Below are 57671 nucleotides of genomic sequence, written 5' to 3' on the forward strand. Positions count from 1 at the left end.
GACGGCGTCCGCGTACGCGAGGATCTCGGCGCGGTACTCCCGCGAGCTGGTCATCCGGCCGAGCAGGAAGACGGCGGTCGCGAGGAGCCGCGGGTCGGCACCGTCGGGGTCGTGGTCGCCGGCCAGGAGCCCCACGAGGTCCGTGGCCTCCGCGACGCCGCGGGCGATCTGCGGGCCGACGGTCCGGTGGCCGCGCGGCAGCTCCAGGAGACGGGCGAGCGCGGCCGGCCGGTCCCCCGCGTACAGGGCCTCGACGAGTCCGCGCAGCTCCTCGCCGCGTACGCGGTCGTTCAGGCGGACGAGCGCGGCGGCGGCGGGGGCGAGGGGCGCGAGGGCAGCGTCGACGTTCCGGGCCAGGCCGTCGAGCAGCCCGAGCGCGGAGAGGTACGGGACGTCCTCGGGTTCGCCGTGCCGGACGAGGAGGCCGAGCCCCGCGGAGACGGCCTGGACGGTCGTTCCGGTACGGACGAGAGCGCGGCCCAGGGCGCGGGCGGCGGTCGCGTCGGGTGGTGCGAGGGCCGCGGCGGCAGGGAAGACGATCTGCTCCCGGAGGCCCGTCGCGGCGAGGGCGCGCTCCGCCTCGACGGCGGCGGCGGCCGGATCGGGTGCGGCGAGGAGGGGGATCAGCAGGTCGGCGACGGCGGCGCGGGCCTCGCGGTACGGGAGGACGGCGCCGCACGTGCGCGGGGGCCGTGCCGTGTCGGGAAGGGGGTGCCCGCCCGGGGGCGGCGGGGCCTCGGGGGCGGCGGCGCGCAGTCGGCCGACGTAGGCGTGGAGGGCGAGCGGCGTGCGCTCGTGCGGGGCGCTCACCGCGCGGGGTGACACTCGATTCCGTAGGTCATGGCGGCATCCTGCCCGCCCCCGTCGGCGGCTGCCAGCGATTTTCCGATGATCTCGAAAATCGTCTTCGGAATCGGGCGAAACATCGTCAACGGGTGCGTATAGGCTGTCGGCCGCTGTTGTCGTACCCGACCTTTCGGAGAGCTCTCGGTGACCATCGCCCTCGACCCGTCCGACACCTCCCCCGCAGGCGCCAACGACGTTACGGCCACGGACCTCATGGCCGTGGACGCCGCCGCCGTGGCCGAGGAGCCCGAGTTCTGGGTGCCGACGCAGGAGCCGCAGACCCCGGCCGGCCACGACGACGCACCCGAAGGCGAGGCGCACGACGCGGCCGGGGACGCCCACCGCGACGACACGACCGACGACACGACCGACGACACGGCCGAGGACGTCGTGACCGACGACGCGGCCGAGGACACGACCGAGGACACGGACCGCGACGACACGGAGAACGGCACGGCCGTGGACGCCGATCCCGTCGTCGTCCGGGACGCCCATGACTTCGGCGTGTACGCGCGGACCGGCGGCTGGGCCTTCGCGCTCAAGGTCGCCCGGAGCGTGCGGCCGGGCGGGCAGGCGGCCGAGGGCACGGCCCGCGTCAAGGTGTCGGCGAAGGCCTTCGCCGCGCTCGCGGGCTGCTCCCCCGAGCGGGTCATGCGCTACTACCGGGCCTGGGACATGGCGGCCGACGACGGTCTGGTCCCGCAGTTCGAGGTCCTGGTTCCCGGCGAGGACGTCGAGCTGCCCGACGCGGACGTCTGGCTCTCGTACTACGCCTCCCGCAACAGCGCCTCCTCGGTGCGGGGCCAGGCGATCACGGCCGCCGCCGAGGCGGAGGGCATCCGTCCGACGAAGGCCCTCGAGGTGGCCGAGAACCCGACGGCGCTGCGGGCCGCGATCCTGGCCGACCCCGGGACGGCGGAGGCCGCGCGCGGTGCGCTGCTCGACCGGATGAAGGAGGACCCGGCCCTCCAGACGGAGATGGCCCGTGCAATCGCCAGGACCGACGACCTGAAGAAGGCGGTGGCGAGCGAGGCGAAGGCGGCCGACCGGATCGGTTACGTCCGCCAGATCGTCGAGAACGGCCGGATCAGGACGCCCGCCGGGCAGACGGTGGAAGCGCCGCAGGAGCTGCGCGCCGAGGCGGAGCGGCACCTGTCGCTCATCGACGAGCTCGACGACTCCGAGGAGGCGGGCGAGTGGGCCGGTGAGGCGTACGACGCGGTGAAGGGCCTGGTCGCGAAGGTCGTCGAGGAGGACCCCGCGCTGCGGGTCCAGGAGCGCCGCACCAAGTTCTACAACAGCCTGCAGAAGGCGACGAAGGTCTTCGAGGAGCTGACGCTCGACGAGGTGATGGAGGAGGACATCTACGAGGCCGACATGCTCCAGCGCCTCGAAGCCCTCCAGGAGGCGATCGGCACCTGCATCAGCGCGCTGCGCAAGGCGACGACCACCTCCTGAGACCCGGGAGGAGGCCCTCAGTCCTGGTGGCCGAGCTGGAGGTCGCGCTCGGTGCGGCCGCCGCCCGCCATCTGGAGGACCGTGGCGACGGGCGGGTACCCGGCGGCGATGACCGTGTACTCGCCGGAGGACAGGTCCACGAAACGGAAGGTGCCGTCGGCGCCGGTGGTGAGGGTGTCGACGACGTTCCCGGCCGCGTCGAGCAGGGTCACCCGGGCGTCCTCCACGGGCCGCCCTCCCCCGGCCCGCACGGTGCCGCGCAGGACCGCGCCGCCCGCGAGCTCGATGTCCTGCCGGGTCTCGCGGGAGGCCTGCACGCTGACGGGGAGCGCGGCGGGCCGGAAGGCGGGGGCGCTGGCGGCGAGGGTGTACTCGCCCGCGACCAGTTCGCTGATGACGTACCCGCCCTCGCGTCCGCTGCGCGTGGAGGCGACGACCTCGCCGCGCACGTCGGTGAGGGTGACGGCCGCGTCCCGTACGGGCGTGCCGTCGGCGGTGAGGACGGCGCCGGCGAGCCGCCCGGCTCCGCCGAGGACGACGTCGAGTTCGACCGGGCGGTCGCCGACGGTGACGGAGACGGCCTGCGGCTGGTGCCCGCCGGCGGCGGCGATCAGCACGTACGAGCCGGTGCCGGGGACGCTCAGCGCGTACCGCCCGTCCTCGCCGCTCGCGCCGCGGCCGACCTGACGGCCCTGGACGTCGATGAGGGTGAGGGCGGCCCGCGGCACCCTGCTGCCGTCGGGGTGCTGGACGGCTCCGCAGACGGCGACGCCGGAGTGGATCCCGGGATGCGGCCCTGCGACGGCCACGGGAGCGGCCACGGGAGCGGCTGCGGGGGCGGCGTGGCGGGCGTGGGGGACCGCCTGGGCGCCGGTGTCGGCGTAGGCGCCCGCGTAGGCGCCCGCGTAGGCGCCCGCGTGGGTGGCGTCGGGGTGGGCCTCGGTGGCGGGTGCGGGGCTGTGGTGGGACACCAGCGGTTTCTCCTTGAGGAAGAAGGCGAGGACGAGGCCGAGCACGAGGACCGGCACGAGGTAGAGGAAGATCCGCGGCATCGCCTCCGCGTACGCCTGGATGTACGCGTCCCTCAGGACCGGCGGCAGCGTGTGCACCGTCTGCGGGGTGATCGACTCGGCGGGCGGGAGGGAGGCGGCGGCGCCCCCGGGCGAGGCGGCGCCCCCGGCCGTGGCGAGTCCGGCGAGGCGGTCGCCGAGGGCGTCGTCGAGGCGCGAGGCGAAGAGCGTGCCGAAGATCGCGGCGCCGACGCTGCCGCCGATCTGGCGGAAGTAGTTGTGGGCGCTGGTGGCGGTGCCGAGGTCGGAGGGGCGGACGGAGTTCTGCACGGCCAGCACCAGGACCGGCATGACGAGGCCGATGCCGACGCCGAGGACGGCCTGCCAGAGGCTGTGCGTGAGGCGGGGGGTGTCGGCGTCCATGCGGGAGAGCAGCCACATGCCGAGGACGGAGAGGACGCCGCCGGCCACGGGGTGGACCTTGTAGCGGCCGGTGCGGGTGATGAGCTGCCCGGAGACGATGGAGGCGACGACGATCCCGCCCATCAGGGGCAGCATCAGCAGCCCCGACTCGGTGGCGGTGGCACCCTCGACCATCTGGAGGAAGGTCGGGAGGTAGCTGGCCGCGCCGAACAGCGCGATGCCGACGACGGCGCCGACGAGGGCGGTGACGGAGAAGACGGAGTCGCGGAACAGCCGCAGCGGGATGAGGGGTTCGGGCGCGAAGTGCTCGACGACCAGGAAGAGCAGGGCGGTTCCGGCGGCGCCGCAGCCGAGGCCGATGATGACCCGGGAGTCCCAGGCGTACTCGGTGCCGCCCCAACTGGTCAGCAGGACCAGGCAGGTGGAGGCGGCGGCGAGGAGGAGGGTGCCGAGGACGTCGAAGCGGGCGCGCTTGACCGGCTTCGGCAGCTTGAGCACGGTGGCGACGACGGCGAGAGTGACGAGCCCGAAGGGCACGTTGAAGTAGAAGCACCAGCGCCAGGAGACGTGGTCGGTGAAGAAGCCGCCGAGCAGCGGGCCCGCGACGGAGGCGAGCCCGAAGGCGGCGCCGATCAGGCCCATGTAGCGGCCGCGTTCCCGGGAGGGGACGATGTCGGCGATGATCGCCTGGACGCCGATCATGAGGCCGCCGGCGCCGACGCCCTGGAGGGCGCGGAAGGCGATGAGCTCGTCCATCGTGCGGGACCAGCCGGCGAGTCCCGAGCCGATGACGAAGACGACGATGGCGAAGAGGAAGACGCCCTTGCGGCCGAGGAGGTCGCCGAGCTTGCCGTAGACCGGCAGACCGATGGTGGAGGTCAGCAGATAGGCGGTGATCGCCCAGGACATCCGGTCGAGGCCCTGGAGTTCGCCGACGATCCGCGGGAGGGCGGTGGCGACGATCATCTGCTCCAGGGCGGCGAGGAGCAGCGCGAGCATCAGGCCGCAGAAGACGAGCCGGACCCGACGGGGGTCGAGGGCGGGATCGGCGCCGGACGCGGCCCCCGGCCCCGCCCCGGGGCCTGCTCCCCGGCCGGAGCCCGGGTCGGCGGGGGGCGGCGGAGCGCCCGCGGGGAGCGGTTCCCCGCCCGCGCCCTCGGCGTCCTTCACCAGCGTGATCGCACCCACGTACTGCTCCCCTCGTCGCGGCCTCTGCGCGGCTCATTCTTCGCATCGGGCGCGAAGCGGGAGCAAGTCGGGCGGTACGGGCGGACGGTGGGGGACGGGGTGCCTAACGGCCCTGCGCGACGGCGCACTTGGGTCGCTCATCAGCGCCTTTACGAAAGCCCCCGCGCCCCCTCGACGCAACGGGCGCCGGTACGGGGACGCGGGGAATCCACTCGAATCGGTGAACGCTCCGGGCGTTACTTCTCGGTCTCGGCGGCGAGCCTGTCGAGGACGGCGTCGTAGATCCGCGCCAGGCCCTTGGGGGCGAAGGTCCGCTCGAAGAAGCCGCCGACGCCGCCGGCGCCGTTCCAGACGGTGGTGACGACGGCGCGGGACTTGCCCTCTCCGGCGGGGGTCACGGTCCAGGTGGTGACCATGGAGGAGTTGCGGTCCTTCTCGACGAGCTGCCCGTTGGTGGGCTCGGTGACCTCCAGGAGGCAGTCGCGGACGCGCTTGCTCGTGGCCTGGAGCTTCCAGTGGACGAGGGTGCCCTCGCCGTCGCCGCCCTCGCGCACCTCGTACTCGCTGAAGTGCTCCGGGAGCAGCTTCGCGCGCGTGCCGCTGTAGTCGGCCAGCGTGTCGAACACGGTCTCCGCGTCCGCCGCGATGATCCGTTCCGTCGTGGCCTCGACCTGCGCCATCGCAATTCCTCCAGCTCGTGGTTCGTCGGGGGTGTGGGCCAAGCGAACCACGTGCGCCCCGGGGCGCGAAATCCGGGTTGCAACGATCAAGAGAACAGGTGTTCTATTCTGGCCTCGAACGCACGAGCGAGTCCGCTCGTGACCCGATCGACCGAGGAGGCGTCCATGCGCTGGGACCATCTGGGCGAGACCCCGCCCGCGCCCGCCGACATCGCCCTGTTCGGCACGGACGCGGTCACGACCCGCACCTTCGACACCCCCGAGTTCCGGGGCATCACCTTCCACGAGGTGCGCGCCCGCTCGATCCTCAACCGGGTGCCGGGCGCCTCCCGGATGCCCTTCGAGTGGACGGTGAACCCCTACCGGGGCTGCACGCACGCGTGCGTGTACTGCTTCGCCCGCAAGACCCACAGCTACCTGGACCTCGACACCGGAATCGGCTTCGACTCCCAGATCGTCGTCAAGATCAACGCTCCCGAGCTGCTCGTCCGGCAGCTCGCCTCCCCCCGCTGGGAGGGCGCGCACGTCGCCATGGGCACCAACGTCGACTGCTACCAGCGGGCCGAGGGCCGGTACCGCCTGATGCCCGGCATCCTCACCGCCCTGCGCGACCGGGCCAACCCCTTCTCCATCCTCACCAAGGGCACGCTGATCCTGCGCGACCTGGAGCTGCTCACCCAGGCCGCACAGGTCACGGAGGTCGGCGTCTCCGTCTCCGTCGGCTTCACCGACCCGGAGCTGTGGCGGACGGTCGAACCCGGCACCCCCTCCCCGCAGCGCCGCCTCGACGTCGTCCGCACGCTCGGCGACCACGGCATCGGCTGCGGGGTGCTCATGGCCCCCGTGGTGCCCTTCCTCGGCGACCGCCCCGAGCAGCTGCGCGAGACCGTGCGCGCCATCGCCGAGGCGGGCGCGACCTCCGTCACGCCCCTCGTGCTCCATCTGCGCCCCGGCGCGCGCGAGTGGTTCCTGCAGTGGCTGGGGCAGCACCACCCCGGTCTTGTCCCGCGCTACGAGCGGATGTACGGCTCCGGGGCCTACGCGCCGACGTGGTACCAGCGCCGGATCACCCGTCAGGTGCACGAGTTCGCCGTCGAGTTCGGCATCGGGCCCGCCCGCCGGGGCGAGACACCCGCACCGGCACCAGCACCGGCACCGGAGCAGTTGACGCTGCTCTGAGGAGGCGCCCGGACGCTGACACCCCGTCGGACGGTTCGTGCGCGTTCTCCGTCCGTTCGGGTCAACTCTGGCCGAAACAGGTCCTTTCAGCGCTGCCATGGGACAGAAAGGCCCCATGACCACACGCGCAGGAATGCTGATCGCCGCTGGGGCGCTGGTCGCCGGGACGGTCACCGTCCTGCCCGCCGCCGCAGCCGGACCCGCCGAACCCGCCCCCCGCCCGCTCCCCCCGCTCACCTGGACCGGCTGCGCCACCAAGGCGTACCCGAAGCTCCAGTGCGCGACGCTCGACGTGCCGCTGAACCACGACGATCCGGCCGGGCGGAGCATCACCCTCGCCCTCACCCGGATCCCGCACACCGCCAGGACCTTCCAGGGCCCGCTCCTGGTCAACCCGGGCGGACCCGGCGGCAGCGGGCGCGGGATGGCCGGGTACGTGGCGGCCTCGCTGCCCCCGAAGGTGGCCGCCGAGTACGACGTGATCGGCTTCGACCCGCGCGGCGTCGGCAAGAGCGAGCCCGCGCTCGACTGCAAGCCGGGCCACTTCGCGCCCGTACGGCCCGACTCGGTGCCGCGCGGGGCGGACGGCGAGCGGGTGGCCGTGGAGCGGGCCCGCGCCTTCGCCGCCGCGTGCGGCGAGAGGCACGCCGACGTCCTGCCGTACATCGACACCGTCAGCACGGCCCGTGACCTCGACCGCATCCGCCGCGCGCTCAACGCACCGAAGATCAACTACCTCGGCTACTCGTACGGCACCTACCTCGGCGCCGTCTACGCCCGGCTCTACCCGGAGCGGGTGCGGCGGATGGCGCTGGACTCCGTCGTGAACCCGCACGGCGTCTGGTACGAGGACAACATCGCGCAGGACTACGCCTTCGACACCCGCCACAAGGACTTCATGGCCTGGGTGGCGAGGAACGACTCCGTGTACCGGCTGGGCAGCGACCCGGACGCGGTCGAGGCCGCCTGGTACCGCATGCGCGAGGCGGTGCGCGCCGAGCCCGCGGGCGGGAAGGTCGGCCCCGGCGAACTGGAGGACACCTTCCTGCCCGGCGGTTACTTCGACGGTTACTGGCCCCGCCTCGCGAGCGCCTTCTCGGCGTACGTCAACGACGGGGACGCGGCGCCGCTCACGCAGGCGTACGAGCGGTACGGCGAGGCCGACGCCTCCGCCGACAACGGCTACTCCGTCTACACGAGCGTGCAGTGCAGGGACGCGGCCTGGCCCCGGGACTGGAACGTGTGGCGCAAGGACAGCTGGGACGTGCACGCCAAGGCGCCCTTCTCCACATGGAACAACGCCTGGTACAACGCGCCGTGCGCGTTCTGGCCCGTGGACTCGCTCACACCGCCGGACGTCACCAACGACCAGGTCCCGCCGGTCCTCGTCCTCCAGGCGACGGACGACGCCGCGACCCCGTACGAGGGCGGGGTGGCCCTGCACCGCCTGATCCGCGGTTCCAGCCTGGTCGTCGAGGAGGGCGGCGGGAACCACGGCGTGAGCCTCGGCGGCAACGCGTGCCTGGACGGCCATCTGGCCACGTACCTGGCGACGGGCAGGGTGCCGCGCGGCGAGCAGGGCTCGGAGGTCGACGCGGTGTGCGCGGCGCTCCCGGAGCCGAAGGCCGAGCTCGTGAAGGCGGCACCCACGCCGAAGCCGCCGAAGGAGACGGAGACGACGGAGCCCCGGAAGGAGGGCGCCGGGCAGCGGGCCGGGATCCCCGCCGCGCCGTCCGCTCCCGCCGGGTCCTCGGAGCCGGCCGGGACCGCACTGCACGGGTTCCTCGGCCACGTGCGCTGACCCTGGCGGCCGAGGCGTCCGACCGTGCCCGCGTCCCGGGAAGCACCGGGGGCGCGGGCACTGTCAGTGGCGTGCGCGAGGATGTGGGGCATGACGAGCCACCTCACGCACCTGCCCGCACCCGACGGCGTCGCCGCCAGCCCCCAGTACAGCCACGTCGTCTGGGGCACCGGTCGCTTCGTCGCGATATCCGGGCAGTGCGCCCTGGACGCCTCGGGCGCGGTCGTCGGGGTGGGCGACGCGGCGGCCCAGGCGCACCAGGTCTTCGCCAACCTCGCCCGCTGCCTGGAAGCGGCGGGTGCCGGTTTCGGGGACGTCGTGAAGCTGACCTACTTCGTCACGGACGTGGCGCATCTCCCCGCGGTACGGGAGGCGCGCGACGCGCACTTCGCGGGGACGCCCCTTCCGGCCAGCTCGGCGGTGCAGGTGTCGGCGCTGGTCAGGCCGGAACTGCTGGTGGAGATCGAGGCGTTCGCGCTCGTGCCCGAGGAGACCGGGACGGCGTCGGACGGCGCCGGTGCGGAGCTTCGACTGGTGCGCTGACACCACCGCTCGCCCGACCGGCTGCTCCCGCGACCCGGCCGCCCGCACCCCGTGAGCCGCCGTTCCCCCGACCCGGCCGCCGTCCCCGGTGAGCCGCCGGGTCCCCCGGCCCGTCGGGCGCTCAGCTGCCGAGCCGGGCCAGGGACCGAGCGGCGGCGGGGCCGAGGCGGGGGTGCGGGAGCGCGGCCTCCAGGGCGGGGCGGGCGCGCGGGTCCCCCAGGGCGCCAAGGCCTTCGACGCAGGCGAGCCCGACCCGCCAGTGCGGGTCGTCGGCGGGGAGCCGCCGTTCGAGGACGGCGATCAGGGCGGGCACGGACTCGGGGGCGCGCAGGTCCGCGAGGAGCCGGACCGGCAGGAGGGCGTAGCCGACCCGCAGTTCGTTGGTGGCGAGGGCCGCGGCGGCGCGGGCCGTGCGCGGGTCGCCGAGCCGTACGAGCGCGTGGGCGGCGGTGACGCACCGCTCGGGGTCGCGGTGGTTGAGGAGGAGGACGAGCGCCTCGAAGGCGCGGGGGTCTCCGGCGAGGCCGAGCCGGAAGGCGGCGATCTCGCGGGCCCAGAGCGGCCGGCCCGGCGCGGTGAGGACCCGGTGGAGTTCTTCGGGGTCGTCGGTCGCGGCGAGTTCCGCGAATGCCGCCGGAACTTCTCCGGAGTCATTCTCGATCTCGTCCCGCAATCGATCGATCATCGAGCAGAATTCCGGATCCTCGGCGATTTCCATGAATCCGAGCCTATCCGCGATCCAGATCACACTTTCTCAACTTCCCGGGACTGGCGCGCTCGTTACCGGCCGGTTAGTCTCAGGTGAGCGGGCAAACCCCGCACTTCCCATGACGGCCTGGTGACGCAGCCGTCGTGGGTGCAGGTCGGTTCGGCAGTTCTCGACGTGACTCCGGGACAGGGTCCGTCGCTCCTTTCTCCGCGGGCCCCCGCCGCTTTTCCAGGCGCTCGCCCTCGCCCTTCCTCCGCGCCTTTCGCGCGCGCACGCACTGCCTTCAGTCGTCACTCTTCCTCCCTGGAGTCCCCTGATGGACACCCCTCTCTCCACCATCGCCGTCGTCGGTCTCGGCACCATGGGCACGGGCATCGCCGATGTCCTCGTCCGGGCCGGCCGCGAGGTCATCGGCATCGACATCAGCGACAACGCCGCCGCCCGTGCCGTCGCCGCCCTGGAGGCGTCCACGGCCCGTGCGGTGGCCCGTGAGCGGATCACCGAGGAGGAGCGGCAGGACGTCCTCGCCCGCTTCCGGACCTTCTCGGACCTCCAGGCGGCCGCCGAGGCCGATCTCGTCATCGAGGTCGTGCCCGAGTCGTACGAGACGAAGCAGGAGGTCTTCCGGGCCCTGGACGGCATCGTCCGGCCGGACGCGATCCTGGCGACCGGCACCAACGCGCTCTCCGTCACCCGGCTCGCGGCCGACTCGGCCCACCCCGAGCGCGTCCTCGGCCTGCACTTCTTCGCGCCGGTGCAGGCGATGAAGCTGGTCGAGGTGGTCTCCTCGGTGCTGACCGACCCGCGCGCCGTCGACGCCGTCACCCGGCTCGCCGAGGACCTCGGCAAGCAGCCGGTCGCGGTCGGCGACCGGGCGGGGTTCATCGCGGACGGGCTGCTCTTCGGCTACCTGAACCAGGCCGCCGCCATGTACGAGGCGAAGTACGCCTCCCGCGAGGACATCGACGCGGCGATGAAGCTGGGCTGCGGCCTGCCGATGGGCCCGCTGGAACTGCTCGACCTGGTCGGCGTCGACACGGCCCGTACGGTCCTCGAGGCCATGTACGCGGCGTCGCACGACCGGCTGCACGCCCCCGCCCCGATCCTCAGGCAGCTCTCCGAGGCCGGCCTGACGGGCCGCAAGGCGGGCCGCGGCTTCTACACGTACGAGGCGCCCGGTTCGGCCTCGGTCGTGGCCGACGCGCTGACCCCGGCCGCTGCCGCGGCGGACTCCGTCGGCCGCGAGGTCCGCTCGGTCGGCGTCGCCGGCTCCGGCACGATGGCCTCCGGCATCGCGGAGGTCTTCGCCAAGGCCGGGTACGCGGTCGTCCTCGCCGCCCGCTCCCAGGAGAAGGCGGACACCGCCAAGGCCAGGATCGCGAAGTCCCTGGCCCGCTCGGTCGACAAGGGCCGGATGACGGGCGAGACCCGTGACGCGACGCTGGCCCTGATCACCCCGGCGGGCTCGCTGGACGCCTTCGCCGAGGTGGACCTCGCCGTGGAGGCGGTCGCGGAGGACCTGGAGATCAAGCAGGACCTGTTCGCGCGGCTCGACAAGATCTGCAAGCCGGGCGCGGTGCTCGCCACCACGACCTCCTCGCTCCCGGTCGTCGCCTGCGCCCGCGCCACCACGCGCCCGCAGGACGTCATCGGCATGCACTTCTTCAACCCGGCGCCCGCGATGAAGCTGGTCGAGATCGTCCGTACGGTCCTGACCGCCGACGACGTCCACGCCACCGTCCGCGAGGTCACCGCGAAGATCCGCAAGCACCCGGTGGACTGCGGCGACCGTGCCGGGTTCATCGTGAACGCGCTGCTGTTCCCGTACCTGAACAACGCGGTGAAGATGGTCCAGGAGCACTACGCGACCCTGGACGACATCGACGCCGCGATGAAGCTGGGCGGCGGGTACCCGATGGGCCCGTTCGAGCTGCTCGACGTGGTCGGCCTGGACGTCTCGCTCGCGATCGAGCAGGTGCTGCACCGCGAGTTCCGCGACCCGGGGCTCGCCCCGGCCCCGCTCCTCGAGCACCTCGTGGCGGCCGGCTGCCTGGGCCGCAAGACCGGGCGCGGCTTCCGCGAATATGCCCGACGCTGAGCCGTACGCGGGCTGGGGAGGCCTGCTCCGCCCTCCGGGCGCCGTCGCCGGCCCGGGGGGCTCCCCGCCCCCACCTGGGCACACGTCCCGTCCGATGCAGTACGTTCGGGACATGTCCAAGGCCGCGAAGACACCCCGTGCCACGTCCCCGTCCGACGCTCAGGAGAGCCCGGCGGGCACCCGCGCCGCCGCGCAGCGGCTCAAGATGCGCCGGGAGCTCGCGGCGGCGGCCATGGAGCTCTTCGCGACGAAGGGGTACGAGGCCACCACGGTCGACGAGATCGCCGCGACGGCGGGGGTGGCCCGCCGGACCTTCTTCCGCCACTTCCGGTCCAAGGAGGAGGCGATCTTCCCGGACCACGACGACACGCTGGTGCGGGCGGAGGCGGTGCTCAACGCGGCCCCGCCGCACGAGCACCCGCTCGACACGGTGTGCCGGGGCATCAAGGAAGTCATGAAGATGTACGCGGGGTCGCCCGCGGTCTCGGTGGAGCGCTACCGGCTCACCCGTGAGGTGCCGACGCTGCGGGAGCGGGAGATCGCCTCGGTGGCCCGCTACGAGCGGCTGTTCACCCGCTACCTCCTGGGCCACTTCGACGAGCGCGACCACCACGACGGCAACGACGACCCGCTGCTCGCGGAGGTCGCGGCGTCCGCGGTGGTCACGGCCCACAACCACGTCCTGCGCCGCTGGCTCCGCGCGGGCGGCCAGGGCGACGTGGAGGCGCAGCTCGACCACGCCTTCGCGATCGTGCGGGAGACGTTCGGGATGGGCATAGGCGCGGGCCGGACGGCCCCGCCCTCGCCCTCGGCCGCCGCCCCGGCGCAGTCCGAGCAGTCCGAGCCGGCCCCGGCGGTGCGGGCCTCCACGACGGGCGACGTCGTGGTCGCCGTCGCCCGTACGGACGCTCCGCTCGACGAGGTCGTGCGCACGATCCAGCAGGCGCTGAAGCAGGCCTGAGCGCCGCCTCGCACGAGGGCCGCCCCCGGATTCCGGGGGCGGCCCTCGTCGTATTCGCCCAGTTCAGGCGGCTATTCGATCGATCATCGCTCATCCGTGACCGGCAGATTGCATCTGAGTGAAATTGTTGGCACGCAGTGCCTTGTCAGGTGACACGGCGTGCCATACGTTGATGTTGTCCGGGCGGCCGGCGCGCAGAGGTCTCCTCGTGCGCCGGCTGTCCCCACAGCCACCCGGCTCGTGCGCCCGGACGCCTGCGTCACAGGCACCCTCGCGCTCCACACCAGCGCCGCCACAGCACCACCCGCGCCGAACCGACGGCACACCTCCACCGCAGCAGCACTCTCGACGAAACCCTCAGGCGTCCCCCCTCAGGACGCTCACCGCCGGAGGCAACCCGTGAAGGAAATCCTGGACGCGATCCAGTCCCCGGACTCCACGTCCGCCGACTTCGCGAACATCAAGCTCCCCGAGTCCTACCGGGCGATCACCGTCCACAAGGACGAGACCGAGATGTTCGCCGGCCTCGCCAGCCGCGACAAGGACCCGCGCAAGTCGCTCCACCTCGACGACGTCCCGCTCCCCGAGCTCGGCCCCGGCGAGGCGCTCGTCGCCGTCATGGCCAGCTCCGTCAACTACAACTCGGTCTGGACCTCGATCTTCGAGCCGGTGTCCACCTTCGGCTTCCTGGAGCGCTACGGCCGCCTCAGCGACCTCAGCAAGCGCCACGACCTGCCGTACCACGTCATCGGCTCGGACCTCGCGGGCGTCGTGCTGCGCACGGGCCCCGGCGTCAACTCGTGGAAGCCCGGCGACGAGGTCGTCGCGCACTGCCTCTCGGTCGAGCTGGAGTCCTCGGACGGCCACAACGACACGATGCTCGACCCCGAGCAGCGCATCTGGGGCTTCGAGACAAACTTCGGCGGCCTGGCCGAGATCGCGCTCGTCAAGTCCAACCAGCTGATGCCGAAGCCCGACCACCTCAGCTGGGAGGAGGCGGCGGCGCCCGGACTGGTCAACTCCACCGCCTACCGCCAGCTGGTCTCCCGCAACGGCGCCGGCATGAAGCAGGGCGACAACGTCCTCATCTGGGGCGCGAGCGGCGGCCTCGGCTCGTACGCCACCCAGTTCGCCCTCGCCGGCGGCGCCACCCCGATCTGCGTCGTCTCCTCCCCCGAGAAGGCCGACATCTGCCGGTCCATGGGCGCGGAGGCGGTCATCGACCGCAACGCCGAGGGCTACAAGTTCTGGAAGGACGAGCGCACCCAGGACCCGCGGGAGTGGAAGCGCTTCGGCTCCAGGATCCGCGAGCTGACCGGCGGCGAGGACATCGACATCGTCTTCGAGCACCCGGGCCGCGAGACCTTCGGCGCGAGCGTCTACGTCACCCGCAAGGGCGGCACCATCACGACCTGCGCCTCGACCTCGGGCTACATGCACGAGTACGACAACCGCTACCTGTGGATGTCGCTGAAGCGGATCATCGGCTCGCACTTCGCCAACTACCGCGAGGCGTGGGAGGCGAACCGCCTCATCGCCAAGGGCAAGATCCACCCCACCCTGTCGAAGGTCTACTCCCTTGAGGAGACCGGCCAGGCCGCCTACGACGTCCACCGCAACCTGCACCAGGGCAAGGTCGGCGTCCTCGCGCTCGCCCCCCGCGAGGGACTCGGCGTGCGGAACGAGGAGCTGCGGTCGCAGCACATCGACGCCATCAACCGCTTCCGGAACATCTGAGGTCCCTAGATGACTGAGCGCCAGAAGGACCGGCCGTGGCTCATGCGGACCTACGCCGGTCACTCGACCGCCGAGGCGTCCAACGAGCTGTACCGGCGCAACCTCGCGAAGGGGCAGACCGGCCTCTCGGTCGCCTTCGACCTGCCGACGCAGACGGGCTACGACCCCGACCACGTCCTCGCCCGCGGCGAGGTCGGCCGGGTCGGTGTCCCCGTCTCGCACCTCGGTGACATGCGCCGGCTGTTCCAGGACATCCCCCTGGAGCAGATGAACACCTCGATGACCATCAACGCCACGGCCATGTGGCTCCTGGCGCTCTATCAGGTGGCCGCCGAGGAGCAGGGTGCGGACATCACCAAGCTCCAGGGCACCACGCAGAACGACATCGTGAAGGAGTACCTGTCGCGCGGGACGCACGTCTTCCCGCCCGGCCCCTCGCTCCGCCTCACGACGGACATGATCGCGTACACGGTCAACAACATCCCGAAGTGGAACCCGATCAACATCTGCAGCTACCACCTGCAGGAGGCGGGAGCCACCCCGGTCCAGGAGATCTCGTACGCGATGTCCACCGCCATCGCGGTGCTCGACTCCGTCCGCGACTCGGGCCAGGTGCCCGAGGAGCGGTTCGGCGAGGTCGTCGCCCGCATCTCCTTCTTCGTGAACGCGGGCGTCCGCTTCATCGAGGAGATGTGCAAGATGCGCGCCTTCGGCCGCATCTGGGACCGGATCACGCGGGAGCGGTACGGCATCGAGGACCCCAAGCAGCGGCGGTTCCGCTACGGCGTCCAGGTCAACTCGCTCGGTCTGACCGAGGCCCAGCCGGAGAACAACGTCCAGCGGATCGTCCTGGAGATGCTGGCCGTCACCCTCTCGAAGGACGCCCGCGCGCGTGCCGTGCAGCTCCCGGCCTGGAACGAGGCCCTGGGCCTCCCCCGGCCCTGGGACCAGCAGTGGTCGCTCCGCATCCAGCAGGTGCTCGCCCACGAGTCCGACCTGCTGGAGTACGAGGACATCTTCGCCGGCTCGCACGTCATCGAGGCCAAGGTGGAAGCCCTGGTCGAGGAGTGCACCACGGAGATCGAGCGGATCCAGGAGATGGGCGGCGCGATGGCGGCCGTCGAGTCCGGCTACCTCAAGTCGCAGCTGGTCTCCTCGCACGCCGAGCGGCGGGCCCGGATCGAGGCCGGCGAGGAGAAGATCGTCGGCGTCAACGTCTTCCGGTCGACCGAGCCCAACCCGCTCACCGCCGACCTGGACACGGCGATCATGACCGTCGACCCGGCCGTCGAGGCCCGCGTGGTCGCCTCGCTCACGAGCTGGCGCGACAACCGCTACCAGCCGCCGTTCAACCACCCGCGGCCCTGCAAGGCGCTGGAACGCCTGAAGGAGGCCGCACGGGGCACCGAGAACCTCATGGAGGCCACCCTGGAGTGCGCCCGCGCCGGCGTCACCACCGGCGAGTGGGCCGGGGCGCTGCGCGAGGTCTTCGGCGAGTACCGGGCGCCCACCGGCGTCTCCTCCGCCCCGGTCGCGGTGACGGCCGAGGAGGGCACCCCGCTGGCCGTCGTCCGCGAGAACGTGGCCAGGACCGCCGACGAGCTCGGTGTCGGGCGGCTGCGCCTGCTGGTCGGCAAGCCGGGCCTCGACGGGCACTCCAACGGGGCCGAGCAGATCGCCGTGCGCGCCCGTGACGCCGGTTTCGAGGTGGTCTACCAGGGGATCCGGCTGACCCCGGAGCAGATCGTGAGCGCGGCCCTCGCGGAGGACGTGCACTGCGTGGGTCTGTCGATCCTCTCCGGCTCCCACGCCGAGCTGGTGCCGGACGTCCTCGACCGGCTCAGGGAGGCCGGCGCCACCGACGTCCCGGTCATCGTCGGTGGGATCATTCCCCACGCCGACGCCGCAGAACTGAAGCGCGCGGGTGTGGCCGCCGTCTTCACCCCGAAGGACTTCGGCATCACCGAGATCATCGGCCGTATCGTCGACGAGATCCGGAAAGCCAACAAGCTCGACACCCTCGAAAGTACGGAGGTCCCCGCATGACCAGCCTCGTCTCCCCGGTGAACCGGCTGCGCCCCCGCCGCTCCTGTCTGGCGGTCCCCGGCTCCAACCCGCGTTTCCTGGAGAAGGCCCAGGGCCTCGCCGCGGACCAGGTCTTCCTGGACCTGGAGGACGCCTGCGCCCCGCTGGCCAAGCCGGACGCGCGGCACACCATCGTGAAGTTCCTGAACGAGGGCGACTGGACCGGGAAGACGCGCGTGGTCCGCGTCAACGACTGGACGACCCACTGGACGTACCGCGACGTCGTGACCGTCGTCGAGGGCGCCGGCCAGAACCTCGACTGCATCATGCTGCCGAAGGTCCAGGACGCCCAGCAGATCGTCGCGCTCGACCTGCTGCTCACGCAGATCGAGAAGACCATGGGCTTCGAGGTCGGCAAGATCGGCATCGAGGCGCAGATCGAGAACGCCCAGGGCCTCACCAACGTCAACGCGATCGCCCAGGCCTCGCAGCGCGTGGAGACGATCATCTTCGGCCCGGCCGACTTCATGGCCTCCATCAACATGAAGTCGCTGGTCGTCGGCGAGCAGCCGCCCGGCTACCCGGCGGACGCGTACCACCACATCCTGATGAGCATCCTGATGGCCGCCCGCGCCAACAACCTGCAGGCGATCGACGGGCCGTACCTCCAGATCCGCAACCAGGAGGGGTACCGCGCGGTCGCGCAGCGCGCCGCCGCCCTGGGCTTCGACGGCAAGTGGGTGCTGCACCCGGACCAGGTCGCCGCCGCGAACGAGATCTTCTCGCCCTCGCAGGAGGACTACGACCACGCCGAGCTGATCCTCGACGCGTACGACTACTACACGTCCGAGGCCGGCGGGAAGAAGGGCTCCGCGATGCTCGGCGACGAGATGATCGACGAGGCCTCGCGCAAGATGGCCCTGGTCATCTCCGGCAAGGGCCGGGCCGCCGGCATGAAGCGCACCAGCACGTTCGAGATCCCGGAGGCCTGAGTCCCATGCAGTTCGGTCGCACCTACGAGGAGTTCGAGGTCGGTGCCGTCTACAAGCACTGGCCCGGGAAGACGGTCACCGAGTACGACGACCACCTCTTCTGCCTCCTGACGATGAACCACCATCCGCTGCACATGGACGTGAACTACGCGGAGAACACCACCGACTTCAAGCGGAACGTGGTCGTCGGCAACTACATCTACTCGCTGCTGCTCGGCATGTCCGTGCCGGACGTCTCCGGCAAGGCCATCGCCAACCTGGAGATCGAGTCGCTGCGGCACGTGGCGCCGACCTTCCACGGCGACACCATCTACGGCGAGACCACGGTCCTCGACAAGACCCCGTCGAAGTCGAAGACGGACCGCGGGATCGTCCACGTCGAGACCAAGGGCTACAAGCAGGACGGGACGCTCGTCTGCGTGTTCCGCCGCAAGGTGATGGTCCCGACCGCCGAGTACATCGACGCGCGCGGCGGCGAGCAGCCCGGCCGCCCCGAGCTCCAGGAACAGGGGAAGTAGTCATGGCGCGACTCGCCCAGACCCACGGTCTGACCGACGTTCAGCAGGAGATCCTCGCCACGGTGCGGGACTTCGTCGACAAGGAGATCATCCCGGTCGCGACGGAGCTCGAGCACCGGGACGAGTACCCCCAGCAGATCGTCGACGGGCTCAAGGAGCTCGGCGTCTTCGGGCTGATGATCCCCGAGGAGTACGGGGGCCTGGGTGAGTCGCTGCTCACCTACGCGCTGTGCGTGGAGGAGATCGCCCGCGGCTGGATGTCGGTCTCCGGCATCATCAACACCCACTTCATCGTGGCGTACATGCTGAAGCAGCACGGCACCCAGGAGCAGAAGGAGTACTTCCTTCCGCGGATGGCGGCCGGCGAGACGCGCGGCGCGTTCTCGATGTCGGAGCCGGGGCTCGGCTCGGACGTGTCGGCCATCACGTCCAAGGCGGTGAAGGACGGCGACGAGTACGTCCTGAACGGCCAGAAGATGTGGCTCACGAACGGCGGCACGTCCACGCTGGTCGCCGTTCTCGTCCGAAGTGACGAAGGACACCCGGAGGGCACGGCCCCCCACAAGTCGATGACGACCTTCCTCGTCGAGAAGGAGCCCGGATTCGGAGAGGTCCGTCCCGGCCTCACCATCCCCGGGAAGATCGACAAGATGGGGTACAAGGGCGTCGACACCACCGAACTCATCATGGACGGACTACGCATTCCGGCCAATCGTGTGCTCGGCGGTGTTACCGGCCGAGGGTTCTACCAGATGATGGACGGAGTCGAGGTCGGGCGCGTGAACGTCGCGGCGCGTGGCTGCGGTGTCGCACAGCGTGCATTCGAACTGGGTGTTTCGTACGCCCAGCAGCGTCAGACGTTCGGCAAGCCGATCGCCCAGCACCAGGCGATCCAGTTCAAGCTGGCCGAAATGGCTACCAAGGTCGAGGCCGCTCATGCCATGATGGTGAACGCAGCACGCAAAAAGGACTCCGGGGAACGAAACGACCTTGAAGCAGGGATGGCGAAGTACCTCGCCTCCGAGTACTGCAAGGAGGTCGTCGAGGACGCCTTCCGCATCCACGGCGGATACGGCTTCTCCAAGGAGTACGAGATCGAGCGTCTCTACCGCGAGGCGCCGATGCTGCTCATCGGTGAAGGTACCGCCGAGATCCAGAAAATGATCATTGGTCGTCGGCTCCTGGAGGAGTACCGATTCCAGGGCTGAATGTCGCTTTTGAGTCGGTACGGCCGCGAAGAAGATCACACCCTGTGTTCTTCTTCCGGCCGTCGACTCGGTTCCTGGCTTGCCCAGTTGCGCCCCGCAACCGATAGCATCGCCGGAAAGCCGCCGTCCCCCGTTGCCAGTGCGGCATCATCCGCTACGAAGGTCATCCATGCCCCACAGCCAAACCTCTGCACACCGCGACAGCCTCAAGGGCGCACGCCTCGCGCGCGGAGCATCGCCGTGGCTTCTGCCGACCGTCGCGACCGCGGCCCTGAGCCTCGTGCGCGCGCGCACGTCGAAGCGTGCCGCGGCCATCGCCGTGCCGACCACCGCACTCGCGGCCGGCATGCTGTGGTTCTTCCGCGACCCCGAGCGCGAGATCGCGCCGGGCCGGGTCATCTCCCCCGCCGACGGCGTGGTGCAGAGCATCATGCCGTGGAAGGACGGGCGCACCCGGGTCGCCATCTTCATGAGCCCGCTGAACGTCCACGTCAACCGCGCCCCCCTCGCGGGCACGGTGACCTCCGTGGAGCACGTTCCCGGCGGTTTCGTGCCGGCGTTCAACAAGGAGAGCGAGAACAACGAGCGCGTTGTCTGGCACTTCGACACCGAGCTCGGTGACATCGAGATGGTCCAGATCGCGGGTGCCGTGGCGCGGCGCATCGTGCCGTACATCCCCCAGGGGACGAAGGTCGAGCAGGGTGACCGGATCGGTCTGATCCGCTTCGGCTCGCGGGTCGACATCTACCTCCCGGAGGGTGTCGAGGTCGCCGTCGAGGTCGGTCAGGCCACGACCGCGGGGGTGACTCGCATTGACCGTGATTGATCCCGACACACGCGCCGCCGACTGGGTGGCCGACGCCGAGGCGGCGGAGGCCGAAGAGGCCGAGGAGATGCCTCTCTCGTTGAGGCTGTCCATAGCGGACGCCCTCACGCTCGGTAACGCCACGTGCGGCTTCATGGCGGTCTACTTCACCACGACCGGCATCCTGATCCCGCACCTCACCGGCAGCGCCGAGACCGGCATGGCGCGCAACAGCGCCGCCACCGCCGTGATCCTGATGCTGTGCGCGGCGATCTTCGACCTCTTCGACGGCATCGTGGCGCGCAAGCTGCGCTCGTCGCCGATGGGCGCGGAGCTCGACAACCTCTCGGACCTGATCAGCTTCGGTCTGGCCCCGGCCTACTTCGTGCTCGTGTACGGGATGGTCGCGGACGACGCGCAGCAGAAGGTCTCCGCGGTGGCCGCCATCGTGGTCCTCCTGGCGGTCGTGCTGAGACTCGCGCGGTTCTCCTGCGTGACCATGAAGGACGGCATGTTCCAGGGCATGCCGAGCCCCTTCGGCGCGCTGACCGTGGTGTCGATCATCCTCCTGGAGCTGCCGTTCATCCCGACGCTCCTCGCGATCATCGGTACGGCGTGGCTGATGGTGAGCCGGGTCGAGTACCCCAAGCCGCGGGGCGCCCTCGCGGTGGCGATGCTCAGCTGGATCGTCGGCGCGATGGCCATGCTGGCGGCGTGGGCGTTCGACGCCCCGGGCGGAGCGCTTCTGCTCCAGACGGGCTGCGCGCTCCAGGTGGTGCTGGGCGCCGTGATCCCCCTCTTCGCGACGGCCCGCAGGGTGAACACCTTCCGTGACAACCGGCGCGAGAGCCGGGAGGCGCGGCAGGCCGAGGCGGCGCAGCTGCCGTAGCGGCGGCCGTACGAGACACGGGGAAGGGCCCGGAAGCGACTGCTTCCGGGCCCTTCGTCGTACTTGGGGGCGGCCGTCAGCCGAGGCGCTTGTAGTAGAGCGTCGTGGGCCGCAGGGCGCCCGAGGGGTCGGCGGCGTAGTCGGGGACGGTGCCCGCCGCGGTCCAGCCCGCGCCGCGGTAGAGGCGCTCGGCCGGGCTGCCGGTCTGGGTGTCCAGGACGAGCAGGGTGAGCCCGGTGGCGGCGGCGCGGGCCTCTGCGGCGGCCAGCAGCCGGCGGCCGAGGCCCCGGCCGCGGGCACTCCGGTGGACGAGGAGGCGGGCGATCTCGCCGCGGTGGCGGCCGTTGGCGGTGCCGGTACGGACGAGGGTGACGACGCCGGTCGGCTGCCCGTCCGGGGTGCGGGCCACGAGGACGTCCCGTACGCCCTCGGCGGCCTCGTCGGCGACGCCCGACCACCATGCGGCGGCCTCGGCGGGGTCGAGAGGCGCGAGGAAGCCGACGGAGGCGCCGCCGTCGACGGCGTCCACCAGGAGCGCGGCCAGGCCGCCGGGGGCGGCGGCGCGGACGGCGTCCGGGGTGAGGAGCTCGACGCGCTCGGCCGGTACGAGGTCCGGCGCGAGGTCCGGTACGAGATCCGGTACGAGGTCCTTGCGCAGGCAGATCAGGCCCGGTCGCGCGTCCCAGGGGTCGACGCGCGCGAAGCCGAGGGACTCGTAGAGGGCGAGGGGCTCCGCGCGCCAGTCCCAGACGGTGAGGCGGACCGACTCGGCGCCCGCCGCGGCGGCGCGGCGCAGGGCCTCGCGCACGAGGGCCCCGGCGAGGCCCTTCCTGCGGGCCTCGGGGGCGACCCAGAGCCGCTTGATCTCGGGGCCGAGGCCGTCGCGCGGGGCCTTGAGGACGACGCAGCCGCCGGGCGCGGTGGCGCCCGGCGGGGTGGCGAGCAGCACGGTGTCGGCGGCGAAGGCGGCGGCCGGGTCCTCGGCCTCGCGGCGGTATACGGCCGGGAGGGCGTCGACCGTCGTCACGGCCGTGCCCTTCTCGGCCTCGGTGGCCAGGTGGTAGGCGGCCAGCAGGTGGGAGAGGTGCGGGTGGGAACGGTTCTCCTCGATGATCGTGTGCATGGCCACGAGCATCACACCGCTGTGTTTCCGGCAGATGACGGACCGCTCGGGCGCGGGGATGCGGCCCGGGGCGGCGGGCGCGGGTGGGCCCCGGTCCGGCCGTCCCGGTGGGACGGGCGCGCGGACCGGGGCCGCCGTGCCCCCTACGGGGTGTAGCTCTTCGCTGCCTCCGAGACGAAGGGCTGCCGGACCGCCTTCATGCCGCCCGGGGCGGTCTTGTCGGGCTGGATGATCACGGACTCGCGCGACGAGGGGGCCTTCGGGTCGCTGAAGTCGTGGCTGATGCCGAAGCCGGCGTCGTACGCGTTCAGGGTCAGCAGGGCCTTGCCGATGCCGGCCCGGGTGAGGTCCTTGTCGGCGCACGCCTTCTTCAGGGCCTCGCCGAAGACGCTCGCCGCGGTCCAGCCCGCGACGACGCCGTTGTCGAGGCCCTCGCCCGGGTGGGCCGCCTTGTAGTCGGCCGCGAGCTTCGTGGCGACCGGGGTGTCGGCGCCGATGGGCAGGCTCGGGGAGGCGAACCAGTACATCTTCTCCAGGGCGGGACCCGCCTGGGTGCCGAGCAGCTGCGGGGCGAAGGCCGAGTTGTTGCCGACGACCGGGACCTTCAGGCCGGTGGCGGCGGCCACGCCGACGAGCGAGGCGGCCTGGCGCGGGCCGGCGCTGATGACGATCGCCTTCACCCCGGCCTGCTTGAGGGCGGCGACCTGCGCCGACATGTCGTTGTCGGTGGGCTTGATCTTCTGCTCGACGACCGTGACGCCGGCCTTCTCGGCGGCGTACTTCGAGCCCTTGAGGGCGTTCTCGCCGTAGTCGCCCTCGAAGTAGACGTGGCCGAGCTTGTCGCCCGACTTCAGCCCCTTCTCGGTCAGCAGGAAGTCGACCGCGTTGATCGTCTCGACGTCGTACGTGGCGCCGAGCGTGCGGATGTACGCGGAGCCGAGCAGGGACGCGGACCAGGCCTGCGGCAGGACGAGGCCCTTGTCCTGGCCGTCGACCCGCTGCTTGACGGCGGCCACGAACGGCGAGCCGATGAACTGGGCGTAGCCGACGACCTTGGGCTCCAGCTCCGTGTAGGCGGCGAGGGCCTTCTGCGGGTCGTAGCCGTGGTCGCGGACCGTGAGCTCCAGCTGCCGGCCGCAGATGCCGCCGGCGGCGTTGACCTGCTTCACGTACAGCTGCTGGGCCTGGGTGACGCTCTTGCCGAGGGTGGCGTACACGCCCGTCATGTCGGTGAGCGCGCCGAGGGCGATGGTCTTGTCGGTGACGCCCTCGCCGGTCTTCACCCCGCCCGCGTCGGTCTGCTTGCCGTCGCCGGTCTTCGCCTTGGAGCTGCATCCGCTGGCGGCGGTGAGCGCGACCAGTGCGGTGAGCGCGGCGGCCAGGCCCCGCACGGCCTGTCGGCGGTGGTTCATCGTGCCTCCCCTGAGGGTTCGGTGGACTTCCGGGAGGCGAGCCGGACCAGGCCTCCGGGCAGGAACAGCACCGCCGCGACGACGGCGGCGCCGTAGAGGTAGCGCGCGGCCTCCCCCGGTGCGACCCCGCCCGTCCCGGGGGCGGAGACCAGGGGAAGCGCGTCGCTGTACCGGCTGAGGAGCTGCGGCAGCAGGGAGACGAAGACGCCTCCGGCCACCGCGCCGGCGACCGAGCCGAGACCGCCGATGACGATCATGGCGAGGTATTCGAGGGAGAGCGCCATGCCGAAGTACTCCGGCACCGTGCGCTGGAAGACCAGCGCGAGCAGGACGCCCGCCAGGCCCGCGTACATCGACGACAGGACGAAGACGGCGGCCCGGTAGCGGGCCACGGGGATGCCCATGACGCCGGCGGCGATCCGGTGGTCCCGGATGGCGTTCATGGCGCGGCCGGGGCGGCCGCGGAGCACTCCCCTGGCGAAGACGATCCCGGCGAGCAGCAGGACGAGACCGAGGTACCAGAGCTTCTCGACGGCGCCGAAGGGGACCTGGGCGACGAGGACCTCGGTGTCGTCGAAGGTGAGGCCGAAGAGGGAGAGCGGGGGCACCCCGCGGCCGTTGTAGCCGCCGGTGAGGTCGTGGGCGTTGAAGAGGACGTGCTGACCGATGAAGATCAGCGCGAGGGTGGCGATGCCGAGGTACGCGCCGCGGAGCCGGCCCGCGATCGGGCTGAACACGCCGCCCGCCAGGCCCGCGAGGGCGACGGCGAGGACGGCGGCGAGCCAGCCGGGCAGGCCGAGGCCGGTGAGGCCGTCGGCGCCGTCGCCCGCGAAGGCGCAGTAGCCGTAGGCGCCGACGGCGAGGAAGAAGGCGTGGCCCATGGAGAGCTGGCCGGTGGCGCCGGTGAGGAGGTTGATGCCGATCGCGCCGAGGGCGGCGGCCATCGCGAAGAGGCCCGCCTGGAGCCAGAAGCGGTCCAGGTAGAACGGCAGGGCGAGCAGGACGAGCGCGGCGGCGGCCGCCGCGTACGCCGTCGCGGGGACGGACCTGAGCCGGTCAGACACGGGCGAGCTCCTTCGTGCCGAAGAGTCCGGCGGGCCGGACGAGCAGGACCGCGACCATCACGAGGTACGGGGCGAGGTCGCCGATGCCGCGGCCGAGGAACGCCAGGTCGCTCTGGTAGCCGGTGGCGAGGGACTCGGTGACGCCGACGAGGAGGCCGCCGACGAGCGCGCCGGTGGTCGAGTCGAGGCCGCCGAGGATGGCGGCGGGGAACGCCTTCAGCGCGGCGAGCGAGGTGCCGCGCTCCAGGCCGGGCGTCGGGAAGACCGTGAGGAAGAGCGCGGCGACGGCGGCGAGGCCGCCCGCGACCGCCCAGGCGCCGAGCGAGACCCGGCCGAGCCGGATGCCCATCAGGGCGGCGGTCTCCTGGTTCTCGGCGGCGGCCCGCATGGCCACGCCCCACGAGGTGAAGCGGAAGGCGAGCAGGAACGCGGTGATGAGCAGCGCGGCGGCGAGCAGCGCGGCGATCCGGGTCTGGGCGACGGTCACCGGGCCGATCGAGAGCACCGCGTCGCCCCACGGGTCGCCGAGGGCGAGGATGTCGGTGCCGATGCGGCGGGTGAGTTCGGTGGCCAGGAGGATGTCGACGCCGATGGTGACGATGGCGAGGACGCTGTGGTCGCCGCCCCGGTGGCGGCGCATCACCAGGAACTCGACGGCGGCGCCGACCACGGCCGCGCCCGCGATGCCGGCGAGGAGCGCGGGCCAGAAGCCGATCTCGTCGTGGAGGACGGCGGTGACGTAGCCGCCGGCCAGGAGGAGGGAGGCGTGGGCGAAGTTGACGACCTCGGTGGCGCGGAAGATGACGACGAAACCGAGGGCGATGAGGGCGTAGATCGAGCCCAGTGAGACGCCGTTGATCAGGAATTCGGCGAAGGTGCTCACGCGGCGGTTTCCTCTCCGAGATAGGCGCGGACGACCGCCGGGTCGTTCTGGACGTCGACGGGTGACCCGTCGGCGATGCGGCGGCCGAAGTCGAGGACGGTGACGGAGTCGGCGAGCCGCATCACGAGACCCATGTCGTGCTCGACGAGCAGGACGGAGATGCCGAGGCTGTCGCGGACGCCGGCGATGACGGCGGCGGTACGGACGCGTTCGTCGGCGGTCATGCCGGCGACGGGCTCGTCGAGGAGGAGCAGGGTCGGCTCCATGCACAGGGCGCGGGCCAGCTCGGCGAGCTTCTGCTGTCCGTACGGCAGCGCGCCCGCGGGCCGGTGGAGCTGGTCCTCCAGTCCGACGAAGGCGGCGATCTCCCGGACCCTGGCCCGGTGGCGGGCCTCCTCACGGGCGGCGGAGGGCAGCCGGAGCCCGGCGGCGACGAAGCCGGTGCGGGTGAGCCGGTGGCGGCCGATCATGAGGCTGTCCTCGACGGTGGCGCGCGGCGGCAGGGCCAGGTTCTGGAAGATCCGGCCGACGCCGAGGTCGGCGATCCGGTGCGGGGCCAGGGCGGTCAGCTCGTGCTCACCGAACCGGACGGAGCCGGAGGTCGCCCGGTAGACGCCGGACAGGACGTTGAAGCAGGTGGACTTGCCGGCGCCGTTGGGCCCGATGAGGGCGTGCACGGTGCCGGGGCGCACGGTGAAGCCGACGCCGTCGAGGGCGGTGAGCCCGGCGAAGCGGACGGTGACGTCCTCGACGGTGAGGACGGGGACGTCGGGGCGGGGCCGCCCGGGGGCGGACCCGGTGGCGGGCTCGGGGTCGAGGGGCGGGCCGGGCGCGCGGGCGGGCTCACCGTCGACGGAACGGCCGGGCACGCGGGCGGCCTCGGGGTCCGGTTCGCCCGCCGGGCGCGGGATCTGCGTCATCGGGTTTCCTTCCAGCGGGACAGGACCGGGTGGGCCGTGCGGGCGCGGGCCGCGTCCGCGGCGGCGTCCTCGTCGACGACACCCAGGTAGCGGCGGCGGACCTCGTCGGACGCCGCGAGGTCGGCCGCCGGTCCCGAGAGCGTGACCTCGCCGACCTCCAGGACGTACGCGCGGGAGGCGAGCCGCAGCGCGAGCGCCGCGTTCTGCTCGACCAGGAGCACCGCCGTGCCCTGGGCGTTGATCTCGCGGACCGCGTCGGCGATCCGGGCCGCCATGAGCGGCGCGAGGCCCAGCGAGGGTTCGTCGAGCAGCAGCAGCGTCGGCGCCGCCATCAGCGCGCGGCCCACGGCGAGCATCTGCTGCTCGCCGCCGGAGAGCAGCCCCGCGGGCTGCCGGGACCGCTCGGCGAGGACCGGGAACAGTTCGTGGACCCGGCTCAGGGCGGCGGCCCGCGCCGACCGGTCGGCGCGGCGGCCCAGAGCCCCGGCGCGGAGGTTGTCCTCCACCGACATGCGGGCGAAGACCTGGCGGCCCTCAGGCACCTGGGAGACGCCGGCCGCCACCACCCGGTCCGGCGGCAGTCCGTCCAGCGGACGGCCGTCGCAGCGCACCGTGCCGGAGACCACGGCGCCGCCGTGGAACCTCAGGGTGCGCGAGACCGTCCGCAGCAGGGTGGACTTGCCGGCTCCGTTGCCGCCCAGGACCGTGACGACGGCGCCCGCCGGCACGGTCAGCGACACCCGCCGCAGCGCGTGCACGGGTCCGTATCCCGCCGTCAGGTCCGTCACCTCGAGGGCGGGTGCGGTACCTCCCATGACTCCCCTTTCCCCGGCCGCCGTTGTTACCCGGCCGTTCAGTGGCGCTCACCCCAGCACCGCGCGGGACCGCCCGTCCACGTCCGGCGGCCGAAACGCTGCCGGTGACCAGCGGGCGCGGCGGCGGGCTGTGCATGCGCACAACGCTGCGCGTCAGGGGTGTGCGGAGGGGCCCCGGGCAGTGGATCCTCCCGGCATGGGACGGCGCAGAAGGACCGGCGACGACTGGAAGGTGCTCGCCCGCGCGTGCACCGCGCTCCTGGAGCGGACGCCGGAGCTGGTGGACGAGCACCTGCGGGAGCTCCACGCGTACGAGCCCGCCTACGGGCGGATCATCCCGTACGACCAGCACTGGCAGGAGGCCCACGAGGCGATGCGGATCGGGATCGAGATGATCTCGGCGCCCCGCAACTCGCCCCGGCGGGACCTGGAACACGCCGAGGAGATGGGACGGCGGCGGGCCGAGCAGGGCATGCCGCTGGAGCTCGTCGTGCACGCCTACCGGCACGCGGGACACCTGGTGTGGGACGCGCTGATCGAGGGCGCGGGCGCCGACGCGGCGCAGCTCACGGCGCTGATGCAGTCGGCGACGACGGTCTGGTCCGCGGTCGACGCCCAGGCGGACCGGGCCTCAGAGGCGTACCGGGCCACCGAGGCGGAGCTGCGCCGGCGCACCGACGAGCAGCTCCAGGCGCTCCTGGACGCGCTGCTCCAGGGGCAGCGGTCGCCCGAGGTCGTCTCCCGGGCGGCGGCCGGACTCGACCTGCCCGAGCACGGGCGGTACGCGGTCGTCGTGCTCCGCTACGACCGCCGGGAGGAACGGGAGCCGTTCCACCGGCAGGTGCAGGGCGAGGACGTGCGGTTCCTGTGGCGGATGGGGGCCGACTGCGAGGTGGGGGTGGTGGCGTTCGCCGGGGACACCGGGCTGGACGCGCTCTCCGAGCTGCTGGACGGGCGGTGCCCGGGGCCCGGCGGGATCAGCCCCGTCGTCGTGGGCCTCACCGAGCTGGGCCGGGCCCGGCGCCTCGCCGAACTGGCGCTGCGGACCTGCCCGCCGGGCAGCCGCCAGGTCGTACGGCTGGACCGGCGGATGGCGGGCGCGCTGGTGGTGGGGCAGCCGGAGATGGCGAACCTGCTGGTCTCCGAGGTGCTCGGGGGGCTGCTGGAGCTCGATCCTGCGGACCGGGCGGTGCTCCTGGAGACGCTGGACGCGTGGCTGGACTGCGAGGGGTCGGCGGGGCGGGCGGCGGGACGCCTGTACTGCCACCGGAACACGGTCTTCAACCGCCTGCGGCGGCTCGAACAACTGACGTCACGGTCGCTGTCGCGCCCGCGCGACCTGACGGAGATGACCCTGGCCCTGGACGCGTTCCGGCTGACGCCCCGGCCCTGACGCCCGACCGGCGCCGCGCCCCGGCCCCGCGGAGGAGGGCCGGGCCGCGGCGCCGTGACGGTGAGGGTCAGGAGAGGAAGGTGCGGGCGATGTTCGCCGCCACGTCCTCCAGGAGCGGGCCCGCGTTCGCGATGCACTTCGCCGGGTCGGGCTCCAGGTCGGTGAGCGGGTACGCCCGGCGGATGCCCGCCGCGCCGAGCGCCTCGGGGGCGAGGGCGAGGCGGCCGCAGACCGCGACGACCTCCTTGCCCGCCGCGCGGGCGGCCGCGGCGACGCCCGCGGGGGCCTTGCCGTGGAGGGTCTGCTCGTCGAGGGAGCCCTCGCCGGTGATGACGAGGGTGGCCCGCTCCAGGGCGGGGGCGAAGCCGAGGACCTCCAGCATCAGCTCGATGCCGGGGCGGAAGCGCGCGCCGAGGATGAGGGCGCCGTAGCCGATGCCGCCCGCGCCGCCCGCGCCGGGGGCGACGGCGGCTTCGGCGGCCCGGGTGCCGACGGCCTTCTCCAGGACGGTGGCGTAGTGGGCGAGCGCCGCGTCGAGGGTGCGGACGTCGTCCGGGGTGGCGCCCTTCTGGGGGCCGTACACGGCGGGGGCGCCCTTGGGCCCGGTGAGCGGGTTGTCGACGTCGCTCGCGAGGACGAGGTCGACGTCCGCGAAGCGGGGGTCGAGGCCGGAGAGGTCCGCGGTGGCCAGGTCGGCGAGCGGGGCGCCGCCGGGGCCGACGGGCTCGCCGTCGGCGTCGAGGAAGCGGGCGCCGAGCGCGGCCAGCATGCCGGCGCCGCCGTCGGTGGTGGCGCTGCCGCCGACGCCGAAGACGATCGTGGTGGCGCCCGCGTCGAGGGCCGCGCGGAGCAGCTCTCCGGAGCCGTACGTGGTGGCGGTCAGCGGGGCGAACACGCCGGGCGGGAGGAGCTGGAGGCCGGACGCCTCCGCCATCTCGACCACGGCGGTGGTCCCGCGCAGCGCGAAGGCCGCGGTGACCCGCTCGCCGAGGGGGCCCGTCACGGTCGCCTCGCGGCGCTCGAACCCGGCGGCGACCGCGGCCGCGACGGTGCCGTCGCCGCCGTCGGCGACGGGGAGGGTCTCGACCTCGAGTCCGGGGACGACCCGGCGGAGTCCCGCCGTGACCCGCTCCGCGACCTGTACGGCCGTGAGCGAGCCCTTGAACTTGTCGGCCGCCACGAGCACGTGAGCGACCTGAGTTGCTGCTCCGTCCGTCACCTTGCATCCCTTGCTTTCGAACAGGCAGTCGCGCCGAGGCCGACCCTATCCGGACCTCCGGACGGCGTGCCACCCCCGGATATGCCGATTTTCCGGACCATAGTGGGGTCACATGAGTACGGAAAAGATCGCGCCGGACGGCAAGGTCATCGGCCTCGGCGTCTCGGCGGTCGTCGGTGTCGTCGCGTGGGCGGCGCTGGGCGGGGACTCGTTCGACGGCGCGTCCTCGGCGGCCCTCGACTGGGTGCTCTCCCATTTCGCGTGGCTGTTCGTGGTCGGCGCCGACACGTTCCTCGTCCTGTGCGTGGTGATCGCGCTGAGCCGCTTCGGCCGGATCCGGCTGGGTCCCGACGGCTCGGAGCCGGAGTTCACGAACCTGGCGTGGATCGCGATGATGTTCAGCGCCGGGATGGGCATCGGTCTGATGTTCTACGGGGTCGGGGAGCCGCTCCAGCACTTCCTGAGCCCGCCGCCGGCGACGGGGGTCCCTGCGGGGACGGGCGCGGCGGCACGGACGGCCATGGAGTACTCGTTCTTCCACTGGACGCTGACCCCGTGGGCGATCTACGGGATCGCGGGCCTGGCCCTGGCGTACGCGGGTTTCCGCAAGGGCCGGGGCAACCGGCTGAGTTCGGCCTTCGTGCCGCTGCTCGGGGCGCGGCGGGCGGACGCCTGGCCGGGCCGGGCGATCGATCTGCTGGCGGTCTTCGCGACGGTGTTCGGCACGGCGACGAGCCTGGGGCTCGGGGCGCTGCAGGTGGCCGAGGGCCTGAACCTGACGATGGGCGTCGCGGCCTCCACCTCGACGGAGCTGGTCATCATCGGGGCGCTGTCGGCGGCCTTCGTCCTGTCGGCGTTCTCGGGGCTGCACAAGGGCGTGAAGTGGCTCTCCACCCTGAACATCGTGCTGGCCGCGTGTCTGATGGTGTTCGTGTTCCTGCTGGGCCCGACCGTCTACGTCCTCGACACGATTCCGGCCTCCGTCGGCGGCTATCTGCACCAGCTGCTGCCGATGGCGAGCCGTACGGGCGCGTTCACCGACCGGGAGTGGCTGGGGGCCTGGACGATCTTCTACTGGGCGTGGTGGCTGTCCTGGGCGCCGTTCGTCGGCACGTTCATCGCGCGGATCTCGCGGGGCCGGACGATCCGGGAGTTCCTGATGGGCGTGCTGCTGGTGCCCTCGGGGGCGACGGTGATCTGGTTCTGCGTGATGGGCGGGACGGCGATCCGGCTGGAGTCGACGGGCGCGGCGGACCTGGCGTCGACGGTGCGGGACGGGGCGGAGGCCTCGCTGTTCGCCATGCTGGAGGCGCTGCCCGGCGGGACGGTCACCTCGTTCCTGGCGATGCTGCTGGTGATGACGTACTTCGTCACGAGTGCGGACTCGGCCTCGCTGGTGATGGGGTCGCTGACCAGCCGGGGTTCGCTCCATCCGCCGACGTGGCTGGTGGTGACGTGGGGCGTGCTCATGGCGGCGGTGGCGGCGGTGCTCCTCGTGGTCGGCGGCCTGAACTCGCTCCAGACGGCGACGATCCTGGTCGCGCTGCCGTTCGTGGTGGTGATGCTGGCGCTGTGCTGGGCGCTCCTGAAGGAGCTGCGGGAGGACCCGGGCGCGGGCCCGGCCCGCCACCACGCGCTGCACGGTCTGGGGGACGCGGTGCGCGCCCTGGTCGGTGAGGCGATGACGGAGCAGGGGCAGCCGGACCGCCACCACCGGCTCCGCCGCGCGGCGCGGGCGCGCAGCGAGGGCGATCCCCCGGAGGACGAGCGGGGCTGAGCGGGACCGCCGGCGGGTTCGGGCTCGGCGAACCGGCCGCACGGACCGTGCTGTTGGCCGAGGGACGGGTGGGGGGAGGGCCGGGCGGCGTACCGTCCGGCCCTCCGGGTGCTCATCGCCCGGCGGTCGGCGCGGCTGCCGGGTCCTCCGTCCCGCAGTCCTCGCCCCGGGCGGGCGGGCCCACGCGGGTGTCGAGGCTGAGCGGGAGCGCGAGGACGAAGCGGTAACAGCCGCCGGGGTCCGCCGGGTCGGAGGCCGCCGGGTAGGTGACCGTGACCGTGATCGCGGCGCCGCCGTCCTTCCGCGTCCGCGGGTTGCCGCCTGCGGCGTGGCCGAGCTCGGCGTCGGTGAGTTCACCGTCGCCCGCCGCCGACTCCAGCCGCTGGCGAGTGAGTTCGCTCCGCGTGGGCTCCGGAACGGTCGTCTCGGGCTCCGCCGGCCTGCCGAGGCCCCTGATCAGCAGGGTCACCACCACCGGTACCGCGAGGGCGAGGACCAGACAGACGCCGAGCACCGCGACGCACCCGCCCGTGAGCAGGCGGGTGCGTCGGCCGGGTTCTCCTGACACGTCAGGGGGTTCCGGTGTAGCCGATGTCGATCAGGCGCTGCCGCATGACGTCAGCGTACCCAGTGGTGCCGGCGTCCTTCGGGTGGAAGGACTCGCGGCTGAGGCACTTTCCGCCCGCGGCGCCCCAGAGGCAGGACGCCGGGTCGGCGGCCGGGTCGCCGAGGTGGAAGTCGCCGTCGCCGTTCGGGCCGAGGACGATCTTGTTGATCCACTCCGGGTCGTCGCAGCCGCCGTGCCCGACGAAGGCGTTGACCGGGTTGGCGTACTCGACCTTGATGCCGAGGCCGCGGAGCCGGTCGGTGAGCTCCTTCTGTTCGGCGTTGGCGTAGTTGACCAGTTCCGCGAGTGCCGCGACCTCCGTCATGTCGTAGTACCAGGACCCGCTGCACTTGACGGTGCGGCTGAGCAGTTCGGGGTAGCCCATGACGACGATCCGGGCGTTGCTCGCCTTGAAGGAGACGTCCCAGAGGACGTCCTCCAGGTTCGGGATCATCGCGTCCACGATCCCCTTGTACCTCGTCAGGAAGCCGGAGTCGGAGGCGCAGTTGCTGAGGCTTCCGCACTCCGTCATGGCGCTGGCGAAGCCGGCGTAGTCGTTGCCGCCGAGGGTCATCATGACGAGGGTGGTGTCGTCGCTGAGGACTCCGGAGTCGGCCTGGCGGACCTCCTTGAACTGGCCCTCGCCGTGCCGCTGGGGAGCGTTGCCGCTGTCGACGTACGAGACGTTCTTCGTCATCGCGCCCGAGCAGGCGACGAAGCTCAGGTCGGCCGCCGAGCCCCGGTTGTCGGCGATGGCGCCGAGGGACTCCGTCGTACCGGGCAGGACGAGCTTGCGGGGCCAGGCGTTGGCGCTGCGGCGGCAGGCGTTCCACTGCGCGGTGCCGTGGTCCTTGTCGCTCTCCTTGGAGTACGCGCCCGCGCCCTCGCCTGCGGTGTAGGAGTCGCCGAGGACCGCCACGATGTGCTTGGGCTTGGCGGCGAGCGGCTGGAAGCCGACCGCGTCCCAGGCCACGTCCTCGTCGCCGGTGCCGTCGAGGGTGGTGCTGGCGAGACGGACCCGCGGGGTGCCGGAGACCTTGTAGACGCCGAGCGTCACCCAGGTGTTGGCCTTGTACTTCTGGCCGAGGAACCGGAAGCGGGTGAAGGTGCCGGAGCCGGTGTCGATCTCGTACTTGGCCTGCTGGGTGTGGGCGCCGTGGTCGGGGACGTGGACCATGACGCGGACCCACTGGTTCAGGGTCTTGCCGAGGGTCCAGGTGCCCGTGGTGGCGAGCCGGGCGCCGTCGGGGTCGGAGGCCTTGCGGGTGTGGGTGAACCAGAAGTGGTCGCCGTGGCCCGCGCCGATCTGGTGGAGGTCGATCTTGCCGGGGTAGGTGCCGCCGGAGTCGGTGAAGCTGAAGGAGAAGGAACCGGCGGAGGTGCTGGGGCCGCACGTGTGGCCCGTCTGGCCCATGGGCGTGGTGCCGTTGGGCACGTCGTCGACGACGAGGACGCCGGCGAGGGCCGCGCAGTTCGGCGGATAGGAGGAGTTCTCGTTGGGCTGCTCGGGATAGTCGGTGTTGTTGAAGCGGTGGACGGGGTTGCCGCACTCGGCGGCCGCCTCGCAGTTCTTCCACTGCACCGGCTCGTGCCACCAGCACTTGAGGTAGAGCGGGTTGGTCTCGTCGGGGTCACCGGGGAGCGTGCAGGGGCCCATGCCGGTCTTGTTGGACGAGCCGTCCACGATCTTGCTCTGGTCGCAGTCGTTGGACGCCGTGCAGAACAGCATGTTCGGCGGCTTGGCGCGGGTGCGGTAGGCGGTGTTGTTCCACCAGGCCGCGCGGTAACCGGCTTGCATGTCACCGGGCTTGAACATGGCGGAGATGGGGCGGCCGGCCCAGCCGATCACCTTCTCCTGGTAGGGCCAGTCCTGCGGATGCGCGGCGTGCGAGTAGTCGTCGCCGCCCGAGGAGGACTCCAGGAAGGGGAGGCGGTTCTCCTTCCAGAGCGGGTTGGCCGGGTTGTTGGTCCAGCCGACGCCCCACTTGCCGCCGTTGCTGCCGGCCGCCGACTGCGGATGGAAGCCGGAGTTGTAGGCCCACAGGGCGAAGAACCAGTTCTCGATGTACTTCGGCTTGCCGCCGTTGACGGTCATCCCGGCGATGCGGGTCTCGTTCCACTTGGAGGCCAGGATCTGCGCCCCGTACGCGATGTTCGCGGAGTAGTCGAGGGCGGCGGCCTCCTTCTGGGCGGTCGACAGCTGGTACTCGTTGATGCGCATGCCGTCGGTGACCTGCGTGATGCCGTAACCGCAGTCCGCCTTGGACCAGTTGATCGCCCACGGGTCGGCCTGGTTTCCGTCGGCCGAGTAGGAGATGCCGTAGTAGTTGCCGATGAGGGAGTTGCCGGAGACACCGGGGACGACGGTCCGGGTGGCCTGCCACATGTTGGACTCCTGCGCGGTCACGCCGAGCAGGATCTGGGCCGGGATGTGCCACTCGTCGGCGCGGTCGACCACGTGGTTGGGGTCGCCCTCCAGGACGGGCAGCGGGAACAGGGTCTGCGGGCTGTAGGCCGCCATGCCCGTGTTGTTCCAGTTGGCGGGGCGCGCGGCCCACTTGTAGAGGCCGTCGATGACGGCCTGGTCCACGGCCCACTCGACCTGCCGGGGTGTGGGCTGGAGGGCCTGCTTGCGCAGGTCGCCGCGGGGCACGGCGCACATCCGCTCGGCCTCCACCGGGTTGGTGGGGGAGGCGGCGGTGGCGTCCGCGGTCCGCGCGGCGCCCGCCGAGCCCGCCGAGGGCACCTTCGGCGCGGGGAGCGCGGGCGAGGTCCGGCCGCCGGCCGCGGTCCCGCCCGGGGCCACGGGGGCGGCTCCGGGTTCGGCGTCCAGGGTGACCCGGGCGCCGGTGGCGAGGACGGTCAGCCGGGTCCGTACGGTCCGGGTCTCCTCGCCGGTGGCCTGGGCCCCGAGGCGCGGGTCGGCGCCCGGCGCCCAGGAGGTGCCGACAGCGGCGGCGCCCAGGGTGGAGACGCGGTCGTCCTTGGCGAGCGTGCCGGGGTTCTTCACCGCGGCCGGCAGGGCGCCCTGGGTGGCCGCCTCGCCCGTCACGTACACCGTGCCGTCGGCGGTCGCGGTCAGGTCCCAGGCGGCGAGCGGGCCCCGGGCGAGGGTCGCCGGGGTGGCGCCGCCGCGCCGGATCTGCTCGGCGTCGACGCGGCGGGCCGCGCTCTGCACCGCCGCGTCCGCGCCGGGTGCCGAGGCGGCGGAGGCGGCCGCGCCGCCCTGGGGGCGGGCCTCCGGGAGGCGCTCGATGAAGGTGACGCCGCCGGACTTGTCGGCCCGGAGCTGGAACGGCACGGAAGAGGTCCTGGCGATCTCCGTCTCGCGGCCGTCGGCGGCGATGCGGACGAGCCGGTTGCCGTGCGCGGCGACGATGCCGTGCTCGGTGGGGACGGCGGAGGTGACCTGGCCGTCGAGCCGCAGCGGCGCGGAGCTCCGGCCGGTGGCGGCGTCGACGCCGATCAGCCGGGTGGCGGTGCGCTCGTCGCCGTCGTGGGTGAGCTGGGTGAAGACGGCCTGCTCGCCGGCGCCGCAGCCCGGGGAGAAGTACGCGAGGGAGGCCGTGTTCGGCAGCTTGGTGACCGTGCCGGTGGTGAGGTCGACGATCGCCGCGAAGGCGCCGCGGACCATCAGCTCGGGCTTGTTGGTGAAGGTGCGGGGCGCGTACGCGACGGCCGCGCGGGTGCCGGAGCGGGTGAGGCAGGCGTTGCCGACCCAGGCGTCGGTGTCGAAGCCGGGCTCGGAGAGGGTGGCCGCGGTCTTCCAGGCGTAGCCGTCCTTGGCGTCGGCGACGAGCAGGTGGAAGCCCCGGGCGTCGCCGGAGGTGGTCCAGGCCCGGTCCCGGGAGGTCCGGTGGCCGGGGCCGAGGGTCTCGGCCCGCTCGGCCGGGGCGACCCGGTCGGGGGCGGGGCGTTCCGCGTCGGACCGGCGGGCGGTGTCCGCCCAGCCGGCGGCGGCGCCGGGCGGGGGCGCGGGCGGAGCGCCGGCGGCCATGGCGAGACCGGGGAGGAGGCCGACGAGGAGCGCAGTGGTCACGGCTGCGGTGACGGCAGCGGCAGGACGTCCGGTGGGACGTATGTGGGGTGGCACGAGGTTCATTCCTCCACGGAACGAGGGGAAAGGGGCGCGTGCATGACAATCAGGACGGCGGCCGCGGGGCTCAGTGGTAGATGTCGACCACGAGGCGGTTCGGGGCGCTCAGCTTGAAGATCTTGTACGAGGTGTGGTCGCCGAGGGCGAGCCCGATGTGGAACGCGCGGGCCTCGGGGTCGTAGATGCTGGTGCGGCCCTGGCCCTTGAGGCTCGGGAAGTTGTACGTCTCGTAGCCCGGGCTCGTGTAGACCGAGGTGAGGGTGGTGAAGTCGAATGTGGTCGCCGGCGAGAGGTAGATCTTCAGGTAGACCTTGCCCTCGATCGGGACGACCCGGTCCGGGTCTCCGCAGCACAGCAGCGGGGTCGTCTGCGTGCTGGTCGTCCAGGAGGGGATGGTGCCCTCGCCCATGTCGATCACGAAACGGTCGTAGCCGGCGTGGGTCGCGGCCCGGACGCCGAGGACGCAGATGCCCTGGCAGTCGCGTGCCGCCGCGGTGGCGGCGGTGCCGGTGCTCACGGCGGTGGCGGCGGCGGTGTCGTTCGCGCCGGCGGCCTGGGCCTGGGGCGCCGCCACCATCAGGACGCCCGTCGCGAAGGCGGCGACCGCCGCGCCGAGGCGTCCGATTCCCTTGATGCGCATGGAGTTCTCCGTGTGTCGTCGATCCGTCGGAACCGACGGGCGGCATCCGGAACCCCGGACACCCCCCGCCGCAAAACGCCTCGCACACTACGGCGGGCACCCTCGAATCGTTCGCACAGCGAAGGAAGTTGGCCGGGAATCTGTCGGAAACCCGACGCCCGGTCAGCCCTGCGGCGGCTCCGGCGGCAGGAGGTCGCCGGTGCGGTGGGCCTCGTCGCGCGTGGCCGCACGGGCCTCGGTGCGGTGCCCGCGGGCGATGTAGTCCCGGACCACGGCCTCGACCGCGTCCTGAGGATTGCCGACGCCCGCCAGCACCATGACTTCCACGACGAGTTCCGCGTCCAGCGCGATGTTCACCTTGGCCATGACCGGAAGCTTAGGGACTCGGAAACCCGGTCGCGGACCTTCGCACGGATACCTAGGCTCGGCCCATGACGACGGTCGCGCTTCTCACCGGTGCCGGGATCTCCACGGACTCGGGCATCCCCGACTACCGGGGGCCGAACGGTCTGTGGCGGCGGGACCCCGAGGCGGAGCGGCTCGTCACCTACGGGCCGTACATGGCCGACCCCGAGATCCGGCGCCGCTCGTGGCTGATGCGGCTCGACGGTGCGGTCCTGGAGGCGGAGCCGAACGCCGCGCACCGCGCCGTCGCGGCCTTCGAGCGGAGCGGCCACGCACTGCGCGTGATCACCCAGAACGTGGACGGGCTGCACCAGGCTGCCGGGGTGCCGGAGCGGAAGGTGCTCGAACTCCACGGCTCGGCGCACTCGGTGGTGTGCACGGCCTGCCGCGTCCGGTCCTCGATGGCCGATGCCCTGGACCGGGTGCGGGCGGGCGAGGCGGACCCGGCGTGCCGGGCCTGCGGCGGGATCCTCAAGCCTGCGACGGTCATGTTCGGCCAGCGGCTCGACCCCGTGGTGCTCGGCAACGCTACGGCGATCGCCAAGGGCTGCCAGGTGTTCCTGGCGGTCGGCACCAGCCTCCAGGTGCAGCCCGCCGCCTCGCTCGCGGGGATGGCGGCCGAGCGGGGCGCCCGGCTGATCATCGTGAACGCCGAGCCCACCCCGTACGACCCGCTCGCGGACGAGATCGTCCGCGAGCCGATCGGGACGGCGCTGCCCGCGCTCCTGGAACGGCTCGCCTGATCGAGGAGCCGCCTCTCAGAACAGCGCGTCGGGGGCGGCCGTGCCCGACTCGAAGGCGAGCAGGCGCTGCTTTCGGGCGAGGCCGCCGCCGTAACCGGTGAGGCTGCCGCCGGCGCCGATCACCCGGTGGCAGGGGACGACGATGCTGACCGGGTTCTTGCCGTTGGCGAGGCCGACGGCCCGGGAGGCGGTCGGGTTGCCGAGGGCCTCGGCGAGTTCCCCGTACGTCCGGGTCTCCCCGTACGGGATGAGCCGGAGCTGCTCCCATACGCGGAGCTGGAACGGGGTGCCGACCAGACGGAGCGGCAGGTCGAAGTCGGTGAGCTCGCCCGCGAAGTAGGCGTCGAGCTGGCGGACGGCCTCTCCGAAGGGGCGCGGGTCGGGGTCGCCGAAGGTCTCCTCGGGCGGACGGTGGCGCTGGTCCGTCATGTGGATGCGGCTGAGGACCCCGTCGACGGCGACGAGCGTCAGCGGCTCGTAGGGGCTGTCCACGACGTGGTACTGGACGGTGGGCACGGCTGCGGCTCCTCAGGACGGCAGGTGGTTGATCGGGTGGTCGTCGGTGGCCCAGAGGTACTGGACCGCGTAGGCGCGCCAGGGCCGCCAGTCGGCGGCGCGGGCCGTGAGCGCGGCGGGGGTGCCGGGCAGCCCGAGGCCCTGGGCGGCGCGGCGGACCCCGAGGTCGCCGGGGAGGAAGGCGTCGGGGTCGCCGAGGGCGCGCATGGCGATGATCTCGGTGGTCCAGGGGCCGAAGCCGGGCAGCGCGAGCAGTCGGGCGCGGGCCTCCGCGCGGTCGTCGGCGGGGCCGAGGGGCAGGGTGCCGTCGGCGAGGGCCCGGACGAGGGTGAGGAGGGTGGTGCGGCGGCTGCGGGGCAGGGCGAGGGTCTCGGGGTCGAGGGCGGCGAGCGCCTCCGGTGCGGGGAAGAGGTGCGTGAGGCCGCCCTCGGGGTCCTCGACGGGGACGCCGTGTGCGGTGACGAGCCGGGCCGCGTGGGTGCGGGCGGCTGCCGTGGAGACCTGCTGGCCGAGCACCGCCCGTACGGCGAACTCGGCGGGGTCGACGGTGCCGGGGACCCGTCGGCCGGGCGCCGCGTCGACGAGCGGGGCGAGGAGCGGGTCGGCGCGCAGGCGGTCGTCGACGGCGACGGGGTCGGCGTCGAGGTCGAGGAGGCGGCGGCAGCGGCTGATCGCGTGGGCCAGGTCGCGGGGGTCGGTGAGGGAGAGGCGGCAGGCGATGTGGTCGGCGCGCGGGGCGAGGGCGACGATGCCGTGCCCGTACGGCAGGGACAGGGTCCTGCGGTAGGCGCCGTCCCGCCATTCCTCGACGCCGGGGAGGGCGGTGGCGGCGAGGTGGCCGAAGAGGTTGGACGGTTCGAGGGGGGCGCGGAACGGCAGCCGGAGGCTGATCGCGCCGGGAGCGGGCGCGGCGGGACCGGGCGCCGGGCGCCCTCCCGCCGACGGGCGGCGGGCGGCGCGGGCCCGGAGTTCGCCGGGGGTGAGGGCGAAGACCTCGCGGATGGTGTCGTTGAAGGTGCGGATCGAGGAGAAACCGGCGGCGAAGGCGATCTCGCCGAGGGGCATCGGGGTGGTCTCGATGAGGACGCGGGCGGTCTGGGCGCGCTGGGCGCGGGCGAGGGCGAGCGGTCCGGCGCCGAGTTCGGCGAGGAGCTGGCGCTCGATCTGGCGGACGGACCAGCCGAGGTGGCGGGCGAGCCCGGGGACGCCCTCGCGGTCGACGACGCCGTCCTGGATGAGGCGTACGGCGCGGGCGACGGCGTCGGCCCGGACGTTCCACTCCGGAGAGCCGGGGCTGGTGTCGGGCCGGCACCGCTTGCAGGCCCGGAACCCGGCGCGCTGGCAGGACGCGGCGCTCGGGTGGAACTCCATGTTCTCGGGCTTGGGCGGGACGACGGGGCAGCTGGGCCTGCAGTAGATCCGGGTGGTGCGGACGGCGGTGAAGAACACGCCGTCGAAGCGGGCGTCCTTCGACTGGACGGCCCGCACGCAGCGCTCGGTGTCGGTGTGCATGGCTCCAGGATCGGCGACGGGCGGGCGGCGGGCTGGCGGAAAAACGACATGGCCCTTCGGTACGTCCAGGGCGACCCGTCGCCCTCTCCCCGTCCCCGGGTCACACCGGGACGGTCCGGAAGTGGGTGGTCAGCCGGCCGTCGTCGCCGAGGACGTGGAAGGCGAGGGCGGGCGGCAGGCCGAGGTGGACGTGCTCGTGGCCGGGGCTCCGGTTCTCCCAGGGGAGGCGGAGGGCGGAGACCACCCCGGGGGCGACGAGCAGCGGGCGTCCGGCGAAGGTCGTGGCGGCGGCGGTGTGGGCGTGGCCCGCGAGGAAGGCGGTGAGGTGGGGGTGGCGCCCGGCGAGGGCGGCGAGCCGCTCCTCGCCGAACTGGCGGATCTCGTCGACGTACGGGGTGTGGAGCGGGACGGGCGGGTGGTGGAAGGCGACGAGGACGGGCACCTCGCGCGGGGTGGCGGCGAGGAGGCCGTCCAGCCACTCCAGCGTCTCGTCCTCCAGGAGGCCTTCGTGCCTGCCGGGCACGGAGGAGTCGCAGACGGCGACGACGAAGCCGTCGCCGCGCAGCACCTGGTTGACGGGGGCGTAGGGGCGGGCCGCGGCGCGGGACCCGGCCTCGGCGTCCACGTCGGCGTCCGCGTCGGCGTCGATGAGCGCGGCGCGGAAGGCGGCGCGGTCGTCGTGGTTGCCGGGGCAGACGAGGAGCGGGTGCCGGGACGTCAGCAGCTGCCGGGCGCGGGCGTACTCGGCCGGGGTCCCGTGGTCCGTGACGTCCCCGGTGACGAGGACGGCGGCCAGGTCGTACGGCAGCTCCTCCAGGTAGGAGAGGACGGCGCGGGTGCGTTCGGCGCTGCGCGGTCCCTCGTCGACGTGGATGTCGCTGACATGGGCGATGACGATCACGTGCCTCGGCCTCCATGGGTGTCGTGGACGGGCGTTCACGCGACCGTACGATGATCTTGGTCCCGCCCGTAAGGGCCGCTCCACGACCGGTGGCCCGCTCCCGGGGCCCCGCCGGGCACTACGCGAAGCGGGCGGGGTCCCCGGCGCCCACGCGGAGGATCTCGGCCTCGCCGCTGGAGAAGTCGACGACCGTGGTCGGCACGGTGCCGCAGTCGCCGGAGTCGAGGACCGTGTCGACCTGGTGGTCGAGCCGCTCCTTGATCTCCCAGCCCTGGGTCAGCGGCTCCTCCTCGTCGGGCAGGAGGAGGGTGCTGGAGAGCATCGGCTCGCCGAGGGCGGCGAGCAGCGCCTGGGTGACGACGTGGTCGGGGATGCGCACGCCGACGGTCTTCTTCTTGGGGTGGAGGAGCTGGCGGGGCACTTCCTTGGTGCCGGGCAGGATGAAGGTGTAGGCGCCGGGAGTGGCGGCCTTCACTGCCCGGAAGACGTTGTTGTTGATGTGGACGAGCTGACCCAGCTGGGAGAAGTTCGCGCACATGAGCGTGAAGTGGTGGCGGTCGTCGAGGCGGCGGATCTCGCGGATGCGGGCGATGCCGTCGTGGCTGCCGATCCGGGCACCGAGGGCGTAGCAGGAGTCCGTCGGGTACGCGATGAGCGCGTCCTTCCGGATGCTGTCGGCGACCGCGTCGATGACGCGCGCCTGGGGGTTGTCGGGGTGGACGTCGAGGTACTTGGCCATGGGGGCAGTCTATTTTCGGAGTTGGCGCCAGACGGCCTTCGCCGCGTTGTGGCCGGACATGCCGTGGACGCCGGGGCCGGGCGGGGTGGCGGAGGAGCAGAGGAAGACCGCCGGGTGCGGGGTGGCGTAGGGACGCGCGGAGAGCGTGGGGCGCAACAGCAGCTGGAGGCCACTGGCGGCGCCGCAGGCGATGTCCCCGCCGACGTAGTTGGCGTTGTGCGCGGCGAGTTCGGCCGGTCCCGCGGTGGCGCGGGCGAGGACGCGGTCGCGGAAGCCGGGGGCGAAGCGCTCGATCTGCCGCTCGATCGCGTCCGTGAGGTCGCCGGTCCAGCCGTTGGGGACGTGGCCGTACGCCCAGAAGACGTGCCGCCCCTCGGGGGCGCGGGAGGGGTCGACGAGGCTGGGCTGGGCGGTGATGAGGAAGGGCGTCTCGGGGGCGGTGCCGGAGGAGGCCTGGCGCAGCGCGGTGCCGATCTCGCCCGCGGTGGGGCCGATCTGGACGGTGCCGGCGCGGCGGGGGTCCTCGGCGGTCCAGGGGACGGGGCCGTCGAGGGCGTAGTCGATCTTGAAGGCGGCGGCGCCGTACCGGTAGCGGTCGTAGTGGCCGCCGAGCCCGGCGATCCGGGCGAGGGCGGTGGGCGAGGTGTCGAAGACGTAGGCGCGGGCGGGCGGCAGGTCGTCGAGGCGCTTCACCTCGAAGTCGGTGTGCACGGTGCCGCCGAGGTCCTTCAGGTACGCGGCGAGGGCGTCGGAGAGGGACTGGGAGCCACCCCGGGGCAGCGGCCAGCCGACGGCGTGGGCGGCGAGCGCGAAGACCAGGCCGACGGCTCCGGTGGCGAAGCCGCCGAGGGGCGCCATGACGTGGCCGACGAGTCCGGCGAGGAGGGCGCGGGCCTTCTCGTCCCGGAAGCGGCGCATCAGCCAGGTGGACGGCGGCAGTCCGGCGAGGCCGAAGCGGGCGAGGGTGACCGGGTCGCGGGGCAGCGCGGTGAGCGGCAGCTGCATGAAGTCCCGCGCGAGGGTGTCCCACCTGTCGAGGAACGGGGTGACGAGCCGCCGGTAGGCACCCGCGTCCCGGGGGCCGAACGAGGCGGCCGTCTCGGCGACGGAACGGGCGAGGACGACCGCGGTGCCGTCGTCCCAGGGATGGGCCATGGGCAGTTCCGGGTGGAGCCACTCCAGGCCGTACCGGTCGAGGGGCATCGTCTTGAAGACGGGCGAGCCGGCGCCGAGCGGGTGGACGGCGGCGCACGGGTCGTGACGGAAGCCGGGAAGGGTCAGCTCGGCGGTCCGGGCGCCGCCCCCGACGGTGGACCGGGCTTCGAAGACGGCCACCGAGTGGCCGCGGCGGGCGAGTTCGACGGCGGCGGTCAGTCCGTTGGGCCCCGCGCCCACCACGACGGCATCGAGCAGCGACGTCACCTTCGGACTCCTTCGTCAGCCGGTGGCCAGGGCTCCCAGGATAGGACGGCGGCTCCCGCCTCCCGGCGCCGCCTCCTCACTGACCCGCACTCCTTTCCTTGACTCCCCTCCCCCACTCGCGTCACTCCCCTCCTCGACTCCTTCCCCCACTCGCGTCACTCCCCGCCTCGACCACCCCCCAGGAGCCTCCGGATCCGCTCGGCGGTGGCGGCGTCCCTGGCGGCCGTGAACGGCAGGGCGTTCCCCCCGGTGATGCGGAACGGCTCCCCGGCGACCGTCGTCTGCGCGCCGCCCGCCTCGGCGACCAGCAGCAGCCCGGCCGCGTGGTCCCAGGCGTACTCCCAGGAGAACGCGGTGGCGTCGAGGGCGCCCCGGGCGACGGCCAGGTACTCGAGCCCGGCGGAGCCGCAGGCGCGCGGGCGCACCCCGTCGACGGCCAGGCCGAGCAGGGCGCGCTTCTGGTCCGGGGTGGTGTAGTCGGGGTGGGAGGTGGCGACCTCCAGCACGTCCCCCGCGGCGGGCGAACCGGAGCGTATGACCTGTCCGTTGAGCGTGGCGCCGCGGCCGCACACGGCGACGGCGAGCTGGTCGAGCGCGGGAGCGTAGGTCCAGGAGGCCAGGAGCTCGCCGTGCCGGGCGAGGGCGACCAGGGTGCAGAAGCCGGGGTCGCCGTGGACGAACTGGCGGGTGCCGTCGACCGGGTCGACGATCCAGACGGGGGCGTCGCCGCGCAGCGCGCCGTACACGTCGGGGTCGGCGTGGACCGCTTCCTCGCCGACCACGACGGAGCCGGGCAGCAGGGCGGTGAGGGCGGTGGTGAGCTGGGTTTCGGCGGCCCGGTCGGCCACCGTGACGAGGTCGTGCGGGCCGCTCTTCTCGACGATGTCGGCCGCGGCCAGCTGCCGGAAGCGCGGCATGATCTCGGTGGCGGCCGCCTTGCGGACCGCCTCCTCCACCTCGGTCGTACCGCCGGCGAGGACGTGCTCAACGAAGTCATCGATCATGCGTCCAGCTAAGCACGGGCCTCTGACAACCGGAATGCCGCTCTTGTCACCCCCTGTTCTCCCGGGGAGTACTCTTTGGACCGGTTCACCCCTTACAGGCGGGAGAGGGTCTCCGTGCACGGCGCGTACCACGGCGAGTACAAGGTCCCCGGCGGGAAGCTGGTGGTCGTCGACCTCGACGCGCGGGACGGCGTCCTGCGGAACGTCCGGGTGGCGGGCGACTTCTTCCTCGAACCGGACGAGGCGATCCTCGCGATCGACGCGGCCCTGGAGGGCGCGCCCGTCGACACCGACGCGGCGGGCCTCGCGGTGCGCATCGACGCGGCCCTCCCGCCGGGCACGGAGCTGTTCGGCCTGACGACGGAGGGCATCGGGGTCGCCGTGCGGCGGGCCCTCGCGCACGCCACGGACTGGACGGACTACGACTGGCAGCTGATCCACGAGCCGCCGCAGTCCCCCGCGCTGCACATGGCGCTCGACGAGGTCCTGACGGCCGGGGTCGCGGCCGGGCGCCGTCCGCCGACCCTGCGGATCTGGGAGTGGGGCGCGCCCGCGGTGGTCATCGGCAGCTTCCAGTCGCTGCGCAACGAGGTCGACGCGGAGGCGGCGGCGCGGCACGGCATCCAGGTGGTGCGCCGCATCAGTGGCGGCGGCGCCATGTTCATCGAGGTCGGCAACACCATCACGTACTCCCTGTCGGTGCCCGACGCGCTGGTGCAGGGGCTCTCCTTCGCCGACAGTTACGCCTATCTCGACGACTGGGTGCTCGGCGCGCTCGGCGACATGGGCGTGAAGGCCTGGTACCAGCCGCTGAACGACATCGCCACGGAGGCCGGAAAGATCGCGGGGGCGGCGCAGAAGCGGATGGTCGGCGGCGCGGGCGCGGTGCTGCACCACGTGACGATGGCGTACGACATCGACGCGGACAAGATGACCGAGGTGCTGCGGATCGGGCGCGAGAAGCTCTCCGACAAGGGCACGAAGAGCGCGAAGAAGCGGGTGGATCCGTTGCGCCGGCAGACGGGCCTGTCGCGCGAGGCGGTCATCGAGCGGCTGATCGCCTCCTTCCGCGACCGCTACGGCCTGACGGAGGGCCGGGTCACGGAGGAGGAGACGGCACGGGCGAAGCGGCTCGCGGAGACGAAGTTCGCGACGGCGGAGTGGACGGCCCGGGTGCCCTGACCCGGCGGGCGGCCGGACACGTGTGCGTAGGCTGGCCCGCATGAGGGTCGAGGGGCCGGCGCGGCCGGGGTTGCGGACGGAGTGCGCCGACGGGCGGCGGCTGGTGCTCACGCAGGGGGGCGTGCCGGTGCTGTTCGCCCGGCAGCGGGCCTCGCACCGCGGGCTGTACTACGCGCGCACGGGCCGGTACGCGTCCCCGCTGGCCCCGGTCCGGGCCGAACGTGCCCGTGCGGTGGCCGCGTTCGCGGAGCCGGGCTCCGAGGCGTGGGCCGAGCGGTGGGCGGCGCACGTGGAGACGGAGCTCCGCCGGGCCCCCGGCGGCCCGCTGCACACCGGGGAGTGGAACCTGGCCCCGGACGCGAACAACTGGTTCGTGGACGGCAATTGGCCGAAGCTCCTGGAGCACGATCCGGACCGGGGCCATCTCACCTGGTTCGGCTACGGGGACCCGGTCGAGGACGCGCGGGACCTGCTGCCGCTGCGGGCCCTGTCGCATCCGGAGGCGCCCCGCGTGAAGGCGTACCGCCGCGCCCATCGGGAGGGCGTGCTGCCGCCGGTGGTCGCGTGGTGGATCAGCGGCCTGCACTCCCCCGTGGTCCTGGACGGTCACGACCGGCTGACGGCGGCGCTCGCGGAGGGCGGCCGGCCGGAGGTGCTCGTGCTGTCGCGGGCGGTGGACGCCGCCTGGGTGGCCCTGTGCGCGGAGCGGCCCGTACGGGCGTACGAGGAGCGGGTCGCCGCGCTGACCGGGCCGCTGGCGCCGACGCGGATCGCGCACGAGGGCCGACGGCTCGCCGCCGAACTGCTCGCGGTCGCCCGGTCGCCGGAGAGGACCCGCGCCTGGCCGTTCCCGGGCGGCGCGGAGGCCTGGGACGCCGCGGCCGCCGCGTATGTGCCGGGGTGGGAGCCGGAGGCCGACGACCTGGGCGACCGGACATCCGTGCGGGGGCGCCCGGGGCTGTGACCGGCCGGCCGCCGGCTCGTTGACGCCAGGGACACCCGGTGGTGACGGATCGGAGGACGGACTGATGGGACGGGCGAGAAGGCTTCTGGGCGGCTTCGTGGGGGCGGTGCTCACCGTCACCCCGCTCACCGTCACCCCGCTCGGCGTCGGCCCCCTCGGACCCTTCGGCGTCACGACGGCGCACGCGATCGTCGGCGGGCGGGAGGCGGGCCTCCACGAGTACCCGTTCATGGCTGCGCTGGTCGATCTGGAGGGGCGCACGGAGTTCTGCGGCGGCGCCCTGATCGGCGAGCGGCACGTGCTGACCGCCGCGCACTGCCTCACCGGCGCCTACGCCGATCCGGCGCGGGTGGGGGTCTTCCTGGGCGATCACGACCTGACGAAGGCCGCGGACTCCCCGTACGCCCGCCTCGCCGAGCCGAAACGGTTCTCCATCCACCCGGACTACGACCCCGGTACGCAGCGCAACGACATCGCCGTCGTCACCCTCGACCGGCCCGTCGCCTACGACCGGGGCGTGAGCCCCATCCGGCTGCCCGCCCCCTTCCCCCCCGCCGTCTTCGAGCACGCCCGCGTGGAGGTGGCCGGCTGGGGCGCCACCGCGTTCGGCGGACGCCGCTCCCCCGTCCTGCGCAGCGTCACGCTCGACACCGTCGACAACAGGACGTGCGCGGAACGCGGCATGCCGGGCGTGACGCCCGCGCAGATCTGCACGTACGCGCCGGGCCGCGACGCCTGCCAGTACGACTCGGGCGGCCCGCTGATCCACCGGGACCGCGCCGGGAGGCCGTACGTCGTCGGTCTCGTCTCGTACGGGCAGGGCTGCGCGACGCGCGTCCCGGGCGTGAACACCCGGGTCTCGTCCCACCTCGACTGGATCGGCCGGACGACCGGGCGTGCGCCCGTCTCCCCCTGACCTCCGCGCCCCCGGTGGGCGCTCAACTCCCCTGCCCCCGGCGGTCCGTGGCCCGGCCGACGGTGGCACCATCGGTGGGGTGCTCCCTTCTCTTCGGATCGGTCCGTACACCGTCATCGCGCTCGCCGACGGCGCCGGCCCCTTCTTCTCCCCGAGGTCCGAGGCGTTCCCCGACGCCACCGCCGAGCAGTGGGCCGCGGCCGACCGGTTCGATCCCGGCGCGGTCGACGCCGGCGGGAACCGGCAGCTCCGGTTCCGCGCGTTCGCGATCCGCGGCGACCGCGGGGTGACGGTGGTCGACGCGGGCATCGGCCCGGCCGACGGCCCGGCGGCCGCGTGGGCCCCCGTGCCCGGGGTGCTCCCGGAGTCCCTGGCCGCCGCGGGCATCGCACCGGCCGACGTGGACACCGTGGTGCTCACGCACCTCCACACCGACCACGTCGGCTGGGCCGTCGTCGGCGGCGAGCGGGCGCGGCCGTTCTTCCCGAACGCCGCTCACCTGGTGCAGCGGGCCGAACTCGACGCGCTCGACGCGGTCAACCCGCAGCTGCGGTCCGCCGTGGTCGACCCGCTCCGGACGGCCGGCCTGCTCCGGCCGGTCGACGGCGACACCACTCTCCCCGGCGGCGAGCGCCTGCTCGCCACCCCCGGCCACACCCCCGGGCACCAGAGCGTCCTCGTCGACTCGGGCGGCGACCGGGTCGCGGTCACCGGTGACCTCCTCGTGCACGCGATCCAGCTGCTCCACCCCGCCCTTGCCTATGCGCACGAGACGGACGCCGACCAGGCGAGGTCGTCGAGGGAACGGGTGCTGGGCAGCCGGACCGCCGGCACCCTCCACCTCGCGACACCGCACCTGACCGAACCGTTCGTCCAGCGCTGAGCGCCCGTCGGCCGTCCGCCGATCCCGCCGGGCACCCTCTCCAGGTCGGTTGTCCAGGTCAACTGTCCTGGAACTCTTGACCCCGGCGGCCCGACGCGTCCACTCTTCGAGGAGCCGCCGCTTCGTGCGCCGGTCCGGCGGCGAGCGCCGGTCGAGTGGAGAGGACCCCGGTCATGACCAGCGTGTGGCGCAACTGGGCGGGCAACGAGCAGGCCCGCCCCGTGCGCGTACGGCGGCCCGCCGACGCCGCCGAGGTCGCCGCCGCCGTCACGGACGCCGTCAGGGACGGGCACCGCGTCAAGGCGGTCGGCGCCGGGCACTCGTTCAGCCCGGTGGCCGTGGCCCCCGGCGTCCAGCTGCGCCTCGACCGCATGGCGGAGCTGCGGTCCGTGGACCGCTCGACGGGTCTCGTCACCGTCGACGCGGGCATGCCGCTGTGGAAGCTCAACCCGCTGCTCGCCGAGCACGGCCTCGCCCTGGAGATCCTCGGCGACATCGACCGCCAGACCGTCTCCGGCGCCGCCTCCACCGGCACGCACGGCTCCGGGACCCGCTTCGGAGGCATCGCCACGCAGGTCCGCGCGCTCGAACTCGTCCTCGCCGACGGGCGGATCGCCACCTGCTCCCCGACCGAACGACCGGAGCTGTTCGCGGCGGCCCGCGTCGGACTCGGCGCCCTCGGGATCATCACCCGGGTCACCCTCCAGTGCGTCCCGCTCTTCGCCCTGCACGCCCACGACGCGGCCGTGCCCGTCGCCGAGACCCTCGACCGGATCCACGAACTCGCGGACGCGCACGACCACTTCGAGTTCTTCTGGTTCCCGCACAGCACGACGACGCTGACCCGGCGGTTCCGCCGCCTGCCCGCCGACGCCCCGCTGCGCCCGATCGGGGCGGTGGCGCGCCGCCTGGACGAGACCGTCAGCGGGCTCGGCTTCGAGGGCCTCAACCGGCTGGGCACGCGCTTCCCCGGTCTCGTGCCGCCGATCACCCGCCTCGCCGCGCGCGCGATGTCGGCCCGCGAGTGGTCGGACCTCTCGTACCGCGTCTTCGCCTCGGCCCGTGACGTCCGCTTCCACGAGGGCGAGTTCGCCGTCCCGCGGGAGCACGCCGTGGACGTGCTCAAGGAGATCAAGCACTATATCGACTCGCACGACGCGCGGGTGTCGTTCCCGCTGGAGGTCCGCTTCGCCGCGCCCGACGACATCTGGCTCTCCACCGCGCACGGCCGCGAGAGCTGCTACATCGCCTTCCACCAGTACCACCGCATGCCGTACGAGGAGTACTTCGCGGCCTGCTCCGCCATCCTCGGCGCGTACGGCGGCCGCCCGCACTGGGGCAAGATGCACGGGCTCGACGCGGAGGCCCTGCGCCCGCGCTACCCCCGATTCGACGACTTCGTCGCCCTGCGCGACACCGTCGACCCCGCCGGGCTCTTCGCCAACCCGTACCTCGACCGGGTCCTCGGCCGCGCGCCCGACGCCGGGGCGGCGACCGGAGCGGCCGGGGACTGACGCCTGGCCCCCGCCCGGGCGCTACCCGGCGGCGCCCCCGGCCGGTGCCGACTCCGCCGGCCGCCGCTCCGGCGCGACCTCCCGCTGCTCCGCCTCCGCCGCCTCCCGGGCGATGCGGTCGAACTGGGCGCCCATGGCCTCGGCCAGGGCCTTCGCCGCCGACAGCGGGCGGACCATGACGGTGAAGTCGTCGATCCTCCCCTCCTCGTCGAAGTGGAGGAAGTCGCAGCCCTGGATCCGCCTGCCGTCGACGGTCGCGGTGAAGACGAGGGCGTGGTCGCGGCCGTCCGGGTTCGCGATCTCGCGGACGTACGTGAAGTCCTCGCAGACCCGCAGCACCCCGCGCAGGATCGCCGCGGTGATCGCCCTGCCCGCGTACGGCGTGAAGGCGACGGGGCTGGTGAAGACGACGTCCTCGGCGAGGAGCGCCTCGACGGCGGCGGCGTCGCGGTCCTCGACGGCCCGGCGGAAGGGATGCACGACCTCACCTTTACTCACATAGTTGATTAGGTGCGTCGGACATTAGAGGGGTCCGCCCGGCCTGTCCACCCCTGGCGGGGCCGACCGCCGTGCTCGCGCGGTCGAACGGCTCCCATGAGCCCGGCGTACAGGAGCAGCGAGGCGGCGAGACCGACCGCCCAGCCGTAGTCGGCGAGGGGCCGCAGCAGCGGGATCAGCCCGTCCTCGGGGAACGGGCCGGTGCCGGGGGCGGAGTGGGAACCGCCGACCGCGAGGACCCCGCCGACCGCGAAGGCCAGGAGCGCGGCCGGGTTCCAGCCGCCGCGGTACCAGTACGGGCCGTCGGCGCGGTACAGGCCTGCGAGGTCGAGGACGGTGCGGCGGACGAGCCAGTAGTCGGCGATGAGGATGCCCGCGACCGTACCGAGCAGCCCGCCGACGAGGCCGAGCCAGGTGAAGATGTACAGCTCGGGGGTCGAGGTGAGCTTCCACGGCATGATGACGACGCCGACGACGCCGGTGATCAGGGCGCCCGTGCGGAAGTTCACCAGCTTCGGGGCGAGGTTGGCGAGGTCGTACGCGGGCGAGACCACGTTGGCCGCGATGTTCACCGACAGGGTCGCGACGAGGACCGTGACCAGGGCGAAGAGCAGCCCGAAGACGTTGTCGGTCTTCGCGGCGAGCGCCACCGGGTCCCAGACGGGCGCGCCGTACACCGCCTGCGAACCGGAGGTGACCAGCACCGACAGCAGCGCGAACAGGGTCATGGTCGTGGGCAGTCCGAGGCTCTGGCCCCACACCTGGGCGCGCTGTCCGGCGCCGAAGCGCGTGAAGTCCGGGATGTTGAGGCTGAGGGTCGCCCAGAAGGCGATCATGCCCATCAGGGACGGGAAGAAGACCGGCCAGAAGTCGGCTCCCCAGCCCAGCTTCGAGGGCTGGTCGAGCAACGGGCCGAGCCCACCCGCCTTCGCCGCGATCCAGACCAGGAGCACCAGCGCGCCGACGATGACGAAGGGCGCGGCCCAGTTCTCGAAGCGGCGCAGGGCCTCCATGCCCCGGTAGATGACGGCGAGTTCGAGCGCCCAGAAGAGGACGAAGCAGAGCCACAGCGTCCACGGCCGGCCCGCGACCGTCGCCGCGTCGGCCCAGCCGCCGAAGACCTTGCCGAGCAGGACGAAGACGCCCTGGCCACCGATCCAGGTCTGGATGCCGAACCAGGCGCAGGCCACTCCGGCGCGGATCAGGGCGGGCAGGTTGGCGCCGCGCAGGCCGAAGGAGGCGCGGGCCAGGACCGGGAAGGGAATGCCGTACTTGGGTCCGGCGTGCCCGGTGAGCAGCATCGGCAGCAGCACGATCACATTGGCGAGGGCGATCGTGAGGACGGCCTGCTTCCAGTCCATGCCGAGGGCGACGAGACCGGAGGCGAGCAGCCAGGACGGGATGTTGTGGGCCATGCCGACCCAGAGGGCGGCGAAGTTGTACGTGGTCCAGTGGCGCCCCGCGACGGGGACGGGCAGCAGGTCGTCGTTGACGAACCGGGGGTCGGCGGGGGCCGCGTCGGGCGCGAGCTCGACGCGGCCGTCGAGGGTGTCGAAGGCGCCGGGGGTGCCGGGGGTGCCGGGTCTTCCGGAGGGGGTGGTTGCTGTCATGGCGGCGGAACCCTTCGTTCGAGGACGGTTCGGACGGGTCTCGTCCGGGGTCGACGTCGGGATGTCCTGGTACGGGGAGACGCAGCGGTGCGGGGTGTGCGGGTCTGCGGGTGGTCGCCGTGGCCGTGGGGCACACCGGACCGGGTGCCTCACCGTTCTCTCCCCCCGCGCGCGGTGTTCATGCCGCCCGAGCGGCGTCAGGAGCCGTGCACGAGGACCCCGCCCACGTAGGTGCGCTCGACGCGGGCGTCGGCGATCTCCTCCGGCGGCGCGGTCAGGATGTCGCGGTCCAGGACCACCAGGTCGGCCAGGTGCCCGGGGCGCAGGCTGCCGGCGTCGTCGTGGCCGTTCACGTGCGCAGAGCCGGCCGTGTACGCGGCCAGGGCGCCGGTCAGGTCGATGCGCTGTTCGGGCAGGAACACCCGCGGGTCCGCGGTCCCGGGCTCGCGGCGGTTGACGGCGACGTGGAGGCCGGCGAGCGGGTCGGGGCTGGAGACCGGCCAGTCGCTGCCCGCGGCGAGGGTGGCACCGGCCCGCAGCAGGTCCCCGAACGGGTACTGCCAGGCGGCCCGTTCGGGCCCGAGGAACGGGATGGTCAGCTCGTCCATCTGCGGCTCGTGCGCGGCCCACAGCGGCTGGATGTTCGCGAGGGCGCCGAGCGCCGCGAAGCGCGGCAGGTCGTCGGGGTGGACCACCTGGAGGTGGGCGAGGTGGTGGCGGTTGCCGCGCCGCCCGTTGGCGGCCACGGCCGCCTCGACCGCGTCGAGCGCCTCGCGTACGGCACGGTCGCCCAGCGCGTGGAAGTGCACCTGGAAGTCGAGGGCGTCGAGCGCGGTCACGTGCGCGCGCAGCGCCTGCGGATCGACGAAGCTCAGACCGGAGTTGGCGGTGGCGCAGCCGCAGGCGTCGAGGTACGGGGAGGTCATCGCCGCAGTGAAGTTCTCCGCGATCCCGTCCTGCATGATCTTCACCGAGCCGGCCCGGAACCGTCCGAAGCCCAACGCCTCGCGGCGCGCCACGAGTTCCGGGATCTGTTCGGCACCCCGCTCCCGGTCCCACCACAGCGCGCCGGTCACCCGGGCGGTGAGCGAACCGTCCCGCGCCGCGGTCAGGTAGGCGTCGGACGGGTCGGGCATGCCGTTGAACTCACCGAGCAGCGCGTCCTGCCAGCCGGTGATCCCCAGCGAGTGCAGCAGCTTCTGGGCCCGCATCAGCCCCGCGAGCCGGTCCTCCGGCGTGCTCGGCGGCACGAGCCGGGACACGAGCCCGGTCGCGCCCTCCTGGAGCATGCCGCTCGGGGCGCCGTCCGCCTCGCGCTCGACGCGCCCGTCGGCCGGGTCCGGGGTGGCGGCGGTGACCCCGGCGAGTTCGAGCGCGCGGCTGTTGGCCCAGGCGCCGTGGTGGTCCCGGTTGACGAGCAGCACGGGGCGGTCTCGTACGACGGAGTCGAGCAGGTGCCGGGTGGGCAGTCCGCCGGCGAAGGTCTCCAGGGACCAGCCGCCGCCGGTGATCCACTCCCGCTCCGGGTGGGCCTCGGCGTAGGCACGGATCCGTTCCAGACAGGTCCCGACGTCGACTACCCCGGTCAGGTCGCACTGCGCGAGCTCGCCGCCACCGCCGACGGCGTGGATGTGCGCGTCCTGGAAGCCGGGGAGCAGCAGCTTGCCGGTGAGGTCGACGACCTCGGTCCGGGGCCCGACGAGCTCGCGGACCTCGTCGTGGCCGACGGCCGTGATCCGTTCGCCGGTGACCGCGAGCGAGCTCGCGCGCGTGCGGGCCGGGTCCATGGTGAGGACGGGGCCCCCGGTGAGGACGAGATCGGCGTGGGGCATGCGGCGGCTCCCTTGCGTGCGGGCGCGCCTGACGGGCGCGGGGCGGCGGACAGGGCGTCATGGAAGCCGCTCGGCCGTTCGCACGTCAATCGTGTTGACGTAAGGCCCGACGGGCCGCGGAACGGCCCGGGCGCCCGGTACTCAGAGCATGCCGTCGGCGGACGCCGGAGCCTGCGCGTGCGCCGGGCCGGACAGCGTCGCGTACACGGGAGGCTGAGCGGTCGTCAAGCGCGGAGTCAGCCGACTGTCCTGGCAGAGGATCGCCTGGGCCAGGGTGCGCAGGCGGGGCCCGGGGTCGATGCCCAGTTCCTCGGCGAGGGTCTGCCGCACGCCGTGGAAGACCTCCAGGGCGTCCGCCTGGCGCCCGGAACGGTAGAGCGCGAGCATCAGGTCGGCGTGCAGGCTCTCGCGGCGCGGGTAGGTGTCGACCAGTTCGAACAGCTCGGGAATGACCTCCTCGTGCCGCCCGAGCTGCAGTTCGAGGGACGCCTGGTACTGGAGGGCCACGAGGTGCTCCTCCTCCAGGCGCGTCGCCCAGCCGCGCAGACCGTCGTGCGGGAGGTCGGCGAGGGCGGGGCCGCGCCACAGCTCGTGCGCCGCGCGCAGGAGCCGCGCCGCCTCGTCGACCCTGCCGAGCTGGTGCACGGCGCGGGCCTCCGCGACCTTCGCGCGGTACGCCGTCACGTCGACGGAGCACAGGTCGCCGTTCAGCCGGTATCCGGTGGCGCACGACTGGACCGCGTCCTCCGGGGCCCCGCCGTTGACGAGGGTCGTCCGGAGCATCCAGATGCCGGTGTGCACCTGGCCCAGGACCGTCCGGGGGGCCTTGTCGTGCCACACCGCCTTGATGAGGTGGCCGGTGGGCACGACGCGCCCCGGCTGGAGCGCCAGCGCGGCCAGGATTCCCCGCTGGCGGTGGCCCGGAACGATCACGTCGTCCGAACCGACCCGGACCTCGAGCGGTCCTAACACGGCGATGGCGACGGGCCGGGAACCGCCGCATCCGTCATCCCTGACATCTTCGCCATGTGAGTCATCGGTGAACATCCTGGGACCCTTCACGTGGTGACGCGCGTCGACTGCCGGTCGAGCTGTGCGTGAGAAGTAGACGGAAAGTGAGAGCGGTGTGTCAATGGACGCCCGTATCGGCGCGGTGAATGGCTGATTTCATGCCGAGTCGGGTCAACGTCACCGTGGGATTCCGCATGACGGACAGCGTTCGCACGAACGCGGACAAGGAGACGCGGACCGGGGGACGCGGACGAGGGCACGGAGGGGGACGAGAGCACGGACGCCGTCGGCCGCGCGGCGCCGGGTGCCTCTCGCCGGCCTCTCGGCCGCCTCTCGGCGCACGGGCATCCGGCACCGCCGCTCACCGTCCTCGGCGCGATGACCTGCGCGTACGTCGGGAATGTTGCGGCGGGCGGCGCGCGGGAGCGTTGCGGGGCATCCGCCGACCGCATAGCTTCTGCCCGTCCTGACGCCCCCTCCGCGGCGCCCCGTGCCCGGACGATCGACGGCGGTGCCATGCAGCTCAGCAAGTTCCGCAGCGGTGTGTCCCGAACCACCGGACCGTCCGGGCCCTTGCCGGGCCTTCGCCCGCTGCTGTGGGCCCAATCGCTCAGCCAGGCCGGATTCGTCGTCCTGAACCTGGCCATGCCGTTGCTCGCGGCGACCGGTCTGCGCGCGACCCCCTTCCAGGTGAGTCTGGTCGCCGCCTCGCAGACGGTCGCGTTCCTGCTGATCGGACTGCCGGTCGGGGTGTGGGTCGACCGGATGCGCAAACGTCCGGTCATGATCGTGGCCGACCTCGTACGGGCCGCCGCCCTCGCCGCGGTCCCCGTCCTGTGGGCGCTGGACGCGCTCGCCGTCGCGCACCTGTGCGCGGTGGCGTTCGTGGTGGGCGTCGCCACCGTGTTCTTCGACGTCGCCGACCAGAGCTACCTTCCCCATCTCGTCGGCCCCGACGGGCTGGTGACGGCCAACTCGCGCCTCGTCGTCGTCGACCAGACGGCCGCGGTGGCCGGGCCCGGCGTCGCGGGCCTGATCGTGCAGGCCCTCTCGGCGCCGCTGGCGGTGATGACGTCGGCGGTCGCGTACGTGGGGTCGGCGCTCTGCGTCGCCCGCATCCGGGACCGGCGGCCCGAACCGGTCGACCGGACGCCACGCGACCCCCTCGGGCGCTCGATCGCCCAGGGCGTCCGGTACCTGTGGGACCACCAGGTGCTCCGTCTCCTGGTGGCCTGCTCCACCACCATGACCTTCTGCTGGAGCATGGGGTACGGCATGCTCCTCGTCCTGCTGGCCCAGGACCTGGAGGTGTCGGCCGTCACCATCGGGCTGCTGTTCACGGCGGGCGGCGCGGGCGGTCTCTGCGCGACCCTGGTCGTACGCCGCGTCATCGAGCGCCTCGGCGACGGGCGGGCCGTCGTCCTGAGCGTGACCCTGGCCGCTCCGTGCACCCTGCTCGCCGGGTTCGCCGGACCGGGAGCGCGCCTCGCGTTCGTCGTCTGCGCCCAGTTCGCCTTCGCCGCGGGCCTGGTCGTCTACAACGTCGCCCAGGTGAGCCACCGGCAGAGAACGGTGCCCGCCCACCTGCTCGGCCGCGTCAACGCCACGGTCCGCTTCTTCGCCTGGGGGGCGCGGCCCCTGGGCGTACTCCTGGGCGGTGTCCTCGCCGAGTTCCACGGCGCCCGGTCCGCCGTCTGGGTGGGCGCCGCCGGGACGGCCCTGGCCTCCCTCTGGCTGCTCTGCTCCCCACTGCGCGGCATGCGCGTCCTCGCGCAGTCGCCGTCCGACCCGTCCGAGTCGTCCGCCCCCGAGGAGGCGCTGTGAACGACCGCTCGACCGATCCGTCCGCCCGACGGAAGCTGGTGTGGATCACCACTCCGGACAACTACGACCCGCGCGTGCAGGAGCGCCTGAAGCGCGAGGGCTCCGAGCGGGTCGACATGCTGCGCGCGGCCGGCTTCGACCTGCGGGTCGTCCATTCCTGCGACGTCGTCCCCGTCTGGAACGGGCGTCCGCGCCTCCTCTGCGGGAAGGAGGACCTGCTCGCGGAGTACGCGGGCTTCCTCATCACCTCCTGGTCGTGGGATCCGGCGGTCGCCCGGCACCTCGAAGCCGTCACCCGCACCGTACGGGCCTCCGACTGCGTCCTGCTCACCGACGGGACACTGGACCCCGACGCCTTCGGCCTCGACAAGCTGGCGATGTACCACCACGCGGCCGCGCTCGGAGTCCCCGTGCTGCCCACCGTCTCGGTGCCCTTCGGGCGCTACGCCCGGCGCGCCCTGGACGCCGTGGAGACGGAGCTGCCGGCCGGGCCGTACATCGTGAAGCCGCGCTCCATGGCCATGGGGTTCGGCGTGCTCAAGGTCGACACGCCTCAGCACCTGGCCGCGACGATCGACCTGCTGACGCCCGGCGGCCTCGGCTGTCTGGTGCAGCCGCACGTGCCGAACGACGGCGACGTACGCGTGTTCGTCCACGAGGGCAGGGTCATCGCCGCGCTTCTGCGCGAGCCGACCGGGGAGGCGTACCTCGCCAACGTCAGCCAGGGCGGCAGCGGTTCCGGCTACGAGCCGGCGGCCGAGGTGGTCGAGCTGAGCGAACGGCTGGCCCGGAGCCTGGAGGCGGACTACCTCTGCGTGGACTGGCTGGTCTCCGGGACCGGCTATGTGTTCAACGAGTGGATGACCGTCTCGGCCGGCTACGAGGACCTTCCGGACGCGGACCGCCGACGCGTCTCGGACGCCCTCGTCCACCACATCCGCCGCCGCCTCGACGAAGGCCCCCGCCCCCTCTGACGTACCCCGGGGGAACGCGGTCCGGCCGCCGCGCGAGGCATCGCGTCGACGGCCGGACCCCAGGTCAGGACTGCGGGATCAGGGCTCCGGATACGGAGTCAGGACTGCGGGATCAGGACTGCGGGATCAGGACTGCGGAGTGAGGCTGACGCGGTCGACCGTCCAGAACGCGCTGTCGGTGCCGGTGTAACGGAACGTCAGC

Annotated in this window: 49 protein-coding genes and 1 pseudogene (2 of these 50 only partly in view); 23 read left to right on the top strand and 27 right to left on the bottom strand. The window is 73.1% G+C overall.

All coding sequences use genetic code 11. The features are described from left to right. On the bottom strand, positions 1–810 hold the beginning of the coding sequence (locus ACWDVG_RS13165) for a hypothetical protein (protein WP_451699078.1). It extends 1086 nt beyond the left edge of the window; 810 of the gene's 1896 nt are visible here — the first part of the coding sequence; its start codon is at positions 808–810; its stop codon lies off the left edge, out of view. Between the two features lie 180 nt (positions 811–990). On the opposite strand from ACWDVG_RS13165, the gene ACWDVG_RS13170 reads away from it, so the two are divergent. Beyond that, positions 991–2304 carry a hypothetical protein gene (locus ACWDVG_RS13170; RefSeq protein ID WP_451699080.1) on the top strand — a complete coding sequence of 438 codons (1314 nt, stop codon included), beginning with the start codon at positions 991–993 and terminating at the stop codon, positions 2302–2304. Positions 2305–2321: 17 nt separating this feature from the next. Here the strand turns inward: ACWDVG_RS13170 and ACWDVG_RS13175 are convergent, their stop codons facing one another. Next, positions 2322–4925, bottom strand: coding sequence for an MFS transporter (locus tag ACWDVG_RS13175; protein WP_451699082.1), 2604 nt, complete (start codon positions 4923–4925; stop codon positions 2322–2324). A gap of 236 nt (positions 4926–5161) precedes the next feature. Then, positions 5162–5605 (bottom strand): SRPBCC family protein, encoded by a 444-nt coding sequence (locus tag ACWDVG_RS13180; protein WP_451699084.1) that lies wholly within the window; start codon positions 5603–5605, stop codon positions 5162–5164. 165 nt (positions 5606–5770) lie between these two features. Here ACWDVG_RS13180 and ACWDVG_RS13185 point away from each other — a divergent pair, with 165 nt between their 5' ends. The 3 genes from ACWDVG_RS13185 to ACWDVG_RS13195 all read left to right on the top strand — a co-directional run bounded on the left by ACWDVG_RS13185 (position 5771) and on the right by ACWDVG_RS13195 (position 9128). After that, positions 5771–6784 (top strand): Rv2578c family radical SAM protein, encoded by a 1014-nt coding sequence (locus tag ACWDVG_RS13185; RefSeq protein ID WP_451699086.1) that lies wholly within the window; start codon positions 5771–5773, stop codon positions 6782–6784. A 115-nt stretch (positions 6785–6899) separates the two neighbouring features. Next, a complete protein-coding gene (locus tag ACWDVG_RS13190) occupies positions 6900–8585 on the top strand; it encodes an alpha/beta fold hydrolase (RefSeq protein WP_451699088.1) in 1686 nt (561 codons plus the stop codon). A 90-nt stretch (positions 8586–8675) separates the two neighbouring features. Further along, positions 8676–9128, top strand: a complete 453-nt coding sequence (locus ACWDVG_RS13195; protein WP_451699090.1) for a RidA family protein — start codon at positions 8676–8678, stop codon at positions 9126–9128. A 121-nt stretch (positions 9129–9249) separates the two neighbouring features. Here ACWDVG_RS13195 and ACWDVG_RS13200 read toward each other — a convergent pair whose 3' ends face one another. Next, entirely contained in the window at positions 9250–9846 is a 597-nt protein-coding gene (locus tag ACWDVG_RS13200; protein ID WP_451699092.1) for a HEAT repeat domain-containing protein, read from the bottom strand. Between the two features lie 307 nt (positions 9847–10153). Between ACWDVG_RS13200 and ACWDVG_RS13205 the strand changes: the two genes are divergently transcribed. From ACWDVG_RS13205 to pssA, 9 genes are all read left to right on the top strand, one after another. Continuing rightward, positions 10154–11935: a 3-hydroxyacyl-CoA dehydrogenase family protein gene (locus ACWDVG_RS13205; protein WP_451699094.1), complete on the top strand. Its 1782-nt coding sequence runs from the start codon at positions 10154–10156 to the stop codon at positions 11933–11935. A 112-nt stretch (positions 11936–12047) separates the two neighbouring features. Beyond that, a complete protein-coding gene (locus ACWDVG_RS13210; protein ID WP_451699095.1) occupies positions 12048–12896 on the top strand; it encodes a TetR family transcriptional regulator in 849 nt (282 codons plus the stop codon). Between the two features lie 399 nt (positions 12897–13295). Next, positions 13296–14633, top strand: coding sequence for a crotonyl-CoA carboxylase/reductase (gene ccrA, locus ACWDVG_RS13215; protein WP_451699097.1), 1338 nt, complete (start codon positions 13296–13298; stop codon positions 14631–14633). Positions 14634–14642: 9 nt separating this feature from the next. Continuing rightward, positions 14643–16679 carry a protein meaA gene (locus ACWDVG_RS13220; protein ID WP_451699098.1) on the top strand — a complete coding sequence of 679 codons (2037 nt, stop codon included), beginning with the start codon at positions 14643–14645 and terminating at the stop codon, positions 16677–16679. Beyond that, entirely contained in the window at positions 16676–17650 is a 975-nt protein-coding gene (locus tag ACWDVG_RS13225; RefSeq protein ID WP_451699100.1) for an HpcH/HpaI aldolase/citrate lyase family protein, read from the top strand. Before ACWDVG_RS13220 ends, ACWDVG_RS13225 begins: the two co-directional genes overlap by 4 nt. Positions 17651–17655: 5 nt before the next feature. Continuing rightward, entirely contained in the window at positions 17656–18168 is a 513-nt protein-coding gene (locus tag ACWDVG_RS13230) for a MaoC family dehydratase (protein ID WP_451699102.1), read from the top strand. Positions 18169–18170: 2 nt separating this feature from the next. Then, positions 18171–19376, top strand: coding sequence for an acyl-CoA dehydrogenase family protein (locus ACWDVG_RS13235; protein ID WP_451699104.1), 1206 nt, complete (start codon positions 18171–18173; stop codon positions 19374–19376). A 169-nt stretch (positions 19377–19545) separates the two neighbouring features. Continuing rightward, complete coding sequence (locus ACWDVG_RS13240; protein ID WP_451699106.1) at positions 19546–20202, top strand: phosphatidylserine decarboxylase; 657 nt, start codon at positions 19546–19548, stop codon at positions 20200–20202. Next, positions 20195–21070: a CDP-diacylglycerol--serine O-phosphatidyltransferase gene (gene pssA, locus ACWDVG_RS13245; RefSeq protein WP_451699108.1), complete on the top strand. Its 876-nt coding sequence runs from the start codon at positions 20195–20197 to the stop codon at positions 21068–21070. The genes ACWDVG_RS13240 and pssA overlap by 8 nt, the downstream gene beginning before the upstream one ends. A 76-nt stretch (positions 21071–21146) precedes the next feature. On the opposite strand, the gene ACWDVG_RS13250 is transcribed toward pssA, so the two are convergent. The 7 genes and pseudogenes from ACWDVG_RS13250 to ACWDVG_RS13280 form a co-directional block, all read right to left on the bottom strand. Next, positions 21147–21614 carry a GNAT family N-acetyltransferase gene (locus ACWDVG_RS13250; RefSeq protein ID WP_451699209.1) on the bottom strand — a complete coding sequence of 156 codons (468 nt, stop codon included), beginning with the start codon at positions 21612–21614 and terminating at the stop codon, positions 21147–21149. A 132-nt stretch (positions 21615–21746) separates the two neighbouring features. After that, positions 21747–22205 (bottom strand): annotated as a pseudogene (locus ACWDVG_RS13255) (GNAT family N-acetyltransferase); the annotation flags it as partial. Positions 22206–22336: 131 nt separating this feature from the next. Continuing rightward, entirely contained in the window at positions 22337–23605 is a 1269-nt protein-coding gene (locus tag ACWDVG_RS13260) for an ABC transporter substrate-binding protein (protein ID WP_451699110.1), read from the bottom strand. Next, a complete protein-coding gene (locus ACWDVG_RS13265) occupies positions 23602–24669 on the bottom strand; it encodes a branched-chain amino acid ABC transporter permease (protein WP_451699112.1) in 1068 nt (355 codons plus the stop codon). Before ACWDVG_RS13265 ends, ACWDVG_RS13260 begins: the two co-directional genes overlap by 4 nt. Next, complete coding sequence (locus tag ACWDVG_RS13270; RefSeq protein WP_451699114.1) at positions 24662–25552, bottom strand: branched-chain amino acid ABC transporter permease; 891 nt, start codon at positions 25550–25552, stop codon at positions 24662–24664. Before ACWDVG_RS13270 ends, ACWDVG_RS13265 begins: the two co-directional genes overlap by 8 nt. Beyond that, a complete protein-coding gene (locus ACWDVG_RS13275) occupies positions 25549–26472 on the bottom strand; it encodes an ATP-binding cassette domain-containing protein (RefSeq protein ID WP_451699116.1) in 924 nt (307 codons plus the stop codon). The genes ACWDVG_RS13270 and ACWDVG_RS13275 overlap by 4 nt, the downstream gene beginning before the upstream one ends. Beyond that, positions 26469–27287 (bottom strand): ABC transporter ATP-binding protein, encoded by an 819-nt coding sequence (locus tag ACWDVG_RS13280; RefSeq protein WP_451699118.1) that lies wholly within the window; start codon positions 27285–27287, stop codon positions 26469–26471. Before ACWDVG_RS13280 ends, ACWDVG_RS13275 begins: the two co-directional genes overlap by 4 nt. 196 nt (positions 27288–27483) lie before the next feature. Between ACWDVG_RS13280 and ACWDVG_RS13285 the strand changes: the two genes are divergently transcribed. After that, entirely contained in the window at positions 27484–28680 is a 1197-nt protein-coding gene (locus tag ACWDVG_RS13285) for a PucR family transcriptional regulator (RefSeq protein WP_451699120.1), read from the top strand. A gap of 67 nt (positions 28681–28747) precedes the next feature. On the opposite strand, the gene ACWDVG_RS13290 is transcribed toward ACWDVG_RS13285, so the two are convergent. Beyond that, a complete protein-coding gene (locus ACWDVG_RS13290; RefSeq protein WP_451699122.1) occupies positions 28748–29899 on the bottom strand; it encodes a glycerate kinase in 1152 nt (383 codons plus the stop codon). Positions 29900–30011: 112 nt separating this feature from the next. On the opposite strand from ACWDVG_RS13290, the gene ACWDVG_RS13295 reads away from it, so the two are divergent. After that, positions 30012–31676 carry a BCCT family transporter gene (locus tag ACWDVG_RS13295; protein WP_451699124.1) on the top strand — a complete coding sequence of 555 codons (1665 nt, stop codon included), beginning with the start codon at positions 30012–30014 and terminating at the stop codon, positions 31674–31676. 112 nt (positions 31677–31788) lie between these two features. Here ACWDVG_RS13295 and ACWDVG_RS13300 read toward each other — a convergent pair whose 3' ends face one another. From ACWDVG_RS13300 to ACWDVG_RS13315, 4 genes are all read right to left on the bottom strand, one after another. Further along, complete coding sequence (locus ACWDVG_RS13300) at positions 31789–32244, bottom strand: hypothetical protein (RefSeq protein ID WP_451699126.1); 456 nt, start codon at positions 32242–32244, stop codon at positions 31789–31791. Between the two features lies 1 nt (position 32245). Continuing rightward, a complete protein-coding gene (locus ACWDVG_RS13305) occupies positions 32246–36322 on the bottom strand; it encodes a hypothetical protein (RefSeq protein WP_451699128.1) in 4077 nt (1358 codons plus the stop codon). Between the two features lie 124 nt (positions 36323–36446). Beyond that, on the bottom strand, positions 36447–37019 hold the full coding sequence (locus ACWDVG_RS13310) for an AMIN-like domain-containing (lipo)protein (RefSeq protein ID WP_451699130.1): 573 nt from the start codon (positions 37017–37019) through the stop codon (positions 36447–36449). Positions 37020–37181: 162 nt separating this feature from the next. Further along, positions 37182–37385, bottom strand: coding sequence for a type II toxin-antitoxin system VapB family antitoxin (locus tag ACWDVG_RS13315; protein ID WP_451699132.1), 204 nt, complete (start codon positions 37383–37385; stop codon positions 37182–37184). Between the two features lie 65 nt (positions 37386–37450). Between ACWDVG_RS13315 and ACWDVG_RS13320 the strand changes: the two genes are divergently transcribed. After that, entirely contained in the window at positions 37451–38167 is a 717-nt protein-coding gene (locus ACWDVG_RS13320; protein ID WP_451699134.1) for an SIR2 family NAD-dependent protein deacylase, read from the top strand. A gap of 15 nt (positions 38168–38182) precedes the next feature. On the opposite strand, the gene ACWDVG_RS13325 is transcribed toward ACWDVG_RS13320, so the two are convergent. The 6 genes from ACWDVG_RS13325 to ACWDVG_RS13350 all read right to left on the bottom strand — a co-directional run bounded on the left by ACWDVG_RS13325 (position 38183) and on the right by ACWDVG_RS13350 (position 44261). Beyond that, positions 38183–38683, bottom strand: coding sequence for a methylated-DNA--[protein]-cysteine S-methyltransferase (locus tag ACWDVG_RS13325; protein WP_451699136.1), 501 nt, complete (start codon positions 38681–38683; stop codon positions 38183–38185). Positions 38684–38695: 12 nt separating this feature from the next. Continuing rightward, a complete protein-coding gene (locus ACWDVG_RS13330; RefSeq protein ID WP_451699139.1) occupies positions 38696–40195 on the bottom strand; it encodes an AlkA N-terminal domain-containing protein in 1500 nt (499 codons plus the stop codon). A 100-nt stretch (positions 40196–40295) separates the two neighbouring features. Next, positions 40296–41096 (bottom strand): metallophosphoesterase, encoded by an 801-nt coding sequence (locus ACWDVG_RS13335; RefSeq protein WP_451699141.1) that lies wholly within the window; start codon positions 41094–41096, stop codon positions 40296–40298. 118 nt (positions 41097–41214) lie between these two features. Beyond that, positions 41215–41835: an L-threonylcarbamoyladenylate synthase gene (locus ACWDVG_RS13340; protein ID WP_451699143.1), complete on the bottom strand. Its 621-nt coding sequence runs from the start codon at positions 41833–41835 to the stop codon at positions 41215–41217. Positions 41836–41844: 9 nt separating this feature from the next. Next, positions 41845–43257, bottom strand: coding sequence for a phytoene desaturase family protein (locus ACWDVG_RS13345; RefSeq protein ID WP_451699145.1), 1413 nt, complete (start codon positions 43255–43257; stop codon positions 41845–41847). A 155-nt stretch (positions 43258–43412) separates the two neighbouring features. Beyond that, positions 43413–44261, bottom strand: a complete 849-nt coding sequence (locus ACWDVG_RS13350) for an inositol monophosphatase family protein (RefSeq protein WP_451699147.1) — start codon at positions 44259–44261, stop codon at positions 43413–43415. Between the two features lie 114 nt (positions 44262–44375). On the opposite strand from ACWDVG_RS13350, the gene ACWDVG_RS13355 reads away from it, so the two are divergent. From ACWDVG_RS13355 to ACWDVG_RS13375, 5 genes are all read left to right on the top strand, one after another. Then, positions 44376–45443: a lipoate--protein ligase family protein gene (locus tag ACWDVG_RS13355; protein ID WP_451699149.1), complete on the top strand. Its 1068-nt coding sequence runs from the start codon at positions 44376–44378 to the stop codon at positions 45441–45443. A gap of 40 nt (positions 45444–45483) precedes the next feature. Next, entirely contained in the window at positions 45484–46407 is a 924-nt protein-coding gene (locus tag ACWDVG_RS13360) for a hypothetical protein (protein ID WP_451699151.1), read from the top strand. Between the two features lie 64 nt (positions 46408–46471). Then, on the top strand, positions 46472–47323 hold the full coding sequence (locus ACWDVG_RS13365; protein ID WP_451699153.1) for a serine protease: 852 nt from the start codon (positions 46472–46474) through the stop codon (positions 47321–47323). A gap of 79 nt (positions 47324–47402) precedes the next feature. Further along, on the top strand, positions 47403–48206 hold the full coding sequence (locus tag ACWDVG_RS13370) for an MBL fold metallo-hydrolase (RefSeq protein ID WP_451699155.1): 804 nt from the start codon (positions 47403–47405) through the stop codon (positions 48204–48206). Between the two features lie 173 nt (positions 48207–48379). Beyond that, complete coding sequence (locus ACWDVG_RS13375) at positions 48380–49720, top strand: D-arabinono-1,4-lactone oxidase (protein WP_451699157.1); 1341 nt, start codon at positions 48380–48382, stop codon at positions 49718–49720. A gap of 21 nt (positions 49721–49741) precedes the next feature. On the opposite strand, the gene ACWDVG_RS13380 is transcribed toward ACWDVG_RS13375, so the two are convergent. The 4 genes from ACWDVG_RS13380 to ACWDVG_RS13395 form a co-directional block, all read right to left on the bottom strand. Then, positions 49742–50200, bottom strand: coding sequence for a nuclear transport factor 2 family protein (locus ACWDVG_RS13380; protein WP_451699159.1), 459 nt, complete (start codon positions 50198–50200; stop codon positions 49742–49744). A 26-nt stretch (positions 50201–50226) separates the two neighbouring features. Beyond that, positions 50227–51828 (bottom strand): NCS1 family nucleobase:cation symporter-1, encoded by a 1602-nt coding sequence (locus ACWDVG_RS13385; protein WP_451699161.1) that lies wholly within the window; start codon positions 51826–51828, stop codon positions 50227–50229. A gap of 197 nt (positions 51829–52025) precedes the next feature. Further along, positions 52026–53660 carry an amidohydrolase gene (locus ACWDVG_RS13390; RefSeq protein ID WP_451699164.1) on the bottom strand — a complete coding sequence of 545 codons (1635 nt, stop codon included), beginning with the start codon at positions 53658–53660 and terminating at the stop codon, positions 52026–52028. Positions 53661–53801: 141 nt separating this feature from the next. Beyond that, entirely contained in the window at positions 53802–54632 is an 831-nt protein-coding gene (locus ACWDVG_RS13395; RefSeq protein ID WP_451699167.1) for an AfsR/SARP family transcriptional regulator, read from the bottom strand. Between the two features lie 612 nt (positions 54633–55244). On the opposite strand from ACWDVG_RS13395, the gene ACWDVG_RS13400 reads away from it, so the two are divergent. Next, positions 55245–56495, top strand: coding sequence for an MFS transporter (locus tag ACWDVG_RS13400; protein WP_451699170.1), 1251 nt, complete (start codon positions 55245–55247; stop codon positions 56493–56495). Next, positions 56492–57469 carry an ATP-grasp domain-containing protein gene (locus ACWDVG_RS13405; RefSeq protein ID WP_451699172.1) on the top strand — a complete coding sequence of 326 codons (978 nt, stop codon included), beginning with the start codon at positions 56492–56494 and terminating at the stop codon, positions 57467–57469. The genes ACWDVG_RS13400 and ACWDVG_RS13405 overlap by 4 nt, the downstream gene beginning before the upstream one ends. Before the next feature lie 126 nt (positions 57470–57595). Here the strand turns inward: ACWDVG_RS13405 and ACWDVG_RS13410 are convergent, their stop codons facing one another. Continuing rightward, positions 57596–57671, bottom strand: the 3' portion of a protein-coding gene (locus ACWDVG_RS13410; protein WP_451699174.1) for an alkaline phosphatase family protein. It continues 1469 nt past the right edge of the window; only the last 76 of its 1545 coding nucleotides appear in the window; its start codon lies beyond the right edge, outside the window; its stop codon occupies positions 57596–57598.

The organism is Streptomyces sp. NPDC003327 (genome assembly GCF_053589515.1).

Coding starts and splice junctions, on each gene's coding strand:
- ACWDVG_RS13220 (WP_451699098.1), top strand. CDS start 14,643: ATGACTGAGCGCCAGAAGGACCGGCCGTGGCTCATGCGGACCTACGCC.
- ACWDVG_RS13385 (WP_451699161.1), bottom strand. CDS start 51,828: ATGACAGCAACCACCCCCTCCGGAAGACCCGGCACCCCCGGCACCCCC.
- ACWDVG_RS13225 (WP_451699100.1), top strand. CDS start 16,676: ATGACCAGCCTCGTCTCCCCGGTGAACCGGCTGCGCCCCCGCCGCTCC.
- ACWDVG_RS13365 (WP_451699153.1), top strand. CDS start 46,472: ATGGGACGGGCGAGAAGGCTTCTGGGCGGCTTCGTGGGGGCGGTGCTC.
- ACWDVG_RS13240 (WP_451699106.1), top strand. CDS start 19,546: ATGCCCCACAGCCAAACCTCTGCACACCGCGACAGCCTCAAGGGCGCA.
- ACWDVG_RS13195 (WP_451699090.1), top strand. CDS start 8,676: ATGACGAGCCACCTCACGCACCTGCCCGCACCCGACGGCGTCGCCGCC.
- ACWDVG_RS13185 (WP_451699086.1), top strand. CDS start 5,771: ATGCGCTGGGACCATCTGGGCGAGACCCCGCCCGCGCCCGCCGACATC.
- ACWDVG_RS13310 (WP_451699130.1), bottom strand. CDS start 37,019: ATGCGCATCAAGGGAATCGGACGCCTCGGCGCGGCGGTCGCCGCCTTC.
- ACWDVG_RS13200 (WP_451699092.1), bottom strand. CDS start 9,846: ATGGAAATCGCCGAGGATCCGGAATTCTGCTCGATGATCGATCGATTG.
- ACWDVG_RS13235 (WP_451699104.1), top strand. CDS start 18,171: ATGGCGCGACTCGCCCAGACCCACGGTCTGACCGACGTTCAGCAGGAG.
- ACWDVG_RS13230 (WP_451699102.1), top strand. CDS start 17,656: ATGCAGTTCGGTCGCACCTACGAGGAGTTCGAGGTCGGTGCCGTCTAC.
- ACWDVG_RS13180 (WP_451699084.1), bottom strand. CDS start 5,605: ATGGCGCAGGTCGAGGCCACGACGGAACGGATCATCGCGGCGGACGCG.
- ACWDVG_RS13330 (WP_451699139.1), bottom strand. CDS start 40,195: ATGCACACCGACACCGAGCGCTGCGTGCGGGCCGTCCAGTCGAAGGAC.
- ACWDVG_RS13360 (WP_451699151.1), top strand. CDS start 45,484: ATGAGGGTCGAGGGGCCGGCGCGGCCGGGGTTGCGGACGGAGTGCGCC.
- ACWDVG_RS13320 (WP_451699134.1), top strand. CDS start 37,451: ATGACGACGGTCGCGCTTCTCACCGGTGCCGGGATCTCCACGGACTCG.
- ACWDVG_RS13285 (WP_451699120.1), top strand. CDS start 27,484: ATGGGACGGCGCAGAAGGACCGGCGACGACTGGAAGGTGCTCGCCCGC.
- ACWDVG_RS13375 (WP_451699157.1), top strand. CDS start 48,380: ATGACCAGCGTGTGGCGCAACTGGGCGGGCAACGAGCAGGCCCGCCCC.
- ACWDVG_RS13190 (WP_451699088.1), top strand. CDS start 6,900: ATGACCACACGCGCAGGAATGCTGATCGCCGCTGGGGCGCTGGTCGCC.
- ACWDVG_RS13210 (WP_451699095.1), top strand. CDS start 12,048: ATGTCCAAGGCCGCGAAGACACCCCGTGCCACGTCCCCGTCCGACGCT.
- ACWDVG_RS13340 (WP_451699143.1), bottom strand. CDS start 41,835: ATGGCCAAGTACCTCGACGTCCACCCCGACAACCCCCAGGCGCGCGTC.
- ACWDVG_RS13350 (WP_451699147.1), bottom strand. CDS start 44,261: ATGATCGATGACTTCGTTGAGCACGTCCTCGCCGGCGGTACGACCGAG.
- ACWDVG_RS13315 (WP_451699132.1), bottom strand. CDS start 37,385: ATGGCCAAGGTGAACATCGCGCTGGACGCGGAACTCGTCGTGGAAGTC.
- ACWDVG_RS13295 (WP_451699124.1), top strand. CDS start 30,012: ATGAGTACGGAAAAGATCGCGCCGGACGGCAAGGTCATCGGCCTCGGC.
- ACWDVG_RS13280 (WP_451699118.1), bottom strand. CDS start 27,287: ATGGGAGGTACCGCACCCGCCCTCGAGGTGACGGACCTGACGGCGGGA.
- ACWDVG_RS13390 (WP_451699164.1), bottom strand. CDS start 53,660: ATGCCCCACGCCGATCTCGTCCTCACCGGGGGCCCCGTCCTCACCATG.
- ACWDVG_RS13275 (WP_451699116.1), bottom strand. CDS start 26,472: ATGACGCAGATCCCGCGCCCGGCGGGCGAACCGGACCCCGAGGCCGCC.
- ACWDVG_RS13205 (WP_451699094.1), top strand. CDS start 10,154: ATGGACACCCCTCTCTCCACCATCGCCGTCGTCGGTCTCGGCACCATG.
- ACWDVG_RS13260 (WP_451699110.1), bottom strand. CDS start 23,605: ATGAACCACCGCCGACAGGCCGTGCGGGGCCTGGCCGCCGCGCTCACC.